The organism is Candidatus Propionivibrio aalborgensis (assembly GCF_900089945.1).
Lineage (GTDB): Bacteria > Pseudomonadota > Gammaproteobacteria > Burkholderiales > Rhodocyclaceae > Propionivibrio > Propionivibrio aalborgensis.
The window spans coordinates 1-55,894 of record NZ_FLQY01000364.1; the positions used below are offsets into that span (position 1 = coordinate 1).

A 55,894-nucleotide genomic window follows, 5' to 3' on the forward strand; every position below is an offset into this window, starting at 1 on the left:
TTGACTGATGCCATTGTTTTCACCTATTAAAAGTCATGCGTTTGTAAATCTTGTTTGCTCTTGAGCCTTTGCCTTTCAGTGCGGCCTGTTAATCATGTGCGCGTGACAGAGGATCGCAATAGGGTACGGTAGCGGCGGCTTCTCGCCGTAGTGCTTTTCGTACCAAGCGCCGTGCATGTGCGACAGGAACAGCTTGACGGCGTATCGCCTGGATCGTGCGTCGATCTGGCCGGGAGGAAGCTTGCCATCGACAAGGCTTTTGTATGCCTCGGTCGTCTTGCCTATCTTCTTGATAATTTCGGCGGAAATTTCCTTGTTGTCTCCGCGCTCGTTACGTTCAATCTCGAAGGCTTTGCGCTGGCGATAGATAGCGCCGTAATAGCAATCCTCACGGCCGGCGAACTTCATAAACGACTGCCCGGCTTTCCAGCACAATGTTTTAAGCGTGGCATTCCACGGGCGGCGCTGACCCTTCTCCCATTTCTGCGTCGGATCAAGCCCGGCAAATCGCCAGATATGCCCGACTGTAGGCGCTTTCTCAATGTCGATGTGCGCAAGCAGTCCAGCAGATATTACCGGGCCGATACCGACGACTTCACGCATCCATGAACCCATGTAGTGCGCCTCGGTGTATTTATCCAGAGCGCGCTTGACCTGATGTTCAAGCATTTGCGACTGGTCGGCCAGCCAGTTGATGATCTTGTTGTCGCTGACAGAGTGTGCTTCGTCTGCATTCTGCTCGACTGCGCGGGCCTGGTTATGAGCGCGCTTCCTGTCCTCTTGCATCATGTAATAGGCGTCGACTAGATAGCGCGCTTCGTCATCCGACAAAGTAGCGGCATCGCTGACAATATTCCTGCTCATTCTTTCAAGCGTTTGCGGTTGCATTTTATAACTCCTGGTGGTTAGCGTTCATACTATATGGTTCTCTCTCGTTTTGTGACTCGTTCCGACCAATTGGTTCTCTCGTTTCATGTGACTCGTTCTACCAGTGTGGTTCTCTCGTTACTTCTGACTCGTTCGCGTTGCATGGTTCTATCTTTCAGCTTGACTCGTTCTACCAGTGTGGTTCTCTCGTTATTTCTGACTCGTTCCACGAATATGGTTCTATCGGGGGCTTTGACTCGTTCGACGTTTGAAACCACTATTTGATTTGTAGTGACTGTGACCGCGCAAGGTGGCACCCTTCGACTTCTATTCCTGATTGAATTGCCTTCTTGATTAGAACTTTGTCAGGCTCGTATTTTGCGGGGATCATCCGCATAAAACCTTCCGGTATCTGACTGTCTGCGTCGACAACTACTGACTCTTGGTTGTTGCGAACGGACAGGACGAACCACGGCGATTCGATCTTGGTCTTCCCGGTTGAAATCATGGCATTCAGCAAATAATCCTTCATGCGCTTTATTTTTGAATCCCTCGTTGCGCGCCGTTTTGCAATTGATTCTTCCGCCGCCTTCATGGCTTCCGATTCCGCTTCCATGTTGCGGATAAAGAACCCGACATTGGTGCACTTTTGAACCAGGTCGCCAGACATGCCTTCTAGCGTGTCGGCAATTGTCTGTTCGTCGAAGTCGGAATCGTTCAGTTTTTCCGCAATTTCACGGTATTCTGCTGCGATGTCGTAAAGTGAGTTCATGATGATTTCCTTTTCGCTTCAAGCGCTTTGATTGCCGATGGGTATTGCAGCAGCGGCATGTCTTCAATCGCGTTCAGCTTGCAATACTTCAAAAAGGCGTCTTTGTCCGCCTTTACCTCGTCAATAAGCGCGGTGATGTTGGCAATGTGCGCAGCGGTTATCATGTCTGGCCCTTTGTCGTCATCGCTTACGTGCAACTCCCCTTTGTGCCACAGGTCCAAAGCGGCGCCAAAGCGCATGGCGGCGTTTCTGAGCGCGTCTCCTATTCGCTCCTTCATCGCGTTGCCTCCTGTCTTATCAGGGGCGTCTCCGTAACCAAGGCGTGTAACTCCGCATACAGTCAAGCGAATCCATATCCCGCCGTCTTTGTCGATAATCGGCGTGCCGTCTTGATTTGCTGCAGCAAACTCCCAATTCCACGCTGAGTCGGCTTCAAGCAGGCGGTCGGTCAGCGCCGCGTGTCCGACGTAATCTAAGTGGACGACATCGGGGTGGTGCCACTGTCCGCACTCTTTGCAGCGAATACCAGCCTTGAAGTTCGCCTTGACTTCTTCCGTTTGCCTCTTTGTTGGCTTCGGAAGTCGGCTTATCTGGTGCGCCGGGAATGGGACGCGAAGCAATGCAAGCCCGGTTGGTGTTACTTTTTCGCTCATGCCGTCCTCCTACGTTAAAGTTCAACAATTTTTGGCTCTGGATAAAACTCGTTAATCTTTATCCCCGCGTGATGCGCCAGCAGCGCAAGCTCTTCACAATCAAGAACGTCAACCAGCTTGCACAGAATGTCGCAGAGTTTTTCGTGCTGTTCGGCGTTAGTCATATCAACCACCTACCAGTAAGTAGGCCAGCACCACGACAGCGATCACGTAACCGACTGCAATATCATCGTTATCCCCAAGCCGGTCGTCGTTGCTCAGGCTGGCCGCAGCCGGAACGCTGAACCCTTCGCGGCGCAATTGAATGTAGCGGATGAATCTCATGATTTAACCTCCGAAAAGTGCAGCATTGTTTTGTCGATGCCAAAAGCGGACTTGATCGCTGTTGATGCGTTCTTTCTCATTGCCGCCTCCTGTTCCTGGTGGATGATGCACTCTTCAAGCGGAATCGGGCTAGAGTGTTCATCCATGTCAAGCGCCTTGTTGTAATCGATGCATCGTGGCCTAACGTAGCTGTTATTCCACCAGTAGCAACTCGCGCAGGTTTTCATTTGGCTAACCTCCACCGGGTCTTGTTGCCAACCCCTATACGCTCGACCGTTCCGGCCTTCTCCATTGTGTACATATGCTTAAAAAGCTTGCAACGGTTGCTCCCTACCATATCGGCCAGCGCGCTAATAGAAACCGCCGTTGCTGTTGGTCCGTTCAGCGCCTCAAGTATCGAAGCGCGGATCTCGACTCTGGCCTGTTCGCGTCGGTTGAGGTAGTCCTGCAACTTCGTTGACGCTACAACGGGCTTTGGCTTTGCCCTGGACTTCCTGATCCTTCCCTTGCTCCGCTCTTTCCCTGCGTCCGAACAGCTTTTGCAGGATTTGCCTATGTCTCCGTTCTGCTTGATCGCCATTCCTTCTTCTGCGAAGGCGCCACCGCACACGTTGCAGATGCGCAGGCCGTCATCTGGCTGCTTGCCGTCCATGTCATGCGGCCTAACATAGTCGGCGCCAGAAGGCGGCAACGGATGCGGGGCAGGGTAGAGGATGGCTTCAATGTTCATTATGCGAATGCTCAAAAATGGGTTAGTACAGGCTTCTTAGATACCAATCTCACGCCACTTGTTTGGTGCGCGCTTAAAATCGTTCCGGGCACTCCCCCCGGCGGCGCTGAGCGCTTGAGCGTCTATTCCGCTAGTCAGGTCGCCTTCCACGTGATAACTCGAAGTCTTCTCACCGTGCGCTCCGTGTCTCTCCACTCGTCGCGGGGCTTTCGTTCTCCCGTCACGCTGGCCGATTTACCACGCCAGTCCGGTTTGCTCGGTCGTTGAGTGCGAGGCCGACCGCATGTGCCTCTTGCTGCTAGGTGTTGCCCGGTTCGCATGGGATCGCCAGCCCCATTTGCGTTACTTTTTCCGAAAGACTCGCCAAAGTCTTTCGCGGCCCCTTGGCAGGGTTAGTACCGAAGTACTTGAAAGGAGGCCCCGCCAAGCGCACGAACCGTCTGATGCTATGAGCCAAAACCAACTGCAACTTCACTTGCCCTGCTACACCCGCCTCAAATCACTCTCGCTTAGCCCCCTATCCTCGGTGAGTGGTGGGCCACGACTGGCGGCGCTGTTCTGCCGTTACTCGCTTGCTCTGTGATTCGTGTTTCGTGATGCGTTAAGTAGAATTATAAGGATGCATATATCAAAGTCAATACGAAAATGGAATTTTGTATGATTATTTTTCTACAGTCGAAAATGCGGGTAGTGTCTCAGTTTGAAACCGTCCGGGCCTAACAAAACACACTGGGCTATCTAAAGCCATGGTTAACTCGTTGTTAACAAAAGGCTTTATTGCGTCCAATTCTAAAAATACACGAAAATTTAACCCATGGGTACTAGCTTGTCCGCCAAACCCAATAGCAGTTTGCATTCCACGTCCAGAGAGGACTCTTGCCCCGTCTTCAAGAACGTAACACTCAACAAACACTTCACCAATTTTAGTGTTTTCTGAATCTGCTTGACTTGATTATCACTATGCGTATAATTAACGCCAACATGAATAAAACAACTGCACGCGAACTTCTGCAATCACTGGTAGACCTAGATTTGACTCAAAAGCAAATAGAGGCGGGAGCGGGGATAAACCAACCATCGATAAGCCGAATCCTTAATGGATCGCAGGCCGACGTGTCGTATGCGGCTGGAAAACGGCTTGAGGCGTTTGTTGCGCAAATGACAAGCATAGACAAACAGGCCGCGTAAATGCTCAAAGGCGAGAACAAAGACAACGCAGCGACGGTGGAGTAATGGCTGCGCTCCCATACATGCAACTTTATGTTGCCGACTACCTTGCAGATACAGCGCATTTGAACGCCGCACAGCACGGCGCATACCTGTTGCTCATTTTTAATTATTGGCAGCGCGGTAAGCCGCTGAACAATTCCAACGAACGTTTAACAAACGTTGCACGCATGACCAAGGAAGAGTGGGCAGACGCTAAACCAATCCTTAGCGAGTTCTTTGAAATAGTTGGAGACGAGTGGATTCATTGGCGAATTGAGCGTGATTTACTTGCTGTAAATTCAAAATCTGGAAAGGCCAGCGAGGCAGGAAAGGCTTCAGCAGCAAGGCGTGCAGAGATAAAGGCACAAAAGGAACTAACGAACGTTGAACGAACGTTGAACCATACAGATACAGATACAGATACAGATACAGAGTTAACTACAAAGACTAAGCGCGCTCCGCGCTTCGATCCCCAAAAGTATCTTGTCGAATTGGGGGTTTCTCCCGATCTGGCTACCGACTGGATTGAACACCGAAAATCCGTCAAAGCAAAACCATCAAAAACCGCAATCGATGGCATATCGAAAGAGGCAGAGAAAGCGCAAATGTCGCTCTCTGACGCGCTTCGTGAAAGCTGTTCGCGGGGCTGGCGCGGATTCAAAGCCGAGTGGATGGAGAACAAAACGCAGAACGCAAGGGCTTCTCCTTCCGGCCAAAGCTGGCATGACCGGCAAGCCGAAACTATTGCAATCTTGACAGGTAGGAACAAGCCGAATGAATCAGAACGTGACATTACCGGAGAGGCAAGGCGTGTCGCATAACGCGCTTCCTGATAGTTGGATTGATCGGATATTCATGCAGATGTCCGTGCTGTACGGCTCAAAGCTCAGCGGCCTGTGGTCAGGATCGAACCTTGAAGACGTAAAGCGCGGATGGGCTGAAAAACTTGGCGGCTTCCGCGAAATGCCCGGAGCGATCAAAGAGGCGCTAGACGCTTTGGATAGCAAGCCCTACCCACCTACCTTGCCGGAGTTCATCGCGCTGTGCAGGGAAGCCGCGAGACGGCACCAATGGCATGTCAAAGCGATTGATTACAAGCCGACAGCCGAAGAGCAGGAAAGGGCGAACGAAACCATCCAGAAGGTGGCGAAAAACATTTCCACGGCAGACAGCCGCGATCATCTGGCCTGGGCGAAGAATCCAAAGTCGCAAATCGCACTTGATGCGGTTGTCTCCGCAGCAAAAGCCGATGTACGCCTGCGCGAAATCCTTGCCGAGTTGGTCGCTAGCGGCAAGTGTTCTGATTCTTACAAACTGAGGACGGCATGACTAACGCAGAAATCAGCCCGACGCGCAAAGCGGGTTGAGAACAAGCGCCGCCTCATTAGGTCGCGGCTGGATTGACGGGTTATGGGTCTGGAAACTACGGAGAAAAACATGCAGATTGAAAAGGAACTACAGAACATTCAGGACAACCTGCGGCGGATACATGCAGCCTACGATGACAAGGGCGAGGACTTGAGCGCATGGCCGTTGAAGGCTACAGACACCATTGATCGGCTAGGAATTGCGCTGCGCATCAAGACGGAAGAACACCAGTGCTGCACAGAGGATTTGATGGCGCTGCGCAATAACGAGCAAGATGGCTGGAAAGAAGCCGCGATCGCGTGGGAGGTGTGCTCCTCGATCCACAACGAGTGGGCGAAAGGGAAAGATGCGCTGTACTCGACGCGGCATGAGGACTTTGTAAAGCACGCTGACGATGCACGGAAGAAACTGACACATAACGCCGCCATGAGCGGTGAGCCGAAGGCGAGTCCGCTCGATGGTACAGTTAGAACTGAGGATTGACATGAGCTACACGCTGACCGAAACCGGCAAGGTGCTGACGGAAACGCAGGAGGGCATAACGATGCCTGCCGATTACAGTTTTGCCACGGTGAATGATTACGTGCATGGGATGGAAGTGCATTTTGAGGACTTGCAGGCGCTGTGCCTCGGCATGGCTGACCACATCGACAAACTGCGGCGCGGAGAGTTTATCTGCCAGCGGTGCGGGTTGCGGAAGGACTCGGAGCGGAGCACGGAGCATGAGTTCTAACGCTGGCGTAACCGGCAGCGGCGAGAAGATTTAACCACGAAGCACGGCGGCATTTCCGCTGTCCGTGTTGACGCAAATGTTAGGGGTGGACATGGAACCGTTTGAAGTTTCGTACACAACGACAGGGCGAAGCGGAAAGAAAGCGCGAAACGTTATTTGCGTTCTATGCCCGACGGTATTGGCGCAACGCCTCGGTATGGCACAGCCGATATTTGTTTCGCTCGGAGACGTGGTTGTAGATTGGAACGCGCCGCAAAGCGAAGGGTATCGGGCCATGTTCGACACCTCTAACGCCTAGCTTAACCGGCGGGCGGGCAGTTTCGCCCGTCCGCGTTGAAGCGCCTGTTGGGCGCAAATGATTGGAGATTTGATGACGCCGAGAGAACCAACTATTGAACTTCATGGCCCAGCTGCAACGCATGACCAGCGCTGCGCTGTCATGTCCGGCGAAAGTGCCGTGCTGGACTTGGATACCGGGGTGTTCCTGCCGTGCTGGAAAGCGCAGGCAGAGGGCTGGCATCTGGTGCAGGCTAGGACGTGGTGGCAAAGGTTGGCACTGCGAGTGCTGACGCCCAACGCCTAGCTAACCGGCGCAGGCGGCCTTATCGCCTGCGTCCGCGTTGAGCGACGTGTTAGGCCTTGGAGACATAGCGATGAAATGCGAACACTGCGGACAGCCAGCAATGCGCGGCTTCTGGATTTGCAAACGATGTTGGGAAATATTTGGAGATGACGAATGACATACCCACTTGGAAAAGACCCGCTAGAAGGAAAGCCCTGTGAGACGTGCTCGGACTATGCGACAAACTGCGCCGTAGGATGCCACAGAGAAGGCGACGGACACGATAGCGATTGCGCGACACACGATGCACCAGCATACCCGAAGGGGGAATGTGATTGTTCAGTGCAGGACGACGCAACGCAATACAACCCTTGGCGCGCGCATATTTACGCCGTCATGGAAGGAGGAAGTTACTTTGGCGCACAGGACTGGAATGATCTATTGGCCTACATGGACGGCGAGCACAAGAAAATCATAAACCTGGACGATCAAGTGAAGCAACTCAGCTCGATGGTAAGGCAGTACGAGACTGCGTTGAGAATAAAAAATGAAGAACACTGCTGCTGCGCAGAAGATTTACTTGAAGCAAGGAAAGACACTGAGCGCCTTGAGTGGTTGATGCACCACGTAAGTGGCGCGGAATTTCGCAGGCTTGGCGTGACCTACGGCGGTAACTGCGGGCGCGACAGAATAGACGCAGCGATGAAAGTCGGCGCTGGCGACACGGCGGCTGACGACGAAGAGCCGGAATGGCAAAACGCCGTACAGGCTGCTTTCGGCGGCATTGTGCAGACGCCACAAGGATGAGGCATAACGCTAAATAGGCGTCATGACGCAATGTTTTGCGTCAAATCGAGTAATTTACTCGGGTATTGTTTGAGATGACCACAAATCAGAAAACAGAAAGGCCGCGAACTGGAAGAAGACATGAGTACAAGCACAAACTTTGCAACTGAGCACGAGATTGAGTTTATCCGCTCGCTCGGAACGAACCACGAATCGAAAATACCAAAGTACAAGCTGCTGCAAAACTACATCACGGCAAGCAGGAAGCGCGTTGATTGGGGAGCTATCAACAAGTGGAAAGCGGTCGGGTTTGCGTGTGAAGAGTTGGACCGTGAAAGGGGCATGGCGTGAATCAAGACCAATCCATAGCCGCCTCAGAAATCCACGCCGAGCGTGTCGGCATCTGCATGGATAGCGGTATCAGCGAAGCGGACGCCGAAGCGCAGGGCCGGAAAGAGCGTGAGCGGTACATACGCAGCCTGGACGTGCGCTACGTGCTGGATATGCCGTTTGGCGAGCGCAGGGGCTATCTGGACCGGATGGAAGTGATGAAGGGCAAGCCGTATGTTGATGTGATCAAGTCCGACATACAAACGGCGTGGCTGAGAAAGAAGAATGCCGGACATTGTTGAAGACCTTGCGCGCTACCTGCAACACCGCTGGAAAGGATGGACAAAAGCTGAGAGCGAAGAGTGCTACAGGTTGTGGAAGAAAGTATACGGGCAAGTGATTGCGGACAAGATTAGGGAAAAAGTGGAGGGTGGGAAATGATTTCAACGGTAACGCCGGGCTGGTTTTGGGTGCTGTATCTGGTGCTGCTGCTGTCTGCGGTGGCTTGTGCGTGGTGGCGGTGGTGAAAGAAAAAGAGAAGCAGCCCCTACCTAACCCCGGTTCGCCGGAGGCAATAAAGCGCGGGTGTAAATGCCCGGTACTTGATAACGGCCACGGCAAGGGCAATCACCTGGACGAGAACGGGAAACCGCTGTTCTGGTATTCGATGGAGTGTGGATTGCATTGGATCAGTCCGTGAAGAAACTCGTTCTAACCGGCAACGTAGCCAAAGAGGCGGCGATTAAGTACGTCAAGGCCGCGCCGTTGGGCTATGTGTTCCAGATAGGAGAGCCAAAGCGCAAGGATATTCAAAACGACAAGTTCCATGCTCAGATCGGAGATATAGCCAAGCATTGTGAGTTTATGGGTGAGAAGTGGGGCATTGAAGACTGGAAACGCCTGCTAGTTGATGCGTTTGCCAAAGCAATGGTCGAGGCCGGAACCCCGCTCAGGCGAGGGGGGCGCGTTGTTCCAAGTCTCGACGGTGGCGGAGTTGTGCAGCTTGGAATACAGACACGCGATTTTCGTGTGAAAGAGGCGGCAGAGTTTATCGAGTATCTATACGCCTGGGGCGCACACAAAGGGGTCGTGTGGAGTGACGAGACAGAACGGAAGGCTACGTGATGCAGAGCAAGAACAAAAAGCCAATGACGCGCTTCGAGCGCGCCCACGTTGAGCAAGTGAAGGCGCTGCCTTGTGCGGTATGTGGAACGGAGAAAGAGGGCAGGGAGGCGCACGAAATGAAGCAAGGGCTTTATTTCATCGTAATTCCGCTTTGCCCGGATTGCCATCGTGGACATCGAAATGGGTGGCATGGGCAGAAAGCAATGTGGAACGTCATGAAGAAAACCGAGGAGCTGTGTCTGCATGAGACGCTGACTAAACTTTACGGTGGAGCGGTATGTTGAAATGCAAAGTTAAAACACCAGAAGATGCGCTGGTATATATGGCCGATTGCACTCTTGCTACGGTTTCCTCAATGGCGAGCAAAAAAAGTCGGTCTGAATATGATTTTGACCGTCAGATTTCTATAGCACAAACAGCAATTGACTGGATTGTTGAAATGGATGTTGTATATACAGGACGCGTGCAACAAGCCATTAGCGCAGGTGGTGCTAGAGAATGGTCGAAGAAGTTTATGCCTGGTCCAAATACAGACAAGCTGTACCGAGCAATGTATGAAGTGTAGACGGTGCAACGGAACGGGGTGGGCGAGCGCGGCGAAAGACGCGGGCATGTCGAGCGTGCCTGATCATCTAAAGCCGATAGGTGTATATCGTTGTTATGGGTGCGACGGAACCGGGAAGATTGGATTTGAAGGCGGAATCGTGTTTAAGAAGTTTGATAACGGGAAGTTGAATGGGGGTGAGAATGGAAGAAAATATTGACCAGTTTTTGGTACATGAGGCGCTTGATAGGTGCCACGTCATACACTGCTTGCTTAGCGACCACTTGGTCAATCATCCGTTTGTTCAACAAGACGAAGAGGTGCTAAGGCTTCTGTGTGCTGCGAGTGATGCTATTTGTGTCGCTTACCAGATGATTGGCAATTGCCACCAAAAATGAGCTGTAAGCAATGGAGGCGAAAAAGATGAGCATAAAAGAGTGCGGCCTGTGTAAGTTTTGGGAAGAGATTGATGAAACAGACGGACTGGATGGAGACTGTCATAGATACCCTCCTAGACAGCTTGGTTTTGGTGTCCCGTACAACGAGCTTAGCAACGGCGACCATTTTGGATTCCCGGTGACTTGTAATAATGATTGGTGCGGTGAATTTGCCAGGCGCTCTAGTGATTTGAAATTGATATGAGCGGAAAACGATCACGCACCAAGGGCGCGGTAGGCCAAACAGCAGTCAAGAACATGCTTCTTGATCGTGACTGGAGGGTAGCGCAACTCACCGCAGGGGTGAAGTCAGAGGACATTCTGGCGATTGACCCAAGCGGAAAGGAATGGTCGGTCGAGGTAAAGAACTGCGCTTCGATTCTACCTGCACATAAAAAGCAGGCAATGGAGCAGGCAGAGAAGCGCGGCAGGCCGTGGATGCTGGTGTCGAAGCTGTCAGGAACAAGTTCGTGGGTTGTGCAACGGCAAGGCGTCTTGCCTGATATTTGGAGGTAGTGATTATGTTGGATAAAAAATTGCTGGAAATGCTGATAGAACGACAGAAACAACACCAAAGAAACCTAGCGAACACAGAGGGTCGGGCAGTGCAAGAAAACGAAGGGTCGGAAATAGCAAATGTCGTGGATGACCTAGCTTCAGATATAGGCGATCTTGGGGTAATGCTGGAAGAGCTGCGCGAACGGCTTGCGCCAATTCGGATTGTTGGCGAAGAGGTTGAAAGACTCGGCTATGCGAGTCCTGGTTATGGCTCCGAACTTGGCGAAAAGCTAGGGCAGCTACTGGCCAAGGAAAAGGCGCTGTGTGCGTTGGTGGATTCGTTGCTGCGCGAGCTGGCGATTTAACGATGAAACCACAATCAACCAAACTTCGAGACATCAAGCGCAGGGCAGCGCGTGCGCTGAAGCCACTTAGCAACACATGCCCGTCGTCTCGGCTGGTGTATTCAATGGCTCTCGGCTTGTCGCGAGGAGAGCAGTTAGAAATTGACTTCGACCCAAGGCTTTGCGCTGGCGCGATGCTGACCGTTCTCGAAGACTTGTGGAAGGCACGGGCAAGGCTTGCAGAGATTGACCGGGAAAACGCCAAAGTATGGTGGCTGGTGCTATGAGCGAAGTGATGACATTGCGCGATAAGTTTGCGGTGGCTGTTCTTCCTGCAATTTATTTAGACAAGGAACTTAAATTTTTGTGCGAAGAGTGTGCGCTAGATGAGGCGTGGTTAATAGTTAGCAACCGGGCCTATCAGATAGCTGACGCAATGCTGATTGCGCGCCAGAAGGGCGCACAGAAATGACAGCAAACGCTCTAATTAACCCGGAGCGCTGGAAAGAGCGGCTTAAACAAGCCAAAACGCGGGCGCGACTAAAGACGATAGCCGATGACGGATTCACGGCGCATGACCTGGGTTCGTATCAAACTCGAATCAAGTGGAAATGCATGATGAATTTGCATATCACCGGCGAGGCAAAGGAAACGTACCTGTCCGAGACAGACTGGCCGTTGTGTAGCGGGAATATGCACTATGTCTGCGCCAGCACCGGGCTGATCTTCAACAAGGAGACAGGTAGAGAAGTCAGGTATTCAACCGTCTTGCTTGACCTGAAGACGGTGGAGAAAACGTATATATCCAAAACCGCGTTTCTGAAGTGGTTGCAAAAGGCAAAAGAGCGGATTGATGAATGGCGCGACTTCTCAATCAGCAAGCCGGGGCCAAAGACCAAAGAGCAAAAAGCGGCCCAGGCAGCGCGTGACGAGGAATTTGAATATGAGTGATTCTGTTTTCGCCAGTCAGGCTAATTTTCTACGGCAGAAGAACAAAGAATTGCGTGAGGACGTTGAGTCTCGCATTGCGCTTTCAGAGCATTTTATGTTTGATGGGTTTCAAGCGGGCGCAGAGGCGGCGAAGAAAGAACTGATTGCAATGCTAAAAATCTGTGACAGGCGGGAGGCAGAGCTTTGTAAGGTTGCTAGTGACTGATACGCCCCTAATCCGCAGGGAAGTAACAGCAGATCGCGGCCCGTTGCACATCAGCACGGACGAGATTTACACAGCGATATGCAATATTAAAGGGGAGAGCTTTACAGTCAGGGAGATAGCGAACGTCATCCAGCGAAAGCGAAGATGCGTTCAGAAGCAGCGCATAGCCAATGCTGTGAAAACAGGCGTGTCGTGGCTCGTAGCGCGTGAGGCGGTCGAAGTGTCCGGGAGTCTTCGCGTCAGATCACGCAAACAGCCAAAACTGTTTTATCTGGTGACAACGTACAAGCTTACCCGGCATCCAGTAGTCGCGGATTTTACTCTGCTTTATAAAGCGCTAGGCTTGAATCCGTCACACGGAATCGCTATCAAAGAGGCGGGAAGGTGATATTGTGTTTCACATCAGAATAGGAAAGTGCGCGAGAGCGTTTCACCAACAACCTAAAACAATTGCGGCGCGCATATCAATGTATCTCAGAGGATGGAGAGACTTCGGGCTTGGCGGTTGGTGGAGCAAGCCAAGCCGGAATCAGAGCAACGTCGACTTAACCGGATAGCAGCGGCTTTATCGCAATCCGTATCCCTTCGCTGACATTACCACCACCTAGCTTGTCAGCCGCTCTAGTGTATATATCCAATCTTTTTGTGCTCAGGCGAAAAGACCCGCTTTTAAGCGGAAGTTGAAATGCTGGCTTTATGCGTAAACTCTATCCATGTTCAAAAGTGGATAGATTGGTAAAACGTGTCAGGTCCGAGAAAAGATTTAGATTGGGAGGCGATAGAGCGCGATTATTGCTCAGGGCAGTTCACTGACCGGCAGATCGCCGCGCGCAACGGAACCACGCACGCCACGGTTGGCAACAGAGCCAAGGCCGAAAAGTGGACGAAGGATTTAAGCGCGAAAATTCATGCGTCGGCAAGAGCGAAACTATCCAAGTCGCTCCTGACCAAAGAACTATCCAAAAACAAGAAAGAAGCTGACCGGGAACTGGTCGAGGTTAGCTCAAATGCGGTCACTGAGCTAATCCTTTCGCACCGCAAAGACATACGCCGTAGCCGGGAGCTATCAAAGCTGATGCTGGCGGAAATGGAGGCGCAGTGCGAGAACCCGGCAGATTTTCAGAAGCTGGGCGAACTTCTCAAGGGCGACAACACGGCTGAAATCAACAAGCTATTCCAGCGCGTTATCAGCCTGCCAGGCCGTATAGACGGCGCGAAGAAGCTGGCCGAGACGCTGAAACTGTTGGTCAGCATGGAGCGCGAGGCGTTTAACGTCGATGACGAACAGCCGGCGAACACCGACTTATCCTCTGAATCAGTAGCAGAACTACGGCGCTTGAAAGCAGCCCTTGAACGCGATTGACAAGCGCACCCGCGAAGAATTGCTGGCGGCGATCAATCAAGAGATCGCGGTTCGCAAGCTGGAGGACTATCGCCCCTACACGAAGCAGAAAATCTTTCATGCAGCGGGCTTGGCTCACAGCGAACGCCTGTTGAGAGCCGGCAATCAGCTTGGCAAGAGTATCGCCGGTGGCGCGGAGTGGGCGATGCACGCCACGGGGCAATATCCTGAGTGGTGGGAAGGCGCGACATTCAACAAAGCGCCGTTGCTATGGGCGGGATCAGTGACCGGCGAATCGACGCGAGACAACCCGCAACGCATCTTGGTGGGTCCGCCAGCGGTTGAGAAAGCCTGGGGAACTGGCTTCATTCCGAAGAGCGCGATTATTGGCCGTGACCGGGCAATGGGTGTTGCGAATCTGCTGGATAACGTCCAGGTGAGACACGGCGGCGGCGGTGATGTGCAGGCCGGAACGTCCGTTATTGCCTTCAAAGCCTATGAAAAGGGCCGCGAGAAATGGCAGGGGCCGACTGTTGACGGTGTGTGGTTCGACGAAGAGCCGCCGATTGATATTTACACCGAAGGATTGACGCGGACAAACAACGGCCAGCGCGGCCAGTTTGCGATTATCACCTTCACGCCGCTTCTTGGCATGTCGTCCGTGGTCATGTTGTTTGAATCCCCGGAGACGACACGCCAATGAGCCGCGCAATCATATCGATGACGATTGACGACGCCGAGCATTACACGCCGGAGCAGCGGGCGGCGATCATTGCATCCTACCCGGAGCATGAGCGAGACGCACGCGCCAAAGGCATTCCGACGCTAGGCAGTGGCCGAATCTTCCCGATTGACGAGGATTCGATAAAGGTTGATCCGTTCAAAATCCCCGCGCATTGGCCGCGCATTAACGGTATCGACTTTGGCTGGGATCACCCGTCAGCCGGTGTGCAATGCGCCTGGGACCGTGATTCGGACGTGTTCTACATCATCAAGGCGCATCGGGCCAGCCAGCAAACGCCGGTTCTTTTCGCCCCAGCGGTAAAAGCCTGGGGGTCGTGGGTGCCTACTGCCTGGCCGCATGACGGACTCCAAACAGACAAAGGCTCAGGGCTACAGCTCGCGCTCCAGTACGCCGAGGCTGGGTTAAAGATGCTGAAAGACAAGGCGACTCATGCGCCAAAGGCTGGACAGCCGGAAGGCTCAGGCGGGAATGGCGTTGAGGCGGGTCTGATGGAAATGCTTGACCGCATGCAAACAGGCCGCTTCAAGGTGTTTTCAAACCTGGATGACTGGTTTCAGGAGTTTCGGCTGTATCACCGCAAAGATGGTCGGGTAGTCAAGGAGTTTGACGACCTCATTTCCGCGACTCGGTACGCGCTGATGATGAAGCGCAAGGCCGTTGTGCAAACGATAACCACACAGCAGGTTGTGCCGCAGTGGCGACCGCTTGACCCGGAGATTGGCTACTGATGGACGCGATGACAGACGACGTAATGGATGAGACGCTGAACCCGTTTGGCGAAACCGATCTGCAAGGGCCAAGGCGTGACGCTTTCCTGTTGTCGCTGCTTTCAAAGCGCAAGGAGGCTATCTCAGGACGCAAGGCCAGCGGCATCGAAGACGACTGGATTGATGACGAAGACCACTATCAGGGTGTTGACGCGGCGAATCGTCAATACGCCACGTCTGGAAACATGGCGATGGCTAAGCGCTGGGCAACGGGTTACTCCGAAGATAAACCAACGTCTACGCGCTCTGTGATTTTCCTGAACATTACCCGTCCATACGTTGATGCTGCCAGCGCACGAGTGGCCGATATGCTGCTTCCGACCGATGACCGAGCCTGGGAGATTAAGCCAACGCCGATCCCGACGCTGTCGCCGCTCAATATGGCGCAGCTTGGCCCTGATTTTAAGCAAGCGGTAGAGGAGACGATTGAGATAGCGACAGCCGCTGCAAAAAAAATGCAGGACGAGATTGACGATTGTTTGAACGAGTCAAATTGGCACGGCGAAGTAAGGCACGTTATTGAGGACTCGGCGCGCATCGGCTCCGGCGTGCTGAAAGGCCCGTACCCGGTTCGCAAGACGGGCCGCGTCTATAAGCAGTCAAACGGTGTGTCAGAAATGGTACAGGTCAGCGAAATCAAACCAGGCACTAAACGCATTGACGCATGGAACCTGTTTCCCGACCCGGCCTGTGGCGAGTCAATACACAATGGCAGTTACGTTTTCGAGCGTGAGTATGTTTCCTCGCGGCAACTGCGAGACATGGCGAAAATGCCGGGCTATGACGCGCAAGAGATTCTATCGGCAATCAAGAAGGGTCCGGGAACAAGCAGCGCAACCGGCAATGGCGCACTGAAGAATGAAGACCAGTTCGATATGTGGATATTCTACGGACTGTGTGACTCCGATGATTTGCAAACTGTTGGTGTCGAGGTCGAGGACGAAACGCCCAAAGCCTACGCAATGGCCGTGATCCTCAACGACCGCATTATCAAGTGCGCCTTGAACGTGCTCGATACCGGCGAATTCCCGTATGACGTGCTGGCATGGCAAAGACGCCCAGGCATGCCATGGGGCGCGGGCGTGTCGCATCAAATCAGGACGCCGCAGCGGATGCTAGTCGGCGCGTCAAGGCAGATGATGGATAACTCCGGCATGACGACGGCGCCGCAGGTCGTCATCGGCAACGGCATTACTCCGGCTGATGGACAATGGAGCTTGCGCGGCGGGAAACTGTGGCGCGCCGAGCCTGACGTGGTTGACGTCGGGCGGGCCTTCTCTGCGTTCGTCACGCCGTCAGTACAGCCTGAGCTGATGAACATCATCAATTTCGCGCTGAAGATGGCCGAGGATACAACCGGACTCCCGGCCATGCTGCAAGGCATTCGCGGAGATGCCCCTGAAACCCTTGGCGGCATGCAGCTACAGAACAATAACGCGTCTGGTGTGCTGCGCAGGCTGGCAAAACGTTTTGATGACTACGTCACCGAACCACATATCCGCAGGTATTACGACTGGATGATGCAGCACTCGGACAAGGAAGACATTAAGGGGGACTTCAAGGTTGATGTTAGAGCTAGCTCAGCCCTCGTTGAGCGTGATGCACAGCAGCAATTTCTGGTGACGCTGCTACAGGTTGCCGACAATCCCAAGTACCGGCTTGACCCGGCCAAGCTGGCAACGGAGCTATTAAAGGGCCAGCGCTACGATCCCAAGCGTGTGCAGTATGACGCTGAGACGCTGGCGCAGCAAACAGAGAAGGCCGACCCGATAGCCGAAGCCAAGGCCGAGCTAATCAAGGCGCAGACGCGCAAGACTGACGCCGATGCCGCTGAGAAGAACGTCACTGGAATGTTCTCCGCAACGTCAGCCGCCAATCAGATTGCAATGAACCCGACGATTGCCCCGGTGGCTGATGCCATGTGGCTCTCTGCTGGCGGCAAAGACGCAAATGCAGCGCCAGCCATTCCAGAGCCTCAAGGCGCTGAAGGCATTGAAGACCTGCCACAAAACACGTCGCCCAACTTCCCGCCCAGGCCGCAAAGCCCGGATGAAGGCATGAACAGCGGCATTGAGACGGGCTTTGACGATGGAAATTGACCGCACGACAGAGACATGGCGGGCGCTTGTAGAGCGAACAGAAGAGCGCCTTGCCGACTGCCGGGCGAAGAACGACGGCGCACTTGATGCCGAGAAGACGGCGCATTTGCGCGGACGAATTGCAGAACTAAAGGATTTGCTGGCATTGGATAACCCAATCCCGGCACTTGTTGCGGACGAGCCTTCTGGCCCCTTCGCGTATTAAAGGAGAAGCAAAGAATGGTTATTGACAAGGACGAAGTACAAACCGAAGAACAGGACGCAGCGGACTTCATGGCTGGCTTTAATGGCGTTCGTGATCCCGGCGAAGAATCGCCCGAACCACGCACCGAAGAGCCAAAGGAAGAGCAAGAGCCTGAAGAGGCGACAGCCGAACCTGAAGAGTCCGAGGCTGAGCCGTTGTTTTTCGGCATGACAGAAAGCCAAGTCAAATCACTGCTTGAACGCAGTGCGCGAGTTGATTCCATTGAGGAGCAGCTACGCAAGGCAAACGGCAAGATCGGTGAGCTTAACGGCACACTCCAGACGCTATCAGCACAACGCAAGGCGGCTCCAGAGCCGTCAGAAAGCGACGATGAGAGCGATTTGGAAAACGATTTTCCAGAGTTTAGAGACATTGCAGACGCAAGGGCGCGCAAGATCGCCTCCGAAATGATTCAGGAGTACGCCAAGAACAACAGCGTGCAGCCTGGGCCAGACCGTGACGAGATTATCCGCGATGCCAATATTGCGATCATGGATGCAACTTACGACGGCTGGCGCGAAACGCTATCGTCGCAGGATTTCAGCTTATGGATTGCCACGCAGCCCGACAACGTTCAGCAAACGTACCAAACAACGGTTAGCGCCAAGGAGTTGGGAACCATCGTCAAGACCTTCGACGCATGGAAAACCAACGCCCAAAGCAAAGGCAACCGCAACAAGCAGCGCTTGGAGCAAGCGATTATCCCCGAAGGCAATTCTTCACGGGTGAAGCACGCACCAAGCCCACAAGACGACTTTCTTGCGGGGTTCAACTCCGTCAGGAATCAAACCTAAGAGGTAAATAAAATGGCTTCATTTGATTATGCATCGCCCGCTGGGCGAATTAACAAGTTCAAGGGTGAAATCCTTGCCCACGCAATCCCCGTCGAGGTTCTCGGTATTACCGGAGCGCAAAAGGAAGTTCCGAAAAACAACGGTAAAACGGTTATGTATCGTCGCTATCTTCCCTATGGCGGCGCGCTGACCAACTTCAACACCATCAACCGCATGGACACCACGGCGGCGGCTCATGTGTTGACGGAAGGCACCACACCGACCGCCGATACCATGATTCCGCAGGACATTACCGTCACGCTGAATCAGTACGGTTGTCTGTATCAAGTCAGTGACCAGGTGGTCGATACCTACGAGGACGACGTTCCCGCAGAAATGAAGAAGCAATGCGGCGAGCGTGTTGGTTTGGTTCGTGAATTGGTGCGTTTTGGCGTCGTCAAGGCGAGTACCAACATCAGCTATCCCGGTGCTATCGTGTCGCGTGTAACGATCAACAAAGCAATTGATCTGAATACGCTGCGCAAGGTATCGCGTAACCTGCAAGCCAATCATGCTAAGCGTATTACCGGCATTCTGGCTCCATCGGCCAACATCGCCACCAAGCCGGTTGAAGCCGGTTATCTGGTCTTCTGTCATTCGGATTGCGAAGCAGACTTCCGCAACATGGCCGGATTTACTCCGGTTGCTGCGTATGGCTCGCGCAAGCCCGTTCATGAACAGGAGCTTGGTACGGTCGAAAACTTCCGCATTATCTGCTCGCCTGAGCTGGCTTCCTATCCGTCAGCAGGTATTGCCGGGGCTTCTGGCCTGTCGCCCGCCTTGTATTCGGCGGCGGCTGGTGCGGTGGACGTGTATCCGATCATCGTTTGTGGTGAAAACGCTTGGGGCCAGGTGGCTCTGCGCGGGGATATGTCTCTTGATCCGACCTGGATTCCTCCGGGCCAGAAAACCAAGAGCGATCCGCTTGGGCAGCGCGGCTATGTTGGAGCGAAGTTCTACTTCAACTGCACGTCGCTTAATGACGGCTGGTTGGCCGTGATTGAGGCTGGCGTAACCGCTCTCTAATGTAGTGTAACCAGCGGCCCGGTTCGCCGGGCTGCTAACTACTGTCGTGATGACAAAAGGAAACAGATAATGGCAAAACAGCACATTGACACGCCCAACGAGTACCTTGGTAAAGCAGAGCAGTTCAACATTGACGAAATCGGTGATGGACCCAAAGACATCGAAATCATTGACCGCGTGGTTAGCGGGTCTGAGTTGGACATGGACAAGTTCATGCATGAGCCGGTCACTATCATGGTTCATGACTCGAATGACGCTAACGACGTTGATCTTGTAATGGTTTCGGTCAATGGGAACCGTCAATTCCTGCAACGGGGAAACCCGCAAACAATCAAGCGCTACTTTGTCGAGCGGCTGGCAAGGGCAAAGAAAACGTCTTATACGCAGACAATTGACGAGCGTTTGGGTGAGGCCATGAACAACCTGACGCCACGGCACGCGCTCAAATACCCGTTCTCTGTAGTAGAGGACAAGAACCCCAAAGGCGGCGCATGGTTGCGCGGCATCTTGGCTGAAAGAACCTGATGAACCTTAGTGAGCTTATTGAGGCGTTTAGGATTGAGTCCGGCGACTCTGTAAACAAGCCTTATTTTTGGAGCGACAGTTATCTGACGTTCCTTGCAAACGAGGCGGAGTCCGAGGCGTGCAGACGCGCCTGGTTGCTTCGGGATTCAACGTCAAGCTTCTGTGAAGTCGATGTTGCGGCGGACGAGCCTTTGATAACGCTTGACCCTGCAATTATCACCGTCCTTCGGGCAAGGCTCAGCACAGTAATCGGGGCGTTGTCGTCCATTACTTCAACGCAAATGGATGACTGCGAGCCGTTATGGGAAACGCATGCGGGGCGCCCTACGTCTTATGTGCCTGACTATCAGACGGGGGCGCTTCGCCTCTATCCGATACCTAACGTCGACGACGTGCTGTTCATGACGGTTTCCCGGCTTCCTGTTCGCAAAATGGAAGATGACGAAGACGTGCCGGAGATTCGCCCTGAGTATCACTATGCTCTGATTCACTGGATGCTCTATCGCGCCTACATGAAGCAGGACGCGGACACCTTCGCGCCGGGGAAAGCAGCAGTGTCGATTGCTGAGTTTGAAAAGGAGTTTGGCAAACGCAGTAGCGCACGCAACGAAACGTGGCAAAGAGAGCGGCACACATTGGGCGGCAACCCTATCGCTTGAAATGCTGGCTTTTCATCGACAATGATCTTACTCGCCGTGACGGCGACACAATCCCAGGGCTGGAGTTTCAATGGCAGCAAAAGCAAAGAACCTGACGCTAACCGAAGGCCACTCCTACATCATGGACATCTGGCCGGAGGAACAGCCGCCGATTATCCGCAAGCCGATTATCAGTGTCACGTCCACGAACGGTTGCGCGCAGATCGAAGCGACAGCCCACGGCGTCAAAGACGGCGCCCGCGTTGCGGTGACGAACCTCAAAGGCACCATGTCGCAGATCAACGCCGATATGGACGCGCTGAAAAACTACAAGAACACGAGCGAATACCATCCGGCCACCGTTCTCAGTGCTGACCTGATTGAGCTGAACGACACCAACGTCGCCGACTTGGTGCATACGCCCAACACCGGATTCATCCAGTACAACACGCCCACCGATTTGACGGGCCACACCCAGCGTTGCCGTGTGCGGGATAAGCAGGGCGGCAATCTGGTGGTCTGTTCAGTTCCAGGCACAACGGGCAGCGTCAAGCCGACCAAGGCCGGACAGGACGGCTCAGTGACGTGGGTGAAACTGAGTGCCGCAGAACTTACAGCGCTGCGTATCACGAAAGGCGCTTCTTACACAGAGCTTGTTTGGGTCGGATCGACCGCTTATTCGGCTGATGACATTGTTGATTTGTCAGTCATTGCTTCGTCCGATGCCGCCGACGCGCCGTATGACGTACTCGTGATCGACACAGATGTTTCTTCCAGTCGCGTTCGGCTGACGTTTCCGCCCGTTGCCACGACGCTGCTCTCCGGCAAGACGGCCTATTACGACGTTGAAGACGTGAGCGACGACACCACGCCGGTTGTTTCGGCGCTTGTAGCCGGATCGGTAACGGTCGAGAAAGAATAAAAATGACGGATCAAACATTTGTGAACATGATCATTGCTGGGCTGTTATCGGCGATCTCATTCATTCTAAAGGTGATTTGGGACGGACTGCGCGAGTTGCAGAAGGCTGACGTAGAACTAACGGGCCAGATTGGAAGGGTTCGTTTGATGATGTCTGATTCCTACATCAAAAAAGAAGATTTCGACCGGATGGCGAATGCCTTGTTTGCAAAGCTAGACAAGATAGAGAACAAGCTGGACGGCAAGGCCGACAAAATTAAGCGCAATGACACCTAACCAGAAAAAAGCCCTTGCCGCTGCGGTCTTCGCTACCGCGATTGCGGTTCCAGCCGAAGGGCTGCGCCAAGCTGCATACCGCGATCCGGTCGGCATCTTGACGGTGTGCTACGGACATACAGGCGAGGTCGATAGGCAAAAGTTCTACTCGATTGCGGAATGCGAGGCGCTGCTTTCTGCGGACATGCTCGAAGCCGTTGAGCATGTAGAGAAGTGCGTCCCCGGCCTTCCGGCTCCAGTGCTCGCGGCATTCTCGGATGCAGTGTTCAACATCGGGCCTAAAGTAGCGTGCGACAAAGGAAACTCGACAGCGGCGCGGTTATTGGCTGCGGGCGACTATCAAGGCGCGTGCGATCAGCTTGTGCGCTGGGATAAGGCGCGCGTGGCCGGGGTGATGGTATCGCTTCCGGGCCTGACAAAACGCCGAGCCAAAGAGCGCGACCTTTGCTTACAGGGGGTTGTGTGACGATGTTTGCGCCGCCGTCGATGGACGACTATCTCTCTCCGATTGAGCTTTTTCTGGTCCGTGAAGTGGACATGGAGCCACGCAACGGACGGTCTGGTTACACGCTTGGGCGTCTGTACTACGGCGCAAATCCTGATGGAAAGATATTCACCCGCGAAGATCAGGATCGGCGGCTAGAAGAAGGTGGAGCGAAGGAGTTTTCCGCCACGGCCATCCCGATTAGCCGGTATGAGATGTACCTGTACGACACCATGCTGTTTGGTGACATTCCAGTATTCAAGGACGTTCCTGGCTTTTCGTACTGCGGCATCCAACCCAAGAGCGGGAATGAATCGCTGCTGGGATGCGTTGAAGTCGGGGAATACCGGACGCTGAACGGCGTGTCGTGCAGTGAAGGCGTGTTGCACAAGCTCAGAGCCATGATGAGCAAGGCGAAAGCTGACGGACGCAAAGTGTTTTGCACGATAACGAGGGAGACGAAATGACGACAACTCAGAAATTAATGATCGGTGTGTTGATGCTTGTATCGTGGTTCGCGCTTGTTATTCTGCAAATGACTCCTGTTGAGCCATTTGTCGACGCGCTGAAATGGGCCGGGGCTGGCCTTGGCCTCGTGCAAGCAACACTCACCGATCCCAAGGCGGTGACGTGAAATACGCGACATTCCTCTTTCTGTTCCTGACCGGCTGCGCTTCAGTGCAGAACGCTGGCACAGCGGAGTATTCGGTTAAACCTGTGGTAATCGGTGAAAAGACGGTTTGCTGTGAAGTGACGGTGCGGAACGGGAAAGAGTTTGCCTACCTCGAAGCACATATCGAGAAGCGCGGCGATGACTACACGGTCGATCTGAAAGAGCAAGGCGTCAAGGCATTTGAAGGCCAGGCGATTGCGGCTTCAGTGATCGGCGCATCGCTCACAGCAGCACAGCGAGCCGCGCTGACAACGGCATTGATGCCTCTGGCACCCCTTATTATCCCTGCGGCTGGCGCGGCCATAGCGGCCCCAGGAATCGGCGCTGCGGCGGTTGGTGCGGCAGGGGTAATAGCTACACAAAAGGCACTTGAAGAATGAGCAAGTTCAAGACCTCGCTCATCGTCAGGCTGGTCAGCAGCGACCCGGAGAAATGGCAGCTTGCTCTACCGCTCGTCTATTTGTCGGACTCGCTCGGTTTGATTGTCGTGCCGGTCGGATTTGAAACGGACTTTGCTTCGGTCCCGCGCCTTCCGGTGCTTTTCTTTTTGGCTGGTGGATTCGCAAAAGCGCCGTCCGTTGTCCATGACTTCCTATACTCTGAACATAACAACTTCACGCGAGAGCAAGCCGACGCGGCGTTCCTCGAAGCGATGGAAGTCGACGGCGTTTCAGCGTGGCGCAGAAACGGAATGTACCAAGCGGTACGCCTGTTTGGCGCTTCGCATTTTGTGACGGACTCGCTGCCATGAGCAATCGTAAATTCAATGCCACGGTGACAACGACCGCCCTGAACGGATCGACTGTCGAGCTTCAGGACACGATGATTTTTTCTGGCGTGGACCAGAAGTTCGTCAATTTCCTTACCGGATCATGCAAGTTGGCCGTTGGGTTCCTGATGCGCTTGCTTCCGTCAATGGGCAGCTACACCCTGCACTACAAAACAATCGTTACCGACGCGGAAACAGGCGAAGCCGTTGTTGACCGCCCCGGTGTAACGCTAGACGGCCTTTCAAAAAAGCAACTGTTTGGGTTTTTGAACTTCGCGGTGAAAGAACTCGGCGAGGCGAACAGTATGAGGTATGGGAAAAATGACTCGAAGGATGAGTAGTGAGCAAACATGAAACGCCGACTCAACTGCTGGATTGTGGCAATGACCATGTGGTTAATGACACATGGTCGGCAATACGCAATTGTCAGGCGTTCGCATGCCTTTCACGGACTAATTCCGCATTTTCTGTTCGGAACGCGGGCGGGGTGGAAAAAGATTGTCGTGATCGAGTACGTTCCCCCGCCAAAGAAACAGCGGTGGCGAACCGACTTCGTCTTCTGCTTTCCCGGCAGCTACAGAGTATGGGAATTCCGTTTAACCGGCGTGCATCGCTGCGCGACCGAAGAGCAAGCGCTGACCGGGATATTCGGTCATTTTGGAGGTAGGTGCAGCAAGTAGCAGCAAACGACGTTTAATTTTTTTACAGGAGCATCAAAATGAAACTCACCACCGCACTACGCAACACTCGCGCCACAGACATCATCACCGCTGCTGGCACCAATCCGAAGCTGAAGTATTACAACGGAACAGAGGCCTTATCTCCGGCTGGCACTCTGCTTGCCACGCTGGACGTCACAGGCGCACTAGGTACGGCGACATCTGGTGTTATTGACTTCAATGAGACAGTGACGCAGACAAGCTCAGGCTTTACCGCTGGCACGCCGACTTTCATCCTCGTAACGACCTCGGCTGATGTGGCTGTCTGCACCTTGCTTATCGGCACGGACGTTACGCAGACAGGCACCATTCAAGTGGGCGTGGATATTGCGATCACGACCGGAGCGATAATCACTGAAGGCAACGCATAATCATGGCCTCGACACATACCTCCAAAACCCTGCTGACATCGCAAGCTCTGGCCGCTGCTGCCTCGGTCAATGCGACGGAGTGGAATCTCACGACGGCTTACGGCGGCCTTGCTGCTGTCAAGTTGACCAACGGTGGAACGGCTCCGACGACGGTCCCTATTGTCAAGTTCTATGTTGGTGAAAGCACAGGAACAAAGCGCCTTTATTACCAAGCGTCAGGTGATCTAGTCAATAGCTCGGTCAATGACATCGTATGCGAACTGCCGCAAGGAACCATGTTTGCCAACATCACGATTACCTGGGGGGCTACAACGGGGGGAACGGTGGAAGCGTACGGTCAAGAACTGACAACGATCTAAATGTCCAGTCGAATCATTCAGCCGCAGCATGGCCCTTACGAACTCGACCCTGCTTGGTTCAAAAAAGGGCTGCAACTTGTTTTATTGCAGGATGGGTACGTAACGCCATCCGGGTACACGCCGTACACTCGGACTGGCAGTGGGGTTGCAAAATCAATCTCACCTAAAGGTATAAATCCGGGCTTTGGCTCCACACTTGCCGGGAACACCAACAGCTATTTGTCCGGGCCTGTAATCAGACCGCCTTTAACTGGCTTTCGGTCGTGTTTCGTGCGGGTTTATGCACTCAGCACAGGAGGAAGCGCTTTTGGTAGGGTTTTTCAGGATGTTTCAGGTAATGGAGCTTCCGTAGGGGTAGATTCGGTATATTTGTCCGGTGGCAGGCTGGGGTATATCGCTATTTCTGGGGATCAGGCGGGTGGCCCTGGGTGGGGTCCAACATCTAGCCTACCCCTTAACCAGTGGGTCAACCAAAGCTGGACGCACGACAAGTCAAATACGACAAACGTCCCAGAATTCTATGTAAATGGTTTGCCGGTTGCAGCGTCTTTAATTGGCGGCGCCAGCTCGGATTTTACGACGACAGTACTCAGCCCTATTGCCATCGGTAACAGACCGTCCGATGTAGCGCGAGGATGGGACGGCATGATCGGGCCGATCCTGTTTTTTGATGGGTATTTATCGGCTACCGATCACTGGTCGTTAAACAGTAACCCGCTTCAGGTTATACGTTCGTTACGCCAAACCTTGCGTGCATCGGTGGCGTCATCGACAACCACAATAAGCGCCACAACAGCAGATGCTGGCGGATCGATTATCTCGAAGTCGACGGCTAAGACGGCCATTGCCGCAACGACGGCCAATGCCGTTGGATCAATAGGGTCTGGGTCCAGTGATCGCACTACAATCTCAGCAACTACAGCTAATGCTACCGGCAGCATAGATTCAAAGTCTACCTGCAAGACTGTAATCGCAGTGACTACAGCCGGTGTGTCGGCCGCCATTGAGTCGGGGATGCTACCGACTGCGATCCTATCGCCCGTTGATCGAGGCAACGTGTTTCTTGCCTCGTCTTCAGTAGTGAATCAAGCGTCAGCAACCCCGACGCTCAACATTGTTCCGAGAACAATGATCAACGACTGGATTCCCGGTCAGCCTTTGCAGTTTCACTGGTACGGTGCTGCGGATAATGTTAAAGGGAAGATACCGCAGTTCAAGGTTAAATTCTGGACCTCAACGACGCATAACAGTTCGACTGACATTATTCTGTATGCAACAAACTATCCGTTCGACATTGCCGGTGGTTACAGACCGGAATGGTCGTATGACGCCAGAACGTGGAACACATTTGACAACTGCTTATATGATGCAGACAACTTGCATCTTAGGTTTTACAACAATGCGGCATTTACTCAAGATACTGTTTATTACAGCACATCAACCCCTTGGCAAGAGAGCTTAACGGGGGAGTGGCTAGCTACACTTCCGACTACTTACATACAGGAAACGCCTAGCGTCATCGCCTATGGTGGAGCAGATTATGTCTTTGGACAGTCTGTTCCTAGAGTCAATGAGCTAAGCGAGGCAATAGACGCCTGTAATCTGTATGCATTCAAGATTTCCAGCGGATCAGGTTTGGCTCCCAATGGATTGCCGAAAAAGAAGTTCTTGCTAAGTGCAGGAAATCATGCTGGAGAAGACCCAGGGAATTGGGCGCTTAAGGGCTGCGTAGAATTCCTGATCTCTGCTGATGCCCGTGCTGTAATAGCCCGTCAATGGCTAGATTTCTACGTCTATCCTATGCTTATACCCGCTGGTAGACGAGGTGGGCACTGGCGCTCTGATTGGGAGCCGGGATATTTAACTTATGACGCGAATAGGCATTGGACAGATAGCACAATGTCCACTATCGTAGCTTTCAAGAATGCAATTATTGCTGATACTGGTGGTGCTGTTGCAGGAAGTATGTCCTTCCACAGCTCATTCCCAGCAGTGACTCAGACTTATATGATGCCCAACAGCGAAACTTCTAATTGGGCTTCTGCAATAAATACACATTTTGGATCATTGCAGCCTCCAGAATTCTACGACCAGCCAACAGCAATGAATGGATGGACAGTTAGTGCATTGGGCGCGATAGCTGCGACTGTTCCTGAAGTTATCGCCAAACCAGCGGCAGCGTTAGAAATATTCGGGGCTAATTATGGGAAGGTCATATCTGATCTTGCCGTAATAAACTATTTCTCAGCAGGGGCTTCCTCTGGTTTTGAGACGGTAATTTCTGCTACGACGGCGAACGCTGTCGGAAGCATCACATCCAAAGCTACAGCCAAGACCGTCATTGCAGCGACTACTGCAGACTCTGTCGGCAGCATCGCTTCCAAGGCCACCAGCAAGACCGTAGTTGCGGCTACGACAGCCAATGCTGTAGGCGCGATTGCATCGAAAGCGACGGCCAAGACCGTCATTGCAGCAACCACAGCAAACGCAGTCGGTAATATCGCATCAGCTAATGCTGGCGTGTGTGCATCAGCCATTACAGCAACTACGGCAGGCGCAACCGCCTCGATCATATCTAAGTCGACGTGCAAGACCGCTGTAACTACGACAACGGCAAACGCGGTCGGAGCGATAGCGTCGAAGGCAACATCAAAGACCGCTATCGCAGCGACTACCGCTAATGCTGTTGGTGCTATTGCATCGTCATCGGTGGCGTCATCGACAACCACAATAAGCGCCACAACAGCCAACACAGTCGGGGCTATCAACGGTTACTCGACTTGCAAGACGGCCATAAGCGCCACGCTTGCCGGAGTATTTGGCACGATCAATTCTGCATCGCAGATACCTGCTACAACAGAAATTCACGCGACGACAGGAAATGCTATTGGTGCGATTGCATCGGGCGTTGGCAGCAGGTTCGACACGTCACCAGACGCCATAGTCACCGTGATAAACAAACGAAACCGCGTGTCGGTAATTTCAAGACGTTCTTAGGAGAACAGCATGGCACTAGTAATCAACCTGGCAACAACCGTAAAAAACTCAATGCTCACGCCGCTTCGCGATGCAATCGACGCCGGGTCCGGCCCAGGCACCATCGACTTCTATACCGGCACAATCCCTGCTGATCCAGCGACGGCGGTTACGTCGCAGGTCTTGCTCGGGACGCTGACGTTTTCTGACCCGTGCGGCACGGTATCTGCCGGTGTGCTTACTCTGAGCGCTGTGACTTCGGATTCGTCGGCAGACGCAACCGGCACGGCTTCATGGGCGCGCGTCAAGGACTCCACCGGAACGGTAGTTGCCGACGGTAACATAACGACCACGGGCGGCGGCGGGATGATTCAGATGAATACAACGAACATTGTCATCGGCGGGCCTATCGGCATATCAGCCGGGACGTTCTCCCTGTAAACCATGGCCTTCAAATTAGCGGATTTCGTCAAAGAGACGACGACGAGCACCGGCACAGGATCGATTACCCTGGCCGGGGCGGAGACCGGGTATCAGGCATTCAGCGCGAAGCTGACCATCGGGGACACGACGACGTACAGTATTCGCGCCGTCGACGGAACCGGCGCACCGACCGGCGAGTGGGAGTTGGTGGGCGGCACCTATACCGGCGTCAATACGCTGTCGCGTGACACGGTGCTTGCCAGCAGCAACAGCGATGCCGCGGTGAGTTTTTCAGCCGGAACGAAAGAAGTCTATATCACCATGCCATCGGCAAGAGCCTCGTGGATACGCGAACGGCTGACCGCGAACAGGACGTACTACGTTCGCACGGACGGAAGCGACAGCAACACGGGCCTTGCGAACACATCAGGCGGGGCTTTCCTGACAATACAGAAAGGCGTAGACGTTATTTTTGGAACCCTGGACATCGGCACGTATACGGCCACCATACAAGTGGCCGACGGGACGTATACAACAGCGACCGTTGCCCAGTCCCCGTTTGTCGGGAGCGGGTCGGTTGTCATACAAGGGAACGCTGTAACCCCGTCAAATGTCGTTCTCGATGTTGCTACAGGATCGGTTGTTACAGCCAGCACGGGGGCGGTGATCACTCTCAAAGACATGAAAATTACCGGCGGAGCGGCGTTTGGAGTGATGGCGACAAAGAAAGGCCACATAAATTTTTCAGGGTTAAACTTTGGGGCTATCACAATACAACAACTAAGGGCTGATGATTATGGGTCAGTGACTTGCATTGGCGCATATACAATTTCTGGCAGCGCTGCGACCCATATCGAGGCCAATAATGGCACGGTGCGAGTACAGTCGATGACTGTCACATTGACTGGAACGCCAGCGTTTTCGACGGCTTTTGTAGAGTCCATATATACAGGGGTGTGTTACATCAACGCCAGTACTTTTGTCGGTAGCGCCACAGGGACGCGGAGCATTGCCTCGGCAAACGGAGTGATTCTTGCAGGGGCTGCTGACCCCTATCTGCCTGGCTCAATAGCGTCAACAACGTCTACCGGCGGGCAGTATATCTAATGGCGTTCGGCGCATCCCCGCTAGGAGTATCCCCTTACGGCGCGCCGGATACTTACGCGGATCAGCCGGCGTTTTTTGGACTGGTTGAAGTTGTCATCCCGCTAGGCTCAACGATAACCGCTGTCGGCCATGTCGACGCCGTCGCGTCTGCGGCTATTCCGATAGGGGCTGCGTTCTATGTAATATCAACGATAGGGATAGTAGACGCCGCCGTCCCGTTGCAAGCGTCAATGACGGCGACGGTCACCGTGTCCGGCTACGCATCTGCCGCCATGCCGCTATACGCGCAGATAGACGCGGTGGCGGTCCCAAGCGGGAAGCTGATAGCGAATATCCCACTCGGAGCCTCGATATTTGCAGCGCGTGGCGTAACGGGTGCAGTGAGCGCGAGGCTTCCGCTCAGGACGACAATAAGCGGATCGAGAGGCGTTGTCGGGCAGGCGTCTGGCGTAATCCGTGTCGGCACGGCGTTTTCAGCGCAGCACGGAATATCCGGTTATTTCAACGCAGCCATTCCGATCAACCCGGATATACAGTCCGGGTTTGTCAGCCCAGCAATCGGAGTTATTGATGTTGGAATCCCGCTTCGCACGCGGATATTCGCCTCAGTGCCACGCCTTGAGCAATACAACGTCGTCCGATCGGTCGCCCAGCCGGCCCGGTGGCATTCGTAATGGCCTTCGACGACATTTTCAAGCTGCTCTCCGTACGGGAAGGAACGCCGCAAGGCAATGCTATCGAAAACCGGATGATTGGCGCGATGGGCGGTCCGGAGACGATTCGCAAGAAGTTTCAAAACAACCCGGACGGTAGCGTTGTCATGGCGCACACGCGCGGGCCGGGAACGCAGCCGGAATTCATTACGACGCTTGTTGAGCAAATCGCCGGCCTGTTTGGCTGGCCGTGGCACGGGCTTGAGCGCTTAGCTACTGCGGGCGGGAGAACAACGGAGACGCCGTCAGGAGAGTTCACAACGAAAGGGACATCGCCCGAGTCGGTAAATTCCAGGGCGTTCAATTTTGTTCTCTCGCGCCCTGCTGCGGACGAGTTCGCAGCGATTCCACCGCCGGCCAGCGACCCAGCGCTAACGACGTGGGGGAATTGGGCCGGAATATCGAACGGCGTCCTGTTTGGCGAGGATGTCGGAATGAATGTCTGGTTGTACACGGCAAACGACACGTGCTGGGTCGTTAAGATGACGTTGAGCGGAGTGGCTACTGCGACTCTGGATTTCTACACATTAAGCAACTGGGTTGCCGGGATGCCGGCTGACACTGCGCCAAATTGGGTGTCATACGACGGGACTCCGACTCCGTACATGGTTACGGCGAAGCCTAGCGCAGCAGGCAGAACGGCTGTTAAGACGGTTGTGTTGGACATTCCTGCTTACTACAGAACTTCAGAGGGCATCGTGACGGTAAAGCGCGGCTGTGTCTCGTTTGATGGTAGCAAGATCATACTTGCCCACGAGGTCAATGAGCCGGACTCATTGTTGTTTGCTTGGACGGGCAACGCTGGAAGGGCCGATCTTTTCGCGGAGGACCAATGGAACGAGGTTGTAATTACGGGGGAGGACAGCGCGTCAATCGACGCGACGATTTCCATGATCGGATTTCAATCGAGCGGGACTGGATATACCAACGAGATTGAAGACGTCAATTCTGGCGCGTATGTTGCATCAGGGATCGACCCGTGGGACTACAAGACCACTTTTATACAGACGGGGTATTACACAGCGACACTATCATACATGTACGCGCCTGACGGCATGGCAAAACCGGTGACACTGAAGAACGGGACATTTTTAAGGAGGGAATATAACGGCTTTGGAACATACACCGCCTACGCGATACAACGGTACGAGTACCAAGGCGCTCAGCACGCGGTTGAATTTGACGGAAAAGAGACGTTAATCGAGTGGTCGGACGTAACTAAATATGATTATGACCCGTCGAATTGCGCACTTCCAAGTTATACGTGGAACGGCACGAAGTCGGTTCACTCTGTTCTTTCTGTGGCTGGGCAAGTCGTCGTCGACAATTTAATAAGTACAGAAGTTATGTCTCACTCGAAGTATGGATTGCCTTGGGCATCTGGGTTGGCCCTGTCGCGTCTCTATAACGCAACATACGGATACTACGTCAACTACGGCCCCGTCGGCACAGGCGCCGACTTGAATGAAGACTCTCACACCTATGAATACATAGATAGCTACCGTGTTTGGGGCGCTGCGATGCAGGTTCCTATCGTCTACAACTTCACGTCTGAAGGCGCGCCATCCACTGTATATGTAGTTGGGGAAAAACGCTGGTTTCCGATTGTCTTTCTAGGCGGGGTAAAGAACTACGGAGAAAATGTTGTTCGGGTGGAGTTGACGCGGGACGCGTTTGATCTGTTCACAATAAACTACGTGGTGATCAACGGGGCATCCGGCGTTACACGCATTGATTCCTCCCCTGTCACCCACCTAACCCCATATGGATGGTTTGACGTTCTGGCCGACGCGGTTCCAAAACTTGCCTTTGAGGGAAGCACTTGCTTCAGTGCAGTCGACGGCTCTGCCGCAACCTTTGACGCCGATGGCAGGAACGCCGGGAGCGGGACAGTGAAGTACGCTAAGTACGATGTCGATACATATCAAGCGCAGCGCCATGTTTAAGGAAAAACAGTGAAAACAATTCCCATAGGGCCGTACTTGGGCATCAATAACAGACTTCCTGATTTCGCGCTGCACGTCGACAAGACGGGCGACTACCTGCGCGCAGCGGATAACGTCGACCTAGACAACCGTGGCAATCTGCATCGGCGCAAGTCGTCCGAGCTGGTTCAGGCCATGACCGACGCGCACAGCCTTTCTCCGGACGCGGCCTATCTGGTGCGCGGCGGCGTGATGTACGCAGTCACCTTGCCGACGTACTCAGAGACGCTGTTCAAAACACTGTCGAATGACGATCCGGTTTCATGGCTATCTGAAAACAACGAGCTTTTCTACAGTAACGGAACTGACTCCGGGCGCATTACAAGCGGCGTTTGGTATCCGCTCGGAATGGAAACGCCTGTTGTTCAGAACTTGTCCGCAATTGGCGGGAGTCTATTGGCCGGGCAATACCAGGTCGGCATCACCTACGTCAATGACGTAACCGGCGAAGATAGCGGCATCAGCGCAATCACGGTGATCACGCTATCCAGCACGGGAGGCATTCGCGTAACGCTTCCCACAACGGCAGAAGGCGCGACACACGTTGATATTTACGTTTCTGCCTGCCAAGGCTCGGTGGTGATGTGGAATGGCCGGGTAACGCTTGGCACAGCGACGTATGACGCGACGGACGATTCAACGCTGCAAGAGCACACCGGCGAGAAACACTATCCGCTTCCTGCGGGCGATCTGTTCATGAGCGGCGCATCGCTTTGCTCAATCGTCAACGCCGGGAATGTCGGACGTGTTTTCGTCGGCTCCCCTTACCGCTATGGCTACTACACCCCGGCCAATGGCCTGATTGAAAGCGGCGGGTCGATCACCTTCCCGGCGCCTGTGACGCTGGCCGTCGGCGTGGATGGCGGGACGTACATTTGCGCGGGCAAAACCTACTTCTTCCCCGGCGAATTGAGCATGGTTCAGGAAATGGTCAGGACAACGCTCCCCTTTGATGGGGTGAAAGGTACGGCCTTTGTGGTTCCAGATAAGCCAGTGGTCGGCTGGTTCAGCACCTACGGGATTGTGCTGGCGGACTTTGCCGGTCAGGTATCTGCGCCAATGAACGACGTGATTGATCTGACTGCCCCGGCTTCTGGCGTGTCGATTGTCTCGCAGTCGAACGGAATCCTTCGGGTTGTTTCGTGTGGCTGGTGCATGAACCTGGACACCAAAGCCGCAACGACCTACAGCGATTTCGATTTCACGTCAGCCGGTAGCACCTACGGCACGAAGGCGGACGGTATTTACCTGATCGAATCGACTGGCGACGTGGAGTGGACGGTTGATTTCGGCAAGCAGGACTTTGGCAGCGAGCAACTGAAACACCTTCCAGCGGTTTATGCCGGCGTGGCGTGCGCAGAAAAGATCAGTTTGCGTGTACAAACGCAGAGTGACGATTACACCTATCTTGCGCGCAGTGCGAGCACTGAGTTAATGGAACAGCGCTTCGATCCAGGCAAGGGGCTTCGTTCCAACTGGTTCAACCTGAGTTTGTCGGGCAGCACTGAGTTTGACCTATCGCGGCTGTCGTTCGGCGCGACCGCTTCAACAAGGAGAATTTGATATGGGCATCATCACCATTACCCCAGGCAGCTATACCCCCGGCGCTCAATCGTCGCTTGATGCGATGGCTTCTGTCATCAACGCGGCATGGGATCAGGGAAACCTCAAATCTGACGATTTTGCGGACAAGATCGCCGCAATTACGGCGGGCTGGCTTGACGTTACAACCGCTCCGCACATTACCGCGTCGTCGGCCACTGCACCGACCGTCGTTGAGCCGGGCGTTGATATTCCGGCTACGCAGTCAGCAACCGACATTCTCGACACCTTCACAACGAAGTATCTTGAAGTCGCCACGTTCCTTGCGGATAAGTTCACCGCATTCCGGGCGACCTACTTCCCCGATGAGAGCACGACGTATGCGGCGGCTGAAGCGTGGCTTTTGGCTGCGATCAACAACCCGGATTCCGGGCTTCCGGTAGCGATCCAGAACCAGATTACGGCGGATGACCATGCGCGCATAGCGATTGAATCGGCGCGGGCCAGCGCAGGGCTGGCGCACAAGTTTTCTGCGATGCGTTTCCCGCTCATGCCCGACCAGCTCGTATCAGCGCAAGTGCAGATCGAGCAGAACAAACAGAACCTGATGGCCGAATCCAGCCGCAAGATCACCATGCAGTCAGTCGACATGATGAAATTCGCCGTTGAAAAGGCGCTAAGCCTTCGCCAGATGGCCCTTGGCGCTTCCGTGGAGTACATCAAGGCGCTGGCTTCCGGGCCGGACGTTTCAAGCCGTGTCGTCGGCATTGGTTACGACGCACAGAGCAAGCTTATCTCGTCAGCAAGCCAGTTCTACGGCGCTAGGATCGACGCGGCGAAGCTCACCTACGCGGCGGATCAGTTCAACGCGCAATCAACGCAGAGCGCGGCAGAGAAGAACCAGATGAGCGATTTGACGCTGATCGAGGACCGGCTGAAAGCACTGCTTACCGAAGCGCAAGCACTGGCACAAATGGCGACTTCGTTGTTCAACAATGTTCATGCGGCAGCAGGCACAAGCTACTCGGTCAACGGCACGTAAATGCTGGCATAGCGTAGATAATAGGAAGAGTAAAAAGGGGGCGATATGGGCAAGGCGTGTAGAAAAATGCGTAAGTTTGCGATGGGCGGCGAAGTTGATAACAACGCGGTGCTTTCGGGCCTGCTGCAACAACTTCAAACACAAAACAAGCCTGAGCCACTGACGCAGGCGCAAACTGTCAATGCCGACATGAACAATCTAGGGAAGATCGACCCGGTGGCCGGCGATGGAAGGGGCGCGCAGCATAACTGGATGGTTCAGTCGGCTTCTGACGTTGCTCGTCAAGCCGGAGTCAATCCAAACGCAGCCTATCGACCTGGAAGCGCAAGCGATCCTCATGCGGCAGGTATTGCACAACCGCAACAGCAAATGATTGGCGCTCCAGAGATTCCGCGCAATGCGCCGACTCAAAACAGAATGACGCCTATTTCAGAAATGTTTGGAAAGCGCCGTTATGCCGATGGCGGTAAAGTTGAAACGGCTGAAGAAATTCTTGCTCGAATTAGCGGTAAGTATGGAGTCGGTAACAAATCAACACCGGAACCTGCCCCGCAACCCGCTCCGCAACCCGTACAGCAACCGGCAACGAATCCCGGTATCGGTCATGGCATTGTCAATATCCTGAAAGGCCGCAAAGAGCAGATCGACAAGGCTTCTGGCTATGCCAATGGAGGAAAAATCAAAGGGCCGGGTACGCCCACGTCAGACAGTATCGACGCCAGCGTCAAGCAAACCGGCGAGCCGATCAAGGTATCCACTGACGAGCGCATTCTGAGCAAGGCGCAGGACGCCGAGCTGAGCAAGATTGCGAGCGACCTTGGCTTTCCGTCGCTGGACTCTTGGCTGGAAACCATGACCGGGAAGCCGGTAGGTCCGACCATGAAGGGCGGCATTGCTCATGCGGCGAATGGTGCAGATTTGGACATGAGGGCGATAAATTCTGCGATTGCAGCAGAGCGTGAGCGCAATTTGAAATACATAAACGCATACAAAGCTCCAGACACATCACAAGCAGACGCCTACCGGAAACTCGCAGCCGAAATTCCGAAACATGACGCAACCATAAAGACAAGAAACATAAACCTTCCAAAGTACGAAGGCGTTGGCTACAGCAAGCCGACTTTTTCAGGCGCGAAAGATGCCGTTAAAACAGTCGGAAGGACGGCAGCAAGAGTCGCCAAGCCGCTTGGCATTGCTGGTGCGGTAGCTTCTTCTGGTATTCAGGGTTACGACACCGGAAGCGATTTGTACAAGGTTTGGCAGAACGACGACACGGATTTGCCGACAAAGCTTGCCGCAACCGCTCAAGGGGCAGGCGACGTAGCGGGGAACGTCCTGTCGCTTGGCTTGTTGCACAACCCGGTTACGGGCATCGCCAACATAATTAACGACGGCGACACGGCAATGTCGAGAGCACTTGGAAATAACCCGCAGCCAGAGGCTTCGTTACCCGCACAAAAAAGGGCGCAAGCACCGCAGGCCGCAACACAAGCGGGTAGCGCGGCAAGCAATGGCTCAGGTAAGGATCGTGCGCCAAATGGCATTGGCTCATTCACGCAAGACGGGAAGACCTACGATGTTCAGCCAACCGGCCAAGACGGTATCAAGCGCGTCAATTCCAAAGGCCAAAGCCCGTTATTCACCAACATCGACCACGGCACGGCTGCGCAGCAACTCGCCGGTATGAAGTCAGGCGCGGTCCAGATGGGAAGTGGAGAGAAAGACCCCGGCTGGATAAATGATGCCTACGGCAACGATATGCGGCCAACTCTCGCCATGAAGGCGCAACTGGCCGATATGGAACGCGCACGTTATGGCCGCGACATGCAAGCCGACATCAAAGACCCGCGTGTTATTGCTGCCGCTGCGCTGAACCTGCAGCGCATGAACCAGAATGCCGCCTCTGATGTGGCGCAACAACAGGCGCAACAGCAAGGCATATCGGCGGGATTGGACCAGCAGGTCAAGCGCAACTCGCTGGCCGAATATGCGTCTTTGCAAAAGGCTATAGCCGACATGGAGAAAATGCCGGATGGTCCGCAGCGTGATGCTGCAATGGATGGCATTGCCGCACGTCAGAGCCGGTCGCTGCCCGATAAGTCGCAGTTAGTACATTTGGCCGGAGGATCTGACCCGAACGATCCACTGGGGGCAAGGAAACTTCCTGACAGGCTGTTCTCAAAAGACCGTCGCGGAATGATTTCTGAAGTCTCTGCAAGCAAACAGAATGAGACGGGCGCAACCATTCCGTCCGCTGCGGCAGATATGCTGAAGAAGAACCCTTCCATGGCTGAAGATTTTGACAAAAAGTATGGGGTTGGTGCAGCTAAGCAAATACTAGGGAAATAATCCGTGGGCAATCCATTCGACCAGTTTGACAGGCAAGCAGCAGGAACAAATCCGTTTGATAAATTTGACGATCCGGTTCCAGAGCAAGAGCAAGGCGGGTTCGTCCCGGCCTTCAAGAGAACCATTGGAAACATGGCGTCTACTGCTGGCGTTACTGGCGAAGACGTGCTTGGAAAAAACTCCATTACCTCTGGACTTCAGGAGTGGGGAAAAGGAGTTGAAGAGGCAAATAAACCGGGCATAACCAGCCTCTCAGACATTCCCAAAAAGCCGGGAACCTACGTTACCGAATCGCTAGCCAACATGGGAGCGCAACTCGCGCCACAAGGGATAGCAGGAGTTGCGGGCCGGGTAATTGGCGGCCTTGCTGGTGGACGGCTTGGCGGTCGCCCTGGCGCGCTTGCAGGACAAGAAATCGGCGGACGAATCGCGCAGGCAATCCCGACGTTTGTTCAAGAGTACGGCGGAATTCGCCAAGAGCAAAACGACTCAGCGGACCCAAAAGACGTCAACAAGCTTCGTGCGGTTGCTGCCGCGATCCCGGCGACGGCGATTGAGTTTGCCTTCGGGCCGCAAAAACTGCTAGCCCGCTTCCTTGATGGGGCAACCCGCGAGCAAATCAAGGAATTAGCCAAGCAGCCTACAAAAGAAATTATCAAAGGGCTTGGCAAGGAATTCGTCAAGGGCGGACTTGGAGAAGCCTCGGAAGAATATCCACAGAAAATGCTTGAGAAGTGGGGTGCAAATAAAGACCCGCTCTCGAAAGAAGCGCAGAACGAAGCTTTGTTTTCGGCGGCAATGGCAATCCCCGGCGGCGGCATTATGCAAGGCGGAATGTCCGCATACGAGACGGCGAAAGCGGCAAGGCAAAACGCAGCAGAGCAGCAAAGCGTACCGCCAGCACCCCCGACGAACCCGCTACTCGCTCAGGCGACACAGGAATTTTCCCCGCAGCCGGGAAGTACATCGCAGCTTGACCAGACGCCAACGAGTTTTGACGTTCCGAAAACGTTGCCGCCTTCCGGCCCGCTGTCTGGAGCGGTAGGGATTGGGCGCATGTCCGGCGCAATTCCGCCAGAGCCGGTTTTGCGCGAACGTGATTTTGTTCCTCCCCCGTCTGGCAGTTACGGGCAACTGGCCGAGTTTGAGGGCCTTCTAAACGGCGAACGCGCAGACAAACAATCTCGCGTCTCTGATTTGCTCTCAGGGCAGGCCGTGCAAGCCGCCAGTGAGGCCGAATCGCAACAGGCAATGGTAGAGGCCGCACAAGCACAACAAAGCGCACAGGCGCGTTACAACCTCTTGCAGCAAGTCGCTGATACGCTTCCGGGCGATAGGAACCTGAAGCGCGCCTTTGGCCGTGCATTGAAGGAAGCCGGATATTCAAATCTTGACTTCACGCCGGAAGAAACGGCGAGTATTGACAACTTCAACCAGATCAACCGGAGTGCTGGCATCGCGGCGAACATTGGGCCGGGCATTGAACCGTCAACACCAAATGAGCTTGATGCTTCGCAATTCATAAAAGAGAAGGGCGCGAAACCTGAGCCGAAGCGCCACGCAAGCAATCTGGAAAATCGCATTCACGAACTGGAATTGCAGATTGAACAGTATGGTATGACGCCAGAGCGCGAATCAGAAATTGTCGGCTTGATTGACCAACTTGACGCGCAGGTAGCCGCCAAGAAAAAAGGCATCGCCGCACCAACGCAAACCTATGGCGCGCAACCAACGCGCACCACGCCGCTATTACAGACCGCAACTAACTTAGGACTCCCGGATGTCGCTCAAGCCGTTAAAACCAAGCAAGGCCAAGAAAAAGAACAGAAAGCACCAGCAGCCAATGTAGCGCCAGATTCTAAAGAACCTTGGAAGATGTCAAGCCAAGAATATGACTCGCCTGTAGAAAAGGAGAAAAGAGAAATATTTTATGTTCGATCAGGCAGCAACAATATTGAAGTAATTCGCAACCCTTCTGGCGCCGATCTTTCGGACATGAAAAAAGAGTTCAGGCGGGAGTTTCCTAACGCCACGAAAGACGATCCTGCATTGCGTCATACAGAAGACGTGAGCGGGAATAGCTACTACTGGAAAGGGCACTTGGGCGCACACCAGCATATCGAGCCAGAAATATCGAAACGATATGGTGTGGCGGTTAATCAAAATGCGGCACAGAAAATGTCGCACCGCTACGTTGTACGAAGGGCTTTGTATGACGGATTTGCTGTTCCTGATAGCGTAATTGCTGAATATCCTGGAATCATTGATGAAGTTAGAGGCATCGAAGGAAACAAGTTATCTCCTAAACCCGCCCCTGCAATAGAACAGCCGACGCTTCCCCCGGAATCAAGCGCAAACCCGGCTGTCGCTCCGCAGCAAGCGCAGAAAGGGCCGGGCCTCTCGCGTGTCGATCCAAAATTGCTTGCCGCGTACGAATCCGCAAAAGCATCGGGCAACAAAGCAGAGCAACGCCGCTTGGCAAAAGAGATTAACGCGCAGCGGATTAAGCAGATCTCCGCAGCGAAAGAGCATGCGCCCGTCGTCTTGTCGCTTGGCAGCGCGCCAAACTCAGCCGAGCCGATCACCGTTAAAGACGGCGTGGTCCATGTCGGCAACTACCCGGCGCAGAACTTCGATACTGGCGAAAACATTACCGTAGAGAACGGCGCTACTCCGCAACAGATAAAAGCCGCGCTTTCAGGGGCTGGAGCAATCGGGCGCGGACAGAAGGTTTTTGGCTTGCCGAAGGAATCCGCTCCGAACAGTCAAGCAATCCCTGACGGCTCAACGCCGCAAGACGCCGCTGAAGTTAAGCCCAACTCATCAACCGAGCTTACAGGTTCGACTGAAGTGGAGCGGCAAAAGCCGAGCGCGCCAGCCGCCCCGCAGCAGTCGGCCAAAGAAGCGCCCGCCGAGACGCCAAAGACCGATCAGCCTTCCGACGACGGCATGGACGCCATGTTCGAAGATGCAGTAGAGGAGGCGTTTGGCAAGGCTGAACCGGCAATATCAGGCCAGCAAGACGAGCTTGACGCAGAAATGCGGGCTTACGAAGCAAAGGCAGAAGCTAAATCCAAGAAGGAGAAGGCGGACAATCCTCGCTCTGCCACCAAATCCGCTGCCAGCGCTACAAAGAACGCCACCATGGGCATGGCCGAAGTCGCCAAGGGCTTGAATGCGCTGTTCAAGCCGAAACCAGGCACCCTGAGCATGGGCGTCGGATTCAGCCAGGAAACCTACGAAGCGGCCAAGCCGTACTTCGCTGCGGGCATATCACACTTCAAGCAAGCCGGCGCCGACATCAAAGACATGATGCTGGCGCTGGTGAAGAACTTGCGCGACCAGTTCGGCATGGACCAGGAAACCGTCAAGGCTATGCAGCCCTATGTCGTGCAGTACATGCGGGAGGTAAGGGACGGGAAAATAGTCTATGATGAAGTAAACACACCAAAGGAAGATGGCAATGATCCCTCCGATGCAGGACTTGAGAATACGCTCGATAATCCGCTGGCTGAAGGACAACGACGAAAGCGCGCCTACGTTGCCGCCAGAGGAATTCAAGCAACGCGCTATCGACCTGGACGAGCAGATGGTCGAATCGTTCGAGGAACAGGACGACGCGCTGAAGGAAAGATTGATGCGGTCGAAGAAGTGGGGGACGGAGGAAGGTCTCCAGACGTACGCGACGGACAGAATGGCGTTGTGGCAGGAGACGTGCAGCGTGTTTCTGCCGATTACCGACCGGGCATTGGCGGACTGACTAGAGAAGGTTCTTGGTTCGATTCAGCCAGTCGCAATATCGACCTGATTGAACTTGCAATAAAGATCGACGGGGAAAAGAGAAACGCAACGCCGGAAGAACAAGCCCTGCTGTCTAAGTACGTTGGCTTTGGTGCTGGCGAGATTCGCAACTACTTATTCCCGATTCCCCCTGCTTACGCAAAATCGCAAGAACCTAACCGTCTTATATGGCCTAGCTTCGTGCGTGAGGCGCGGTGGAAGCCACTGGCAGAGCGTATCGAAGCACTCCCAAGGGAATGGCAGCAGTCTATCCTGCAATCGACGCAGTACGCCCACTACACCAGCGAGGGCATTATTCGCTCGATGTGGAGCGCCATTCAAAAACTAGGTTTCACTGGCGGCAAGATATTCGAGCCGGGAACTGGTATTGGTTCGTTCTCAATGCTGATGCCTGATAGCGTGCATCAGACTTCCGTGTTCACAGGCGTTGAGTTTGACGCACCGACCGCGCTGATAGCTCGCTTGTTATCGCCTGACCAGCACTTGCAGCATGGGGATTTCATAAAGCGGAAATTCCCCAAAAACTTCTTTGATGTGAACATCGGGAATCCGCCATTCTCACAGACGCCAATTCTGGGCGATTCAGAGTACGCCAAGCGCGGATTCATGCTTCATGACTTCTTCTTTGCCAAAGGGATTGATCTGGTGCGTCCAGGCGGTTTGCAGGTCTTTGTGACCAGCAAAGGAACCATGGACAAACTGACGGACAAGGCGCGCAAATACCTTTCCGAGCGCGCCGACCTGGTTGGCGCTATCCGGCTCCCTTCTACTGCGTTTGAAGGCAATGCCGGAACCAGCGTAGTGACTGACGTTATTTTCTTGCGCAAGAGGGCTGACGGAGAAGCCCCGGCAGGGCAGGAGTGGGGGAAGATTGTTCCGGTAGAAACAAAAGACGGGCCGGTAATGATCAACGAGTATTTTGCCAATCATCCAGAAATGGTGCTTGGGCAAAACCGTATCAGCGGAAACACCGATGATCTTGGCCGGCGAGTCAATAGCAACGGGCGCGGCGGCGAGCAATACACTGTTGTTTCATACGACACGACACCGGCAGAACTAGACGCCAAGTTTGCGCAGGCGGTTGAACGGCTTCCCGAAAACATTTACTCCCCCCTTGGGCAGACGGATGAAACGGTAAAGGAAGAAACCAGAAAAGTTGACTTTGACCCAAGCGTCAAGCGCGAGGGGGTTGTCTACCTTGCCAAAGACGGTACGGTAATGCGCGTTTCATCCGGTATTGGCGTTCCGCTTGAATCTTCGGTAAAACTGAGCGACAAGGATAAAGCATGGTTCAAGAGTTACGTCGAACTGCGCAACCTCGTGCAACTAGCCAGAGAAGCGCAAATAAACGATGCCAAGTGGGAAGGAGTGCTGAAGAAGCTGAACAAGGCGTATGACGCATTCCGTGCTACCCATGGGCCAATCAATGACTTCACCGTAACAACGCGCAAGGCGACCGCCGAAGACGGAAGCATTGTTGAAACGCAGATAAAGCGATTCAAGAACAAGCGGTTGTACCGGGAAGATTACGACGCGGCAATTCTCACGACGCTGGAAACAATCACTGAATCTGGAGAGATAATCAAAGCGCCGTTTCTCCTTGGCAGAACCATCGGCAAGCCGGTAGTCGTTGATGTAAAAAGCATTGGGGATGCCTTGGCGGTATCGCTTGACGCTATCGGCACGCTGAACCTTGAAGACATCGGGCGCAGGATGAAGCTCGGGCGCGACGAGACTATCGAAGCAATGGGCGGCCAGATTTTCAAAACCAATGACGGAAACTGGCAACTTGCTGACGAGTACCTATCCGGCAACGTCGTTGACAAACTTGAAGAGGCGGAACAGGCGGCACAGCTTGACCCTTCATTCAAACGTAATGTCGAGGCGCTTAAAGAAGTTCAGCCGGAGAAGTTGGGGCCATCGCAGATTAGCGCGAAGCTCGGCGCGGCATGGATTCCTGAGTCACACGTCAATGAGTTTGCGACGGAGATTGGCGCAGGATCAGTAACGTATGACCACAAAACTGAAACCTGGCAAGTGGACGGCGGGAACAAGCGCACCGAGCGTAGAGCGGGAGCAGAATACGGCACGGCGGCGCGGTCTCCGTCTGAGTTGCTTGAAGCAATTCTTAACAGCCGGTCAATCAAGGTGATGATGACGGTCGATAAAAAGACCGTTCCCGATGTCGAAGCGACGACTGCCGCCAACGAAATGGCGAAAAAGATCAAGGACAAGTTCAGGGGGTGGGTCTGGACGGATAGCGACCGTGCAACCGACTTGGTTGAAAGCTACAACAAGCGGTACAACAATATCGCACCAAGGAAGTTTGACGGAACGCATTTGACGCTTCCCGGCGTGAGTCTTAGATTCAAATTGCACCCGCACCAGCTACGGTCTATCTGGCGTCAGATTCAGACCGGGAATACATACCTTGCTCATGCTGTAGGCGCCGGAAAGACGATTGAAATGATCGCTGGCGGAATGGAGCAGAAGCGCCTCGGTCTGATTAAGAAACCGATGTACGTGGTTCCTAATCACATGCTGGAGCAGTTCAGTAATGAATTCATGGAACTGTACCCGCTGGCAAATATCATGGTCGCCGACGACGAGAACTTCTCCGCCGAACGACGCAAGGCGTTCATCGCCTCAGCCACGCTCAATAGTCCGGACGCAATCATCATCACACACAGCGCCTTCAAGCGGATAGGCGTATCAGAAGAATCGGTAGCGCCGATTCGTGACGAGATACTGGCAGACCTTGAGATTGAACTTTCCGAAACAGCGAAGGACCAGGGCTCCAGAGTGCGACGTGGGCAGCTTGAGCAGCAGATTGAAGCGGTCAAACAACGCTTTGACGCCATTGTTGGCGCCAGCGGCAAGGACTCGACGATCAAGTTTGAGGACATCGGCGCAGACTTTATCTATGCCGACGAAGCGCACGCCTTCAGAAAACTGGATTTCCATACCGCGCAATCCATCAAGGGAATTGACCCCAACGGATCGCAGGCCGCGATGGATATGTACGTCAAGACCCGCATCATGGAGAAAGGTCGGCCAGGCCGGTCTTTCGTGTTTGCCTCGGGAACGCCGGTAACGAATACCATGGGCGAGCTTTACACCATCCTTCGATTCTTTGCAGGGGCGGAACTTGACCGGGCCGGTATTTCAACATTCGATTCATGGGCGCGGATGTTCGGAGAGGTTGCGCCAGCACTTGAGCCGAATGCGGCTGGTCGGTATGAACTGATCGAGCGTTTTGCCAAGTTCGACAACGTACCAGAGCTGATGAGCCGCGTTCGTCAATTCATGGACGTTCTGACTTCTGAGAACCTTGGCGCCCTTGTGAAGCGGCCTGACCTGAAAGGTGGCAAGCCGAACCTGAACATCGTTGAATCAAACGATGCGCTTGAAGAGTACATGAGGGGCGAACTTGCAACACGCATTGAAATATCAAAAGCCTGGAAGCCGTCAAAGGAAGAACCAAATAATCCTGATCCTATTGTTGCGATCATTACAGACGGTCGCTTTGCTGCGATTGACCCGCGTTTCTTCGGTGGGAAACTCGAAGGCGAGAGCATTATCACAACCATGGGCGACAAGGTTGCTGAGACCTATCACGCGACCAAGGACAACATTTATTACGACAAAGACGGAAAGCCAGAGAAGATCAAAGGCAGCACGCAGATCGTGTTCTATAACCTTGGATTTGGTGAGCAGTCACAGAAAAACCGAGGGTTTAATTCAAGGGCGGCATTCACCAAGAGGCTGACGGACGGAGGAATACCGCGTTCCGATATTGCATGGTTTGATGATGCAAACACCGACGCCAAGAAGGAAGCGGTTTTCAAAGACATGCGCAGCGGGAAGCTGAAGGTGCTGATTGGTTCTGCCAAGAAGATGGGAACCGGCGTCAACGTCCAGAAGCGTCTCATCACCCTGCACTACCAAGACCCCCCTTGGTTTCCGGCTGATGTTGAGCAGCCCCACGGGCGCATCATCCGGCAAGGGAACCAAAACAAGGAAGTCTCTATTGAGTGGTATACGACGAAAGGCACCTATCAATCGACCATGTGGCAGATGGTCGGGCGGAAACAGCGGTTCATTGACCAGGCGTTCACCGGCGACAAGTCATTACGCAGTATGGACGACATGGGCGAGGCTTCGCTATTCGAGCAAGCCGCGGCTGTTGCATCGGGAGACCCGCGCGCTATTCAACTGGCAGGGCTGCGGCAGGACGTGGAGCGGTTTGAACGGCTGCAAGCAGCTCACGCTAGCGAACAGATCAACGTCAGCAGTGCGCTTCGTTCTGCTGAATACTATCTGAGCAGCGCATTAAAGCGCGTCAAGATATACACGAAAGCATACAAAGCAATCGGCGAAAAGCATTTCTCGTTTGAAAGCGGGAAGGTAGGAAATTCGACATATAACAAGGTCGGCGAATTCGGGCAGGCGATTAAGGATGCGTTTAACAAGGAAGTGGAGAAAGGAACGCCAGGCCGCAACGAAGTTAAGATAGGCAGCATAGGCGATGCAATTTCATTGACCGTTGAAGCCGTATTTGCCCACGACCACAAAACAAAACAGGACGAACCTACCGGCAATTACCGGCTGGGCGTCGACGTTGGCGGTGCGTCTTATCTAGTCGTTTCTTCCGCAGGTCTTGGCGCAGATGTTGACGCGGTAGGGCTTGGCCGGCAAGTCACGAACAAGGTAAATGAGGTTGATCGTGATCTACGAGCCGCAAGAGCGGACGTTATCACGCAAGAAACTGACGTGATAAAACTCAAGAAAAAGCGCGGGGCGCCGTTCGAGTATCAACAGGAAATGGCAGAGAAGTACGGCGACCTGAAACGCCTTGAGGCTGAGTTGCAAGACGACGGGAAGACCAAGGCGACAGCCGTTGTTAGCGAAACAACAATGACAGCTTCCGAGTCAGCACTAACCGGCGCCCTTCCCGACGAGCAGCGCCTTGTCCGCTACGACGACCAAGACAACATGGCGCGGAACAGCGGGGCATTGCCTGGGGAGTCACGATTCAACCAGGCCAGCGATGGCCGCATTACCCCGTCCGACAAAGCCATTTACGGCATGGCCGCAGAAGGCAAGAACGCCAAAGACATTCTGAAGTTCATTGCAGCGTCTTCACGCAATCCGTTCTATCGCCAACTCGCCCGGCTGCTACTCAAGACGGGCATCGCACCAAAGATCACAGTGGGCGACGGCAAGGGCTTCACGTTCAACGCAGGCAACGACAAGCAGTATGCCGCGTCCTACAACCCCAAGACGGATACCGTCTCGTTATTCCGCCCGGCCAGTAGTGAGCGGCACGCACTCCACGAATTCTTACACGCCGCTACAATCAAAGCGCTATCTAAAAATGGCATGGCCTCGGTGCAAATGCGCGCCCTGTTCAACCACGTCAAAGCCACCGGCAAGATGAACGGCATGTACGGCATGGAGAACGTGGACGAGTTTGTTGCCGAAGTTTTCAGCAATCCGAAGTTTCAGGAATTGCTGAAGCAAATTGCCGCACCGGAAGGCAGCGCACGCAAGACGGTATGGGATCGCTTCATCAGCGTGATTCGTGGAATCCTTGGCCTAAAGACCGAAAGCCATGACGCGCTCTCTCGCGCCTTGAGCCTGGGGCTTGGGGTGATGCACGAGAATATGAAGTTGAGCGAAGGCAAGAGTCTGACGGCGAAGGGGAATGTTGGAGCGGGAAGCGCAACAATCAACGTCGACGGCGTAGAGCGCCCACGATTGAACAGCAACGGCAAGCCTATTGCACAGACGGATGAAGGAATACGCAACTTCTGGAAGTGGTTTTCGGGAAGCAAAATAACCGACGATCAGGGTAGGCCGCTGGTTGTTTATCATGGGACAAATGCAGATTTTTCAGAATTTAAGGTTACACGCGGTGGCGAGTTTGGCCCGGCGATCTACATGACTGATAATAAGCGCGAAGCAGGAGAATACGGCGATGCGGTAAAAGGGGTATCTTTCGCTGCGCCATCGGCCCATATCATGCCGTCGTTCGTTCGCCTAGAGAATCCATACACCAAGGGTGTCGATGCCTTTTGGAAAGAGTTCGGCGGCGGCACTGACGCGGACGGCATCGAACTCGCAAAAGCTGCGGGCTACGATGGCGTTGTCGCGCAGCGGCAGGATAGATACTACGACAACGACGCGCGCGAGTTCGTCGACCGCGGAACTATGCTGACTCATTACGTCGCCTTTTCCCCAAGCCAAATCAAATCCGCTACCGGAAACAACGGTCAATTCTCACCCGACAACAACGACATTCGCTACAACGTCATCGGAGACTCTGGCCGCGCATACGATCAAGCGCACCGTGATTTCTTCAAGAATGTCGGGCGCGACATTAACCCCGAAAGCCGCCTCCAGAAGTCGCTCAACTATCTGAGAAATGATTTCTGGAAGAAAATGGCCGTGGGCATTGTCGATCAATTCCGTGGATTGAAAGACTTGGGCGACAACGGCACCGCCTACATGCTTGCGCGGCTCTCCAAAGGCACAGCGGGCGCGTTTGACACCCTGCTGCACCACGGCAAGCTTATGCTCAGGGACGGCGTTTATGATGGCGATACGTCAGGCGGTTTTGTGGAACGTCTTGGCGTCCCGCTGCATGGCGAACTGGACGACGTGCTTTGGTGGATCGCTGCGAACCGGGCATGGAATCTCGCGCCACTTGGCAAAGAAAACCTATTCAGCCCAAGCGACATTGCCGCTGGAAAATCGCTCGCCAATGGCACAACAGCGTTTGATTACACGATTCAAACCGGGCCAGCAAGAGGAACGGTTACGCGCAACCGCAGCATGATCTATGCCGACGCGCACCGGGTTTTCAATGAGTTTCAGAAGAATACTCTGGACATGGCCGAGCAGTCGGGGCTGATTGATGGCAATTCGCGCAAGACGTGGGAGTCTGAATTTTACGTCCCGTTTTACCGCGTATCGGAAGAAGACGGCGAGTTTGTTGGTGCGAAGATAAGCGGCTCTCTCGTTCGAAAGAGAGCTTTCCAGAAACTCAAGGGCGGAACGGACAAGCTAAACTCTGATTTGCTGTCTAACACGCTCCAGAATTGGGCGCACCTAATCACCGCCTCCGCACAGAACCGGGCGGCACGAGCCTCATTGGCTGCGGCAGAGAACATCGGGGTGGCACAGCGGGTGGCGCCTGACATGGCCTCCTACAGCGCCAGCAATGGCACCATGCTCCCGCCAGGCACGAAGAAAACCGTCTGGTTCCAGGAAAACGGCAAGAAGGTCGAATACCTTGTCACCGATCCGTTCGTAATGACCGCTATTACGTCGCTTGAATACGCCGGAATGCGGAACGGGATCATGGACGCCATGACGAAGTTCAAGCACGCGCTGACCATCGGCGTGACGGCTTCGCCTGCCTTTAAGGTGCGAAACCTGATCCGTGATTCATTACAGGCTATCGGTACGTCTGACCTGGGCTATAACCCAATCAAGAACGTGACGGAAGGCTACAAGCAGACGAGGCGCGATTCTCAGGAATATGTTTCCGCCCTTGCCAGCGGCGGGCTCATCCGGTTTGGGACTATGCTTGAGGGCTCTGAATCGTCGCGTGTTCGCCAGTTAATCAAGGCTGGCGTCAAGGATTCAACAATCCTGAACAGTGATAACAAGTGGCAAGCATTTTACGACAAGGTGATTGACCCTGCCGTCTCCGCTTACAACGAATTGGGGAATCGCTCGGAAGAAATCAACCGGGCCGCGCTCTATAACCAGCTTATCAAGCAGGGCAAGAGCCACGCCGAAGCCGCGCTATTGGCTAGGGATTTGATGGACTTCTCAATGCAGGGAAGTTTCAATACGATTCGCTTTCTTTCCCAAGTTGTCCCGTTCTTTAACGCGCGACTTCAAGGGATGTACAAGCTTGGCCGGGCGGCGAGAGACGACCCAAAGAAAATGGCCGTCGTTACTGGTGCGCTGGCGCTGGCGTCTATCGCGCTCATGGCGGGCTATCACGATGACGACGACTGGAAGCGCCGCGAAGATTGGGATAGGGATAACTATTGGTGGTTCAAGCTGGGCGGCATCGAGTACCGCATTCCGAAGCCGTTTGAGCTTGGCGCGGTGGCAACGCTTGCGGAACGCTCTGTTGAGTACCTGACGAACGACGAAATGACGGGCGAACGGTTCAGGAATGTCATTGGGAAAATTGCCGAAAACAACCTGTCAATGAATCCGGTTCCGCAAATGGTGAAGCCGATCATTGATTTGTACGCTAACAAAGACAGCTTCACAGGAAGGCCGATAGAGACAATGGGAATGCAGCGTCTTGATTCTGACATGCGCTTCAATAGCAATACGTCAATGCCGGCAAGGGCGCTATCTACGGCCACGCTAGGCGCATTATCGCCGGTTCAGTACGATCACTTGGTAAGAGCCTATTTCGGATGGATAGGAGCCACTGCTGTCAGTTCGGCGGATATGGCGGCTCGCGTCTTCATGAACGAACCCACCAAACCGGCGATGGACTACTGGAAAGTAACAACTCAAGGAATGATGAAAGAGCAAGGCTCTGGCAGTTCCAGATACTTGACGCTGCTTTATGACCAGGCGTCAGAGCTGGAACAAGCCTATGGCACCTACCGCCAGTTGTTGAAAGACGGCAAGTTTGAAGACGCCAAAGACTACTATGAAAGCAACGCCGACAAGCTCAAGCGGTACAAGTTCGTGAATTCCGTGAAAAGCATGGAAACAAAGCTTAATGCCAGCATTCGCAGCATCGAGCGTAGCGATGCCTCGGCGGAAGAAAAGAAAGCACGCATTGAGCGAGTGCAGGCCATGAAAGAGCGAGTTGCGAAGCGGGTAGCACCTGGGCTTCAGTAATAACTATTCGGACCAACGCCGGTTATCAACGACAACGCCCAGGCGACAAAAGATAGAGCCATCGCGCACCCAAAAATCATCCCCCTATGTTCTGGCGTGGTGAAATAATAGAGCGCAGAACAGAGAACGAACGCTAGAAAGAAGCCTATCCCAACCATAACGGTAAGGATAGGATAAATTGAACGATAGCGCTAACGCAATAGCGGAGCTTCGCCAATGATCGACGAGGATAACGACTACCCGAAGTGGAAGGACATGGACGGAACCGGGCGGTTCATCTGCGTCATGGTCGTGATTCTGGTCGTTATTGCGATTGGTACGGCGTTTTGGTAGTAAGGTGGCCACATGCAAGTCATTGTTTTAACGTTCTTGTATTGGTTTTTTCCATGCAATTTGTGCGGTTATGTGGCCACTTGCTTACCTGTATTGAGCATGTCGTTATTTCTCCTCAAACAATACCCGTGTAAATTACTCGCTTTGACGCAAAACATTGCGTCATGACGCCTATTTAGCGTTAGGTTTCACAACAGCCCTTCCTGCACAGGCTCGCTGGCTTCGGCCAGCAATGTGCCCTGCGCCTGGGCTCGTTCAATCCGCTCGCACGCCGTATCGAAGTGCTCGCGGGCCAGTTCAATGCCTATGAATCGTCGGCCACTTTGCACTGCGGCCACGCCAGTGGTGCCGCTGCCCGCGAACGGGTCCAGCACCGTGCCGCCCTTCGGGCTGAACATCGCCACCAGCCGCGCATAGTGGGGAACCATCTTCGGCGTCGGGTGCGTGAACTCGTCCTTGGTGCTTATCAGCGCCGCGTCGAGCCGGTCCATGTAGCGCTCGTGGCACTTGCCTTCACCGAACCAGTACACCAGGCCAAAGTTCGCAAAGCCCACCGCTCCATTGCGCATGCTGTTCGTGTAGTTCAGCGCCACCGCGTAGCGGTAAGGTAGCCACCGCTCCAGTTCCTGCCGCATGGTCGCGTCATCCTTGCCTGTTTCCACCAGCACGTTGGGGGCGCCGTTCGTCCACAGCGCCAGCGCCAGCCGGTTGCAGAATGCGCGCCACGCCTTCGGGTCCAGGTTGTCGTTGGCGATGGCCTTGCCCGCGTTGAATGGCGGGTCTGTAATCACCGCGTCCACGGCAGGCAGCAGCGGCAGCACTTCCAGCGCATCGCCGTGCCACAGTTCCGCGTTCCCGATTACCACTTTCTCAGCCATTCCCAACCTTTCGTTGTGCGCCGCCAGTGAAACCTAACCCGTCGCTCGAACGGACGGCCTACGGCCGCCGTTCAGCTCCCACGTTATGCGTCAGGCAAGTGCATGAAACACAATCGCACCCACCATCTGCCAGTTCTTTGATTGCGTCGGCAACTGCCCACTTCCCATCATTGAAGCTACCGCCCTTCGCTGGCTCGCTGGCGGCCATTGCCAACCGATAGCATGTGTTCATCGCCGATTTTCGGCCAGCCTCGAACATCCATTCCCATGCAGCTTCACGGTCGGCGAATTTCCATGCGTCTTGCCCTGTGTAGGCTTCAATTGCGTCTTCTGCTGTTTCAATTTTCATGCTGCTCTCCGTAGTTTCCAGACCCATAACCCGTCAATCCAGCCGCGACCGGGTTAATCTTGTGGCGTTTCGTTACCCGCCTCGCGCGGCGGGCTGATTTTTGCGTTAGACCTTCCTGGAGAATAATTGGCAATGCCCTGTACTTTGAACCGCAAATCCACCGATCCCGCAGCGCTTGTTTTTGTCTTCAGTGTACGTGTCACCGGCCCAGCGATTCAGCGGGACAACGTCTTTCTTAAAATTTTCACAACTCGCGCAGCTTGCCGCCCCTTTGCGGTATCCTTGCGCCTCTTTTGCTTCACTCTGCTTGCTCATTTGTAATCCCTTCTGGCCTCAAGGCCTAACATTTACGTCAACACGGACAGCGGAAATGCCGCCGTGCCTTGTGGTTACTGGCCTTCTCCGCTGCCGGTTACGCCAGCGTTCGGCGTCAGCCCAGCACGCATCTGCGTCAAGGTTGGGTCTTCCTCCCGATAGCCGCATGACAATAGGTGGTCATACCCAATATCGACCAGCGCGCGCAGTCGGTCAATCTCGTCAGCAGCTTCGTTACACGCTTTGAAGTACGCATCGAGTTGTGCATTCCGTCCATCTGCAAATCCGAACCCCTTGCGAAGTTTTTTTGTGTCCATGTTCTTTCTCCGTAAAACGTCGAACCACACATTCAACCGGACGCCGTCAAGCGCCGGGGTTGTTCTGATCCGCTTCAGCGCGGCGCTCGGTTAATTCGGCGTTAGCCGTCAGTGGCTCCCACATGGCTTTCAGTGTCGCCCAGTGCTTTTCTAGGTACGCGCGGAACCGCGCGGCTTCGTCTTCGTTTATGTGCTTTATGTGGTGCGGAGAAAAAATCCCCTTCCGTTGGTGCATCATAAAAACCTCGGCGTAGTAACGGCCCGGATTGTCGTCGTCTCGCTGGCGAATATCCCACCGAAAAACCAGATTCATGTCCTCGTCAGCATCTTCAAACTCAGCTAGAAAATCGGTCATGGTTTCCCATGACGCCCCAGCCTCGTTCGAGTAGTAATTGCTTCCGCTACAGTAATACGGGTGTTGGGCTAACAGTTCGGTCAACACGGACACCCCGCAATCAGCGTTCGGTGTAGGTTCTTGCGCGCTCATACATTGCCTCCATCTAGAATGTCGGTTGTAGCGGGGTGCCGGTTACCTCCAGCGTTATGTTTCACGGGTCGCCTTGATCTTCGCCCGAACCCACGCTGCACCGCCGAGTCGCTTGCACTTCCCCCATTCCTCGTCGGTCATCCGTACCGGGCGAGCCTGCATCAGTTCGCCGTCCTTGGCTATCGGCTTGCGCCCTTGGCCGCGCCCCGGCCCGCCGCGTTTGGCGTTCATTTCCCACGACCCTTTAGGTGCTTGGCTGCGGCGATCCACAGTGCCCGAATTTCCGCATCCGTCAGCGTGCCAGCGAAAGGCACCGTGCTACCGGAGTTCGTTTTTTCGTCGTAGTAGCAGGCCATCAACTTCTCCAAAGTCTTTTCAGCTTGGGTCTTCATTTCGTTCTCCGTTTGCGTTGTGGATATTGTTATTGTAGTTACGCAATCAAATAATGTCAAGCTGTTTGTGTATCTACGCAAAAAAACATAACTAATCAATCAACGCGGACGTTCCGCTTCGCTCCACGCCGGTTATTTCAAACGTTCGACCCCCACAAAGTCGCGGCACTTGATCTTGGTGATGATCCGATGACCATTGCGAGTCTTCAACTCCGTTTTCGGTCTCGCCACGATCCCCTCGGCTTGGAACGCGCCCCACGTGGAGGCAATACCCGCCTTTGCCGCTGCGATGGCATCGTGCAGCGTTCCTTCTCCGATGATCGGCACTACGTCAAGCCCGAGCTTCTGCGCCACGTCCTCGACGTCGGCGCGTTGCAGCCAAAAGTCGCCTACCTTCACGTCGAAAAGAATAAAGTCTTGGTCTTGCCGATAGTTTCCGCCGCCCTTCTGAATCTTCGCGCCGTAGCCTTCGCCGTACAGGCAGGCGTCGCAGCCGAACACTTCCTGCATCTTGGCCGCCAACGGCAAGAACCGCTCATTCAGCCGCGTCACCAGTTGCGCAGGAATCTGCGCCGAGTCCGTCTTACCGCCAAATGTCACCGCGCCATCATTAAGCATCACGCGAATGTTGGTGCCGTCAACCTTCTCCGTGAACACCCAAGTGCTCCCGGCCAAGAACTCGAATTCCGGCAGCGTCCATTTCCCTTCCAGCAGCGTCTTTCCGTTGCGCTCCATGTCGCGCTTGAACAGCGTTTGAATCTTGTGGTACTCGTTCATGTCTTTCTCCATAAGTTGCGTGATCGAACCCGTCAATCCAGCCGACCGAATACGGGCGGCGCTTGTTCTCAGCCGTTGTCACGCGGAGGGCTGATTTCTACGTTATTCCCCGGCTAGGTAGCCGCTGACCATTTCTTCATTATCCCCACTAGCCCGCCAAAGCGCATTGGTCGTGCGCAATAGTTGGCGGCGCAGGTCTTCGACAATATCGGCGGCTTCGCAATTAGTGCACCCGTCAACGCTACGGCTGTCGTGACAACAGTCGGCGCGGAGTTTCATTGTTATATCCATCCTTTTCTCCTTTTGGTCACAAAACCTTCTAAGCAACTCGCTACAACCCTTGCCAATGCTAGGGCAAATTGTTCAAAAAACATCAAAAAACATTAGACACTAACGGTCACAAATTGCTGCACAATCAAAAGTTTAACTAATTTCTTGTACTTATTTGAGCAATAATCGCGGAATTGCTAAGAAGTTGTAAACAAATGCTTATTTTCATACTGTCTAACGATTTCTAAGGCGCTTCTAATGCTTCCGGCGCTAAGACCTTGCGCGCTAAGCAAGGTTGTCTCGAATGTCATTCCAGGCAACAGCCTTCTGGCCGCTACCTCTGCTTTCAAAAATCCCCACTTCATAGCAGTCTCCGTCCATAATATTCGTTCACCCTTCTGCGCTACCCGCGCTAGGAGTCTCTGGTATTCCGCGCATGTGCAGGTACAATGATTGGTGTCCGTGCTTCATGGCGTGGCGCTCAATCGACAGCATGAAAGAGTCCACATTCCCTTGCGCATTCGCGGCAGCGTCCGCCATGCGAAGCGCGAAGCTGCTACCCGCTTGGATGCTGCGCGTACTCCCGCTCTTTCCAGGTTCCCACTCGCACATAGCAAAGAGCGAAAGTCCGTTGTACTCGCACTCTTTCGCCAGCGCCAGCAGCTTCGGCGCTATGTGTTCGTCGTAGTAAGCCTCCTTGTTCATTCCTTCTCCATTAACCCTTAACCATCGGCAGCGGCTCCACTAGCGGAACGTCGTTACCTCGCTGATACCGTTCGTGCGCCGTGTCCAGCGCATTGCGGCCACCGACGCCGATCTGGCAGCGCTTCATCAGTCGTTCCACTTCCTCGGTCGTTTCCATGTCTTCTAACCCTCCGCTCCAGCGGGACGCTCGCTATGCTCGCGCCCCTGAGCTATTGCGTTAGAACTCATGCCGAGCACCGTCGATCACCAGCGCAATCTTCACGCTGCCATCTATGTGGTCTCGGTAATTCGTCATGTTCGCCTTGAGGTTCTGGCACAGTTTCTTTGCCGCCTCGTCCACGACCTTTTCCGCGTGCGGCATCAGCGCCGCCTTGATCTGCTTTTCCAACTCCGCGCCAACGCTTTTGGCAATGTGTCCAATGGCGTTGTCTAGGCTCAATTCGGCGGCAATAGCCATGCTCTTTTCTCCAAAAATGAGTTCTAACCCTGCGTTCCAGCGGAGGCTGCGCCAAAAAGCGGCGCATCCCCGCTGAACTCCACGTAGCCGTCACTTAGTAGCCGTCCTCGTCGTAGCGGTCTTCGAAGTAGAATATAGGCCCGCACGCTGCGCATCGTTCCTGATCGTCAGGCAGTCCGAGGATGTCGTCCTCGGTGTATGTGTATGTTTCTTTGCAATCGCACTTTGGGCAAGCCATTGTTTGTTTTCTCCGCTTCGTTGGCGCCGTCTAACCCTACGCTCAACCCCGTTCGCTCTGCTCACGGAGCTATTGCCCCATTGATTTTCCACACTTCCTACATGCTTTAGAACTGACCATGCCGTAACCACTTATAAAAGTTACGACCGTTATAGGCCAGTTCTAATTAAAAGGTATATCGTCGTCCATATCATCAAATGACGTTGAATGTTGCTTTGGCCCTTGCGGCGCGCTTGCTTGCCCTTCTTCACGAGACTTGCCGCCGAGCATCTGCATTTCATTGGCCTCAATCTCAGTCGTGTAACGCTCCTGCCCCTCCTTGT

The 55,894-nt window shown here is 54.1% G+C and carries 65 protein-coding genes; 45 read left to right on the forward strand and 20 right to left on the reverse strand.

The window, feature by feature from the left end; genetic code table 11:
* Positions 1-75: 75 nt before the first annotated feature.
* The 7 genes from tas to PROAA_RS15590 form a co-directional block, all read right to left on the reverse strand.
* The gene (gene tas, locus PROAA_RS15560) at positions 76-888 is read right to left on the reverse strand and encodes a TIGR-Tas system RNA-guided endonuclease (RefSeq protein ID WP_186412219.1); all 813 of its coding nucleotides are present in this window, start codon (positions 886-888) and stop codon (positions 76-78) included.
* Between the two features lie 256 nt (positions 889-1,144).
* Complete coding sequence (locus PROAA_RS15565) at positions 1,145-1,639, reverse strand: siphovirus Gp157 family protein (RefSeq protein ID WP_186412220.1); 495 nt, start codon at positions 1,637-1,639, stop codon at positions 1,145-1,147.
* A complete protein-coding gene (locus PROAA_RS15570) occupies positions 1,636-2,292 on the reverse strand; it encodes a hypothetical protein (RefSeq protein WP_186412221.1) in 657 nt (218 codons plus the stop codon). The genes PROAA_RS15565 and PROAA_RS15570 overlap by 4 nt, the downstream gene beginning before the upstream one ends.
* A 14-nt stretch (positions 2,293-2,306) precedes the next feature.
* Positions 2,307-2,456, reverse strand: a complete 150-nt coding sequence (locus tag PROAA_RS15575) for a hypothetical protein (protein WP_186412222.1) — start codon at positions 2,454-2,456, stop codon at positions 2,307-2,309.
* A 1-nt stretch (position 2,457) separates the two neighbouring features.
* Positions 2,458-2,616 carry a hypothetical protein gene (locus PROAA_RS15580; protein WP_186412223.1) on the reverse strand — a complete coding sequence of 53 codons (159 nt, stop codon included), beginning with the start codon at positions 2,614-2,616 and terminating at the stop codon, positions 2,458-2,460.
* Positions 2,613-2,843 (reverse strand): hypothetical protein, encoded by a 231-nt coding sequence (locus tag PROAA_RS15585; protein WP_186412224.1) that lies wholly within the window; start codon positions 2,841-2,843, stop codon positions 2,613-2,615. The genes PROAA_RS15580 and PROAA_RS15585 overlap by 4 nt, the downstream gene beginning before the upstream one ends.
* Entirely contained in the window at positions 2,840-3,268 is a 429-nt protein-coding gene (locus PROAA_RS15590; RefSeq protein WP_222102307.1) for a hypothetical protein, read from the reverse strand. The genes PROAA_RS15585 and PROAA_RS15590 overlap by 4 nt, the downstream gene beginning before the upstream one ends.
* A 1,310-nt stretch (positions 3,269-4,578) precedes the next feature.
* On the opposite strand from PROAA_RS15590, the gene PROAA_RS15595 reads away from it, so the two are divergent.
* From PROAA_RS15595 to PROAA_RS15775, 36 genes are all read left to right on the forward strand, one after another.
* Complete coding sequence (locus PROAA_RS15595; protein WP_186412226.1) at positions 4,579-5,376, forward strand: YdaU family protein; 798 nt, start codon at positions 4,579-4,581, stop codon at positions 5,374-5,376.
* A 34-nt stretch (positions 5,377-5,410) separates the two neighbouring features.
* Positions 5,411-5,884, forward strand: coding sequence for a hypothetical protein (locus PROAA_RS15600; RefSeq protein ID WP_186412227.1), 474 nt, complete (start codon positions 5,411-5,413; stop codon positions 5,882-5,884).
* A gap of 108 nt (positions 5,885-5,992) precedes the next feature.
* Entirely contained in the window at positions 5,993-6,406 is a 414-nt protein-coding gene (locus tag PROAA_RS15605; RefSeq protein WP_186412228.1) for a hypothetical protein, read from the forward strand.
* Between the two features lies 1 nt (position 6,407).
* Positions 6,408-6,656, forward strand: a complete 249-nt coding sequence (locus PROAA_RS15610) for a hypothetical protein (RefSeq protein WP_186412229.1) — start codon at positions 6,408-6,410, stop codon at positions 6,654-6,656.
* Positions 6,657-7,560: 904 nt separating this feature from the next.
* The gene (locus PROAA_RS15620) at positions 7,561-8,025 is read left to right on the forward strand and encodes a hypothetical protein (protein ID WP_186412231.1); all 465 of its coding nucleotides are present in this window, start codon (positions 7,561-7,563) and stop codon (positions 8,023-8,025) included.
* Between the two features lie 120 nt (positions 8,026-8,145).
* Positions 8,146-8,355: a hypothetical protein gene (locus PROAA_RS15625; protein ID WP_186412232.1), complete on the forward strand. Its 210-nt coding sequence runs from the start codon at positions 8,146-8,148 to the stop codon at positions 8,353-8,355.
* Positions 8,352-8,636, forward strand: coding sequence for a hypothetical protein (locus PROAA_RS15630; protein WP_186412233.1), 285 nt, complete (start codon positions 8,352-8,354; stop codon positions 8,634-8,636). Before PROAA_RS15625 ends, PROAA_RS15630 begins: the two co-directional genes overlap by 4 nt.
* Before the next feature lie 128 nt (positions 8,637-8,764).
* Positions 8,765-9,034 carry a hypothetical protein gene (locus PROAA_RS15635; RefSeq protein ID WP_186412234.1) on the forward strand — a complete coding sequence of 90 codons (270 nt, stop codon included), beginning with the start codon at positions 8,765-8,767 and terminating at the stop codon, positions 9,032-9,034.
* Positions 9,031-9,459 (forward strand): recombination protein NinB, encoded by a 429-nt coding sequence (locus PROAA_RS15640; protein ID WP_186412235.1) that lies wholly within the window; start codon positions 9,031-9,033, stop codon positions 9,457-9,459. Before PROAA_RS15635 ends, PROAA_RS15640 begins: the two co-directional genes overlap by 4 nt.
* Positions 9,459-9,743 (forward strand): hypothetical protein, encoded by a 285-nt coding sequence (locus PROAA_RS15645; protein WP_186412236.1) that lies wholly within the window; start codon positions 9,459-9,461, stop codon positions 9,741-9,743. Before PROAA_RS15640 ends, PROAA_RS15645 begins: the two co-directional genes overlap by 1 nt.
* Entirely contained in the window at positions 9,740-10,024 is a 285-nt protein-coding gene (locus PROAA_RS15650; RefSeq protein ID WP_222102308.1) for a hypothetical protein, read from the forward strand. The genes PROAA_RS15645 and PROAA_RS15650 overlap by 4 nt, the downstream gene beginning before the upstream one ends.
* Positions 10,025-10,641: 617 nt before the next feature.
* Positions 10,642-10,956, forward strand: a complete 315-nt coding sequence (locus tag PROAA_RS15655; protein ID WP_186412238.1) for a hypothetical protein — start codon at positions 10,642-10,644, stop codon at positions 10,954-10,956.
* 5 nt (positions 10,957-10,961) lie between these two features.
* On the forward strand, positions 10,962-11,303 hold the full coding sequence (locus PROAA_RS15660; protein ID WP_186412239.1) for a hypothetical protein: 342 nt from the start codon (positions 10,962-10,964) through the stop codon (positions 11,301-11,303).
* Positions 11,304-11,305: 2 nt separating this feature from the next.
* Positions 11,306-11,569 (forward strand): hypothetical protein, encoded by a 264-nt coding sequence (locus tag PROAA_RS15665; protein ID WP_186412240.1) that lies wholly within the window; start codon positions 11,306-11,308, stop codon positions 11,567-11,569.
* Positions 11,566-11,754: a hypothetical protein gene (locus tag PROAA_RS15670; protein ID WP_186412241.1), complete on the forward strand. Its 189-nt coding sequence runs from the start codon at positions 11,566-11,568 to the stop codon at positions 11,752-11,754. The genes PROAA_RS15665 and PROAA_RS15670 overlap by 4 nt, the downstream gene beginning before the upstream one ends.
* Positions 11,755-11,900: 146 nt before the next feature.
* Positions 11,901-12,233: a hypothetical protein gene (locus PROAA_RS15675; protein ID WP_222102309.1), complete on the forward strand. Its 333-nt coding sequence runs from the start codon at positions 11,901-11,903 to the stop codon at positions 12,231-12,233.
* Positions 12,226-12,438: a hypothetical protein gene (locus PROAA_RS15680; protein WP_186412243.1), complete on the forward strand. Its 213-nt coding sequence runs from the start codon at positions 12,226-12,228 to the stop codon at positions 12,436-12,438. The genes PROAA_RS15675 and PROAA_RS15680 overlap by 8 nt, the downstream gene beginning before the upstream one ends.
* Positions 12,439-13,180: 742 nt before the next feature.
* Positions 13,181-13,801 carry a hypothetical protein gene (locus PROAA_RS15685; RefSeq protein WP_186412244.1) on the forward strand — a complete coding sequence of 207 codons (621 nt, stop codon included), beginning with the start codon at positions 13,181-13,183 and terminating at the stop codon, positions 13,799-13,801.
* 19 nt (positions 13,802-13,820) lie between these two features.
* Positions 13,821-14,483: a terminase large subunit domain-containing protein gene (locus tag PROAA_RS15690; RefSeq protein WP_222102310.1), complete on the forward strand. Its 663-nt coding sequence runs from the start codon at positions 13,821-13,823 to the stop codon at positions 14,481-14,483.
* Positions 14,480-15,253 (forward strand): phage terminase large subunit family protein, encoded by a 774-nt coding sequence (locus PROAA_RS15695; RefSeq protein ID WP_186412246.1) that lies wholly within the window; start codon positions 14,480-14,482, stop codon positions 15,251-15,253. Before PROAA_RS15690 ends, PROAA_RS15695 begins: the two co-directional genes overlap by 4 nt.
* Positions 15,253-17,391: a portal protein gene (locus tag PROAA_RS15700; RefSeq protein ID WP_222102311.1), complete on the forward strand. Its 2,139-nt coding sequence runs from the start codon at positions 15,253-15,255 to the stop codon at positions 17,389-17,391. The genes PROAA_RS15695 and PROAA_RS15700 overlap by 1 nt, the downstream gene beginning before the upstream one ends.
* A complete protein-coding gene (locus PROAA_RS15705; RefSeq protein WP_186412247.1) occupies positions 17,381-17,596 on the forward strand; it encodes a hypothetical protein in 216 nt (71 codons plus the stop codon). The genes PROAA_RS15700 and PROAA_RS15705 overlap by 11 nt, the downstream gene beginning before the upstream one ends.
* A gap of 14 nt (positions 17,597-17,610) precedes the next feature.
* Positions 17,611-18,429, forward strand: coding sequence for a hypothetical protein (locus PROAA_RS15710; RefSeq protein WP_186412248.1), 819 nt, complete (start codon positions 17,611-17,613; stop codon positions 18,427-18,429).
* Between the two features lie 12 nt (positions 18,430-18,441).
* Entirely contained in the window at positions 18,442-19,494 is a 1,053-nt protein-coding gene (locus PROAA_RS15715; protein ID WP_186412249.1) for a N4-gp56 family major capsid protein, read from the forward strand.
* 69 nt (positions 19,495-19,563) lie between these two features.
* Positions 19,564-20,019, forward strand: coding sequence for a hypothetical protein (locus tag PROAA_RS15720; RefSeq protein ID WP_186412250.1), 456 nt, complete (start codon positions 19,564-19,566; stop codon positions 20,017-20,019).
* A complete protein-coding gene (locus tag PROAA_RS15725) occupies positions 20,019-20,678 on the forward strand; it encodes a phage adaptor protein (protein ID WP_186412251.1) in 660 nt (219 codons plus the stop codon). Before PROAA_RS15720 ends, PROAA_RS15725 begins: the two co-directional genes overlap by 1 nt.
* A 121-nt stretch (positions 20,679-20,799) precedes the next feature.
* Positions 20,800-21,579 (forward strand): hypothetical protein, encoded by a 780-nt coding sequence (locus PROAA_RS15730; RefSeq protein ID WP_186412252.1) that lies wholly within the window; start codon positions 20,800-20,802, stop codon positions 21,577-21,579.
* A 20-nt stretch (positions 21,580-21,599) separates the two neighbouring features.
* Positions 21,600-21,854, forward strand: a complete 255-nt coding sequence (locus tag PROAA_RS15735) for a hypothetical protein (RefSeq protein ID WP_186412253.1) — start codon at positions 21,600-21,602, stop codon at positions 21,852-21,854.
* The gene (locus PROAA_RS15740; protein ID WP_186412254.1) at positions 21,844-22,320 is read left to right on the forward strand and encodes a lysozyme; all 477 of its coding nucleotides are present in this window, start codon (positions 21,844-21,846) and stop codon (positions 22,318-22,320) included. The genes PROAA_RS15735 and PROAA_RS15740 overlap by 11 nt, the downstream gene beginning before the upstream one ends.
* Before the next feature lie 2 nt (positions 22,321-22,322).
* The gene (locus PROAA_RS15745; protein ID WP_245664307.1) at positions 22,323-22,805 is read left to right on the forward strand and encodes a DUF5675 family protein; all 483 of its coding nucleotides are present in this window, start codon (positions 22,323-22,325) and stop codon (positions 22,803-22,805) included.
* Positions 22,802-22,972, forward strand: coding sequence for a hypothetical protein (locus PROAA_RS15750; protein WP_186412256.1), 171 nt, complete (start codon positions 22,802-22,804; stop codon positions 22,970-22,972). The genes PROAA_RS15745 and PROAA_RS15750 overlap by 4 nt, the downstream gene beginning before the upstream one ends.
* A complete protein-coding gene (locus PROAA_RS15755) occupies positions 22,969-23,391 on the forward strand; it encodes a putative periplasmic lipoprotein (protein WP_186412257.1) in 423 nt (140 codons plus the stop codon). The genes PROAA_RS15750 and PROAA_RS15755 overlap by 4 nt, the downstream gene beginning before the upstream one ends.
* Positions 23,388-23,762, forward strand: a complete 375-nt coding sequence (locus tag PROAA_RS15760; protein WP_186412258.1) for a DUF1353 domain-containing protein — start codon at positions 23,388-23,390, stop codon at positions 23,760-23,762. The genes PROAA_RS15755 and PROAA_RS15760 overlap by 4 nt, the downstream gene beginning before the upstream one ends.
* Entirely contained in the window at positions 23,759-24,121 is a 363-nt protein-coding gene (locus tag PROAA_RS15765; RefSeq protein ID WP_186412259.1) for a hypothetical protein, read from the forward strand. The genes PROAA_RS15760 and PROAA_RS15765 overlap by 4 nt, the downstream gene beginning before the upstream one ends.
* A gap of 377 nt (positions 24,122-24,498) precedes the next feature.
* Positions 24,499-24,870 (forward strand): hypothetical protein, encoded by a 372-nt coding sequence (locus PROAA_RS15770; protein ID WP_186412260.1) that lies wholly within the window; start codon positions 24,499-24,501, stop codon positions 24,868-24,870.
* A gap of 2 nt (positions 24,871-24,872) precedes the next feature.
* On the forward strand, positions 24,873-25,229 hold the full coding sequence (locus tag PROAA_RS15775; protein ID WP_186412261.1) for a hypothetical protein: 357 nt from the start codon (positions 24,873-24,875) through the stop codon (positions 25,227-25,229).
* 719 nt (positions 25,230-25,948) lie between these two features.
* Here PROAA_RS15775 and PROAA_RS15780 read toward each other — a convergent pair.
* A complete protein-coding gene (locus tag PROAA_RS15780; RefSeq protein ID WP_186412262.1) occupies positions 25,949-26,233 on the reverse strand; it encodes a hypothetical protein in 285 nt (94 codons plus the stop codon).
* 124 nt (positions 26,234-26,357) lie between these two features.
* Here PROAA_RS15780 and PROAA_RS15785 point away from each other — a divergent pair, with 124 nt between their 5' ends.
* From PROAA_RS15785 to PROAA_RS15825, 9 genes are all read left to right on the forward strand, one after another.
* Positions 26,358-28,226, forward strand: a complete 1,869-nt coding sequence (locus PROAA_RS15785) for a M14 family metallopeptidase (RefSeq protein WP_186412263.1) — start codon at positions 26,358-26,360, stop codon at positions 28,224-28,226.
* Positions 28,227-28,235: 9 nt separating this feature from the next.
* The gene (locus PROAA_RS15790; RefSeq protein WP_186412264.1) at positions 28,236-28,646 is read left to right on the forward strand and encodes a hypothetical protein; all 411 of its coding nucleotides are present in this window, start codon (positions 28,236-28,238) and stop codon (positions 28,644-28,646) included.
* Between the two features lie 3 nt (positions 28,647-28,649).
* Positions 28,650-29,735 (forward strand): hypothetical protein, encoded by a 1,086-nt coding sequence (locus PROAA_RS15795; RefSeq protein WP_186412265.1) that lies wholly within the window; start codon positions 28,650-28,652, stop codon positions 29,733-29,735.
* A complete protein-coding gene (locus PROAA_RS15800; protein ID WP_186412266.1) occupies positions 29,735-30,409 on the forward strand; it encodes a hypothetical protein in 675 nt (224 codons plus the stop codon). Before PROAA_RS15795 ends, PROAA_RS15800 begins: the two co-directional genes overlap by 1 nt.
* Positions 30,409-32,394, forward strand: a complete 1,986-nt coding sequence (locus PROAA_RS15805) for a hypothetical protein (RefSeq protein ID WP_186412267.1) — start codon at positions 30,409-30,411, stop codon at positions 32,392-32,394. The genes PROAA_RS15800 and PROAA_RS15805 overlap by 1 nt, the downstream gene beginning before the upstream one ends.
* Positions 32,395-32,403: 9 nt before the next feature.
* Positions 32,404-33,996, forward strand: coding sequence for a hypothetical protein (locus PROAA_RS15810; protein ID WP_186412268.1), 1,593 nt, complete (start codon positions 32,404-32,406; stop codon positions 33,994-33,996).
* 1 nt (position 33,997) lies between these two features.
* Positions 33,998-35,017, forward strand: a complete 1,020-nt coding sequence (locus PROAA_RS15815; protein WP_186412269.1) for a hypothetical protein — start codon at positions 33,998-34,000, stop codon at positions 35,015-35,017.
* Positions 35,018-35,083: 66 nt separating this feature from the next.
* Entirely contained in the window at positions 35,084-37,366 is a 2,283-nt protein-coding gene (locus tag PROAA_RS15820) for a hypothetical protein (RefSeq protein WP_186412270.1), read from the forward strand.
* Between the two features lie 3 nt (positions 37,367-37,369).
* A complete protein-coding gene (locus PROAA_RS15825; RefSeq protein ID WP_186412271.1) occupies positions 37,370-50,053 on the forward strand; it encodes an LPD38 domain-containing protein in 12,684 nt (4,227 codons plus the stop codon).
* A 521-nt stretch (positions 50,054-50,574) separates the two neighbouring features.
* Here PROAA_RS15825 and PROAA_RS18970 read toward each other — a convergent pair.
* From PROAA_RS18970 to PROAA_RS15885, 12 genes are all read right to left on the reverse strand, one after another.
* Positions 50,575-51,264 (reverse strand): DNA-methyltransferase, encoded by a 690-nt coding sequence (locus tag PROAA_RS18970; protein ID WP_222102312.1) that lies wholly within the window; start codon positions 51,262-51,264, stop codon positions 50,575-50,577.
* 58 nt (positions 51,265-51,322) lie between these two features.
* Complete coding sequence (locus PROAA_RS15835; RefSeq protein WP_186412272.1) at positions 51,323-51,613, reverse strand: hypothetical protein; 291 nt, start codon at positions 51,611-51,613, stop codon at positions 51,323-51,325.
* Between the two features lie 105 nt (positions 51,614-51,718).
* On the reverse strand, positions 51,719-51,928 hold the full coding sequence (locus tag PROAA_RS15840) for a hypothetical protein (protein ID WP_186412273.1): 210 nt from the start codon (positions 51,926-51,928) through the stop codon (positions 51,719-51,721).
* 74 nt (positions 51,929-52,002) lie between these two features.
* Positions 52,003-52,245, reverse strand: a complete 243-nt coding sequence (locus PROAA_RS15845; protein WP_186412274.1) for a hypothetical protein — start codon at positions 52,243-52,245, stop codon at positions 52,003-52,005.
* A 46-nt stretch (positions 52,246-52,291) separates the two neighbouring features.
* On the reverse strand, positions 52,292-52,732 hold the full coding sequence (locus PROAA_RS15850) for a hypothetical protein (RefSeq protein WP_186412275.1): 441 nt from the start codon (positions 52,730-52,732) through the stop codon (positions 52,292-52,294).
* A 54-nt stretch (positions 52,733-52,786) separates the two neighbouring features.
* Positions 52,787-52,963 (reverse strand): hypothetical protein, encoded by a 177-nt coding sequence (locus PROAA_RS15855; protein ID WP_186412276.1) that lies wholly within the window; start codon positions 52,961-52,963, stop codon positions 52,787-52,789.
* Positions 52,960-53,124 (reverse strand): hypothetical protein, encoded by a 165-nt coding sequence (locus PROAA_RS15860; protein ID WP_186412277.1) that lies wholly within the window; start codon positions 53,122-53,124, stop codon positions 52,960-52,962. The genes PROAA_RS15855 and PROAA_RS15860 overlap by 4 nt, the downstream gene beginning before the upstream one ends.
* Positions 53,125-53,256: 132 nt before the next feature.
* Entirely contained in the window at positions 53,257-53,901 is a 645-nt protein-coding gene (locus PROAA_RS15865; RefSeq protein WP_186412278.1) for an RNA ligase family protein, read from the reverse strand.
* A gap of 102 nt (positions 53,902-54,003) precedes the next feature.
* Complete coding sequence (locus PROAA_RS15870; protein ID WP_186412279.1) at positions 54,004-54,180, reverse strand: hypothetical protein; 177 nt, start codon at positions 54,178-54,180, stop codon at positions 54,004-54,006.
* Between the two features lie 381 nt (positions 54,181-54,561).
* Complete coding sequence (locus PROAA_RS15875; protein ID WP_186412280.1) at positions 54,562-54,876, reverse strand: hypothetical protein; 315 nt, start codon at positions 54,874-54,876, stop codon at positions 54,562-54,564.
* Between the two features lie 10 nt (positions 54,877-54,886).
* Positions 54,887-55,033, reverse strand: coding sequence for a hypothetical protein (locus PROAA_RS15880; RefSeq protein WP_186412281.1), 147 nt, complete (start codon positions 55,031-55,033; stop codon positions 54,887-54,889).
* A 60-nt stretch (positions 55,034-55,093) separates the two neighbouring features.
* Positions 55,094-55,333: a hypothetical protein gene (locus PROAA_RS15885; RefSeq protein WP_186412282.1), complete on the reverse strand. Its 240-nt coding sequence runs from the start codon at positions 55,331-55,333 to the stop codon at positions 55,094-55,096.
* Positions 55,334-55,894 lie beyond the last annotated feature (561 nt).

Excerpts from the sequence above, each read along its gene's own strand:
- PROAA_RS15670 (WP_186412241.1), top strand. The coding sequence starts at position 11,566 with ATGAGCGAAGTGATGACATTGCGCGATAAGTTTGCGGTGGCTGTTCTT.
- PROAA_RS15820 (WP_186412270.1), top strand. The coding sequence starts at position 35,084 with ATGCGTAAGTTTGCGATGGGCGGCGAAGTTGATAACAACGCGGTGCTT.
- PROAA_RS15760 (WP_186412258.1), top strand. The coding sequence starts at position 23,388 with ATGAGCAAGTTCAAGACCTCGCTCATCGTCAGGCTGGTCAGCAGCGAC.
- PROAA_RS15865 (WP_186412278.1), bottom strand. The coding sequence starts at position 53,901 with ATGAACGAGTACCACAAGATTCAAACGCTGTTCAAGCGCGACATGGAG.
- PROAA_RS15845 (WP_186412274.1), bottom strand. The coding sequence starts at position 52,245 with ATGGACACAAAAAAACTTCGCAAGGGGTTCGGATTTGCAGATGGACGG.
- PROAA_RS15575 (WP_186412222.1), bottom strand. The coding sequence starts at position 2,456 with ATGACTAACGCCGAACAGCACGAAAAACTCTGCGACATTCTGTGCAAG.
- PROAA_RS15590 (WP_222102307.1), bottom strand. The coding sequence starts at position 3,268 with ATGGACGGCAAGCAGCCAGATGACGGCCTGCGCATCTGCAACGTGTGC.
- PROAA_RS15855 (WP_186412276.1), bottom strand. The coding sequence starts at position 52,963 with ATGAACGCCAAACGCGGCGGGCCGGGGCGCGGCCAAGGGCGCAAGCCG.
- PROAA_RS15790 (WP_186412264.1), top strand. The coding sequence starts at position 28,236 with ATGGCACTAGTAATCAACCTGGCAACAACCGTAAAAAACTCAATGCTC.
- PROAA_RS15680 (WP_186412243.1), top strand. The coding sequence starts at position 12,226 with ATGAGTGATTCTGTTTTCGCCAGTCAGGCTAATTTTCTACGGCAGAAG.
- PROAA_RS15740 (WP_186412254.1), top strand. The coding sequence starts at position 21,844 with ATGACACCTAACCAGAAAAAAGCCCTTGCCGCTGCGGTCTTCGCTACC.
- PROAA_RS15705 (WP_186412247.1), top strand. The coding sequence starts at position 17,381 with ATGGAAATTGACCGCACGACAGAGACATGGCGGGCGCTTGTAGAGCGA.
- PROAA_RS15785 (WP_186412263.1), top strand. The coding sequence starts at position 26,358 with ATGATCAACGACTGGATTCCCGGTCAGCCTTTGCAGTTTCACTGGTAC.
- PROAA_RS15570 (WP_186412221.1), bottom strand. The coding sequence starts at position 2,292 with ATGAGCGAAAAAGTAACACCAACCGGGCTTGCATTGCTTCGCGTCCCA.
- PROAA_RS15770 (WP_186412260.1), top strand. The coding sequence starts at position 24,499 with ATGAAACTCACCACCGCACTACGCAACACTCGCGCCACAGACATCATC.
- PROAA_RS15720 (WP_186412250.1), top strand. The coding sequence starts at position 19,564 with ATGGCAAAACAGCACATTGACACGCCCAACGAGTACCTTGGTAAAGCA.
- PROAA_RS15880 (WP_186412281.1), bottom strand. The coding sequence starts at position 55,033 with ATGGAAACGACCGAGGAAGTGGAACGACTGATGAAGCGCTGCCAGATC.
- PROAA_RS15730 (WP_186412252.1), top strand. The coding sequence starts at position 20,800 with ATGGACATCTGGCCGGAGGAACAGCCGCCGATTATCCGCAAGCCGATT.
- PROAA_RS18970 (WP_222102312.1), bottom strand. The coding sequence starts at position 51,264 with ATGGCTGAGAAAGTGGTAATCGGGAACGCGGAACTGTGGCACGGCGAT.
- tas (WP_186412219.1), bottom strand. The coding sequence starts at position 888 with ATGCAACCGCAAACGCTTGAAAGAATGAGCAGGAATATTGTCAGCGAT.
- PROAA_RS15715 (WP_186412249.1), top strand. The coding sequence starts at position 18,442 with ATGGCTTCATTTGATTATGCATCGCCCGCTGGGCGAATTAACAAGTTC.
- PROAA_RS15610 (WP_186412229.1), top strand. The coding sequence starts at position 6,408 with ATGAGCTACACGCTGACCGAAACCGGCAAGGTGCTGACGGAAACGCAG.
- PROAA_RS15800 (WP_186412266.1), top strand. The coding sequence starts at position 29,735 with ATGGCGTTCGGCGCATCCCCGCTAGGAGTATCCCCTTACGGCGCGCCG.
- PROAA_RS15850 (WP_186412275.1), bottom strand. The coding sequence starts at position 52,732 with ATGAGCGCGCAAGAACCTACACCGAACGCTGATTGCGGGGTGTCCGTG.
- PROAA_RS15745 (WP_245664307.1), top strand. The coding sequence starts at position 22,323 with ATGTTTGCGCCGCCGTCGATGGACGACTATCTCTCTCCGATTGAGCTT.
- PROAA_RS15835 (WP_186412272.1), bottom strand. The coding sequence starts at position 51,613 with ATGAAAATTGAAACAGCAGAAGACGCAATTGAAGCCTACACAGGGCAA.
- PROAA_RS15700 (WP_222102311.1), top strand. The coding sequence starts at position 15,253 with ATGGACGCGATGACAGACGACGTAATGGATGAGACGCTGAACCCGTTT.
- PROAA_RS15805 (WP_186412267.1), top strand. The coding sequence starts at position 30,409 with ATGGCCTTCGACGACATTTTCAAGCTGCTCTCCGTACGGGAAGGAACG.
- PROAA_RS15725 (WP_186412251.1), top strand. The coding sequence starts at position 20,019 with ATGAACCTTAGTGAGCTTATTGAGGCGTTTAGGATTGAGTCCGGCGAC.
- PROAA_RS15655 (WP_186412238.1), top strand. The coding sequence starts at position 10,642 with ATGAGCGGAAAACGATCACGCACCAAGGGCGCGGTAGGCCAAACAGCA.
- PROAA_RS15695 (WP_186412246.1), top strand. The coding sequence starts at position 14,480 with ATGAGCCGCGCAATCATATCGATGACGATTGACGACGCCGAGCATTAC.
- PROAA_RS15595 (WP_186412226.1), top strand. The coding sequence starts at position 4,579 with ATGGCTGCGCTCCCATACATGCAACTTTATGTTGCCGACTACCTTGCA.
- PROAA_RS15780 (WP_186412262.1), bottom strand. The coding sequence starts at position 26,233 with ATGGCGGCCGACACACCGGCTGTAGTCACTGCGATTACAGTCTTGCAG.
- PROAA_RS15870 (WP_186412279.1), bottom strand. The coding sequence starts at position 54,180 with ATGAAACTCCGCGCCGACTGTTGTCACGACAGCCGTAGCGTTGACGGG.
- PROAA_RS15815 (WP_186412269.1), top strand. The coding sequence starts at position 33,998 with ATGGGCATCATCACCATTACCCCAGGCAGCTATACCCCCGGCGCTCAA.
- PROAA_RS15600 (WP_186412227.1), top strand. The coding sequence starts at position 5,411 with ATGCAGATGTCCGTGCTGTACGGCTCAAAGCTCAGCGGCCTGTGGTCA.
- PROAA_RS15775 (WP_186412261.1), top strand. The coding sequence starts at position 24,873 with ATGGCCTCGACACATACCTCCAAAACCCTGCTGACATCGCAAGCTCTG.
- PROAA_RS15840 (WP_186412273.1), bottom strand. The coding sequence starts at position 51,928 with ATGAGCAAGCAGAGTGAAGCAAAAGAGGCGCAAGGATACCGCAAAGGG.
- PROAA_RS15565 (WP_186412220.1), bottom strand. The coding sequence starts at position 1,639 with ATGAACTCACTTTACGACATCGCAGCAGAATACCGTGAAATTGCGGAA.
- PROAA_RS15645 (WP_186412236.1), top strand. The coding sequence starts at position 9,459 with ATGCAGAGCAAGAACAAAAAGCCAATGACGCGCTTCGAGCGCGCCCAC.
- PROAA_RS15885 (WP_186412282.1), bottom strand. The coding sequence starts at position 55,333 with ATGGCTATTGCCGCCGAATTGAGCCTAGACAACGCCATTGGACACATT.
- PROAA_RS15860 (WP_186412277.1), bottom strand. The coding sequence starts at position 53,124 with ATGAAGACCCAAGCTGAAAAGACTTTGGAGAAGTTGATGGCCTGCTAC.
- PROAA_RS15750 (WP_186412256.1), top strand. The coding sequence starts at position 22,802 with ATGACGACAACTCAGAAATTAATGATCGGTGTGTTGATGCTTGTATCG.
- PROAA_RS15795 (WP_186412265.1), top strand. The coding sequence starts at position 28,650 with ATGGCCTTCAAATTAGCGGATTTCGTCAAAGAGACGACGACGAGCACC.
- PROAA_RS15765 (WP_186412259.1), top strand. The coding sequence starts at position 23,759 with ATGAGCAATCGTAAATTCAATGCCACGGTGACAACGACCGCCCTGAAC.
- PROAA_RS15585 (WP_186412224.1), bottom strand. The coding sequence starts at position 2,843 with ATGAAAACCTGCGCGAGTTGCTACTGGTGGAATAACAGCTACGTTAGG.
- PROAA_RS15625 (WP_186412232.1), top strand. The coding sequence starts at position 8,146 with ATGAGTACAAGCACAAACTTTGCAACTGAGCACGAGATTGAGTTTATC.
- PROAA_RS15660 (WP_186412239.1), top strand. The coding sequence starts at position 10,962 with ATGTTGGATAAAAAATTGCTGGAAATGCTGATAGAACGACAGAAACAA.
- PROAA_RS15710 (WP_186412248.1), top strand. The coding sequence starts at position 17,611 with ATGGTTATTGACAAGGACGAAGTACAAACCGAAGAACAGGACGCAGCG.
- PROAA_RS15605 (WP_186412228.1), top strand. The coding sequence starts at position 5,993 with ATGCAGATTGAAAAGGAACTACAGAACATTCAGGACAACCTGCGGCGG.
- PROAA_RS15675 (WP_222102309.1), top strand. The coding sequence starts at position 11,901 with ATGAATTTGCATATCACCGGCGAGGCAAAGGAAACGTACCTGTCCGAG.
- PROAA_RS15580 (WP_186412223.1), bottom strand. The coding sequence starts at position 2,616 with ATGAGATTCATCCGCTACATTCAATTGCGCCGCGAAGGGTTCAGCGTT.
- PROAA_RS15665 (WP_186412240.1), top strand. The coding sequence starts at position 11,306 with ATGAAACCACAATCAACCAAACTTCGAGACATCAAGCGCAGGGCAGCG.
- PROAA_RS15875 (WP_186412280.1), bottom strand. The coding sequence starts at position 54,876 with ATGAACAAGGAGGCTTACTACGACGAACACATAGCGCCGAAGCTGCTG.